The sequence below is a fragment of the Pseudomonas sp. RA_15y_Pfl1_P11 genome (assembly GCF_963970975.1).
GTDB lineage: Bacteria > Pseudomonadota > Gammaproteobacteria > Pseudomonadales > Pseudomonadaceae > Aquipseudomonas > Aquipseudomonas tritici.
Genome location: NZ_CAXAOY010000011.1, coordinates 115344 through 171959 on the forward strand (window position 1 = coordinate 115344; position 56616 = coordinate 171959).

Here is a 56616-nt window from a genome sequence, read left to right on the forward strand (position 1 = left end):
CGTGCGGGCCGTCGAGGATCAGCGAGGTCCGCCCGGCAACCTGCAACACATCCCCCGAGGCAAAATCGACAAACAGCAACCCCGCCAGCGGGTTCACCTGCAAGTTGCCCAGGGTGTTGAAGAACAGGTTGCCGGCGAAGTCGGGGATGGTCAGCACGTTGCCTTCAACCCGCACAAAGCCGGTGTTACCACCGCGATGGGAGACGTCCACCGAGCGTTGGCCGTCCACGTCCACGTAGCTGGCGACAAAAAACGTGTCGGCGTCGCGGATCATCGCTTGTGCCGCGTCGTCCAGGCCATTGAAGCGTTCCACCTGCGTGCCGGGCTTGCGCGCGATGGAATCGATCGGCCGCAGTTGGATGTACTTAGGGCAATTGCCGAAGGTGTGCACCACGTCGACCGAAAAACCATCGTGATCGCGCCCGCTGATTCGCCCATTCATGCGGTTGCGACGGCGGGTGTTGAGGTCGATGCCCAGCACGCCCACCGACGCGCCGTTGAGCAAAGCGTTGCGGGCAGGATCGCCCGCAGACGGCAAGCTATCGATCTGCAAGGTCTGTGGGCGTGGCGAGTGGACAAAGCCCGGCGCCCCTTCCACCATCGTCGCCCAGGGAATGCCCTGCTCGTCCACCGCGCCCAACATCAGGTAAGGCAACAAGGGATAGAAATCCCGATGCTGCTCCGGCAGATGATCACGAATCACCTTGGGCCCGACCACGGCCATGCGTTCGGCCACGCCAACCGCTGCTTGCATCTGCCGTTCGCCGGCATGCCAGGGAGTTTGTTCGATCAGGTTCATGGCGAGCACCTCATGTTGGATACCTCGATGCTGCGCCTTGCCAACCACCGAGGGAATAACCACTCCGGGCAATCCACTATTACGCCAGTTGAAAGGCTGGATGCTCGCGCAGCGCAGCCACGCAGTGGTCGACAAAACTGCGCACACGCATCGGCGCATTGCGACCTTCGCGATACACCACGTGCACCGGCAGCGACGGCGGTTCGTAGTCCGGCAACACCTGCCGCAGTTGGCCCTTGAGCAGATGCTCGTGAACCGGATAGCTCAGGCAGCGAATCAGCCCCGCCCCGTGCACGACCGCATTGATCGCGCCCTGCACCGTGGCGCAGTTCAGGCGCGCGCGGGTCTTGAGCTGATAGCCATGGAAATCCCAATACACCTGATCGGCACTGGCAATCAGCCGATGTAGCATGAGGTCATCCGGGTGCAGGGGTTCGCCGTTGGCCGCAAGGTAATCGGGACTGGCGCAAAGGATAGGCCGCACCCGGCCCACCGGCCGTGCAATCAACGATGAGCTGGGCAGTTCGCCGACGAGGATCGCCACATCCAGTCCCTCTTCATGCAGGTTCGGGTAATAGTCATGGTAGTGAGCAACGAGGCGCACCTCGGGGTAGCGGTCCATGTAGTCGGCCAACACTGGCGCCATCACATAGCGGCTGAACAGGAATGGCAAAAACACCCGCAGATTGCCCTCGGCCTGCACATGCAACCCTTTGGCCGAGGCTTCGGCGGCGTCCACGGCGGTGAGCAGGCCCACGCAGTCGACCAGGTAGGCGCTGCCAGCGTCGGTCAGGCTAACGCCGCGCGTACTGCGCTCAAGCAACGGCACGCGCAAACGCGCTTCCAGGCGTGCAATCGCCCGCACCAGGGTGGGCCCCGACACCCGCACATCCCGCGCCGCCGAGGCCAGGCTCGGTTGTCCGGCCAGCGCGGCGAACAGTTGCATATCGCGATAACGCGCCATCAGCTGCGCCGTTTCATCGCCGGGTTAAGGGCGGCGTCCTGGCTCAGGCGATGGCTGAGAAAGTCGACAAAGGTGTTGATCTTGGCAGGCACGCGGCCGCTTCTCTGGAACACCACCTGAATGGGCAAGGGTGCCGGCTCGAAGGCTTCCAGGACAATTTCCAGCTCCCCGGCGGCCACCGAGGCTGCGACTTGATAGGACAGTACCCGCGTCATGCCCCAGCCCAGCCTCGCCAGGTTGATCGCGGCATTGTTCGCCGAGACGACCAGGCGCGGCTCAATAGGCACCGTCAGCGGCTGATCCGCGTCGACAAAATTCCACTCACTCACCAATTGGCTGGACGACGACGTGGCAATCTTGGCCTCACGCACGTGCGACGGATGCCGGGGCCGCCCGTGCCGGTCGAGATAGGCCGGCGATGCACACACCACCCGACGAACTTCGCCGACCTTGATCGCCTGTTGCCCCGGCTCGTGCAGATGGCCAATACGCACCGCCACATCGACGCCTTCGTCGCTCATGTTGACCACGCGGTCGACCAGCAAGGCGTTGATGTTGACCAAGGGAAACCGGTCGAGGTACTCCCCCAGCACCGGCGCCACATACAGCTCGCCAAATAGCACCGGCGCGGTCACCGTCAGGTGGCCACAGGGGATGGAATAACTGCCCGCCGCCGCTTCCTCGGCTTCATTGAGTTCCGCCAGGATGCGCCGACAATCTTCCAGGTAACGCTGGCCGGCTTCGGTCAGGTGCAGGCTGCGGGTGGTGCGTGCCAGCAGTTGAGTGCCGATGCGCGCCTCCATCGCGGCGATGGCCCTGTCACGCTCGGGGGTGAGGTTTTCAGGCGGCGCGCGGCGGCGGCAAAGCCCTCCTCCTCGGCCACCGCCAGGAACACCTGCATTTCATGAAATCGATCCATCGGTGGCCCTCTTGAACGTTACTGTGACTGCAAACCTACCGCCGTGCGCGGCATGCCGACAAAGCCCGGCAACGCCTCGATGCTGGCGAGCCAGGCACGCAGATGAGGGTAGTCGGCCAGCGATACATTGCCTTCCGGCGCATGGGACACGTAGGTGTAGAAAGCGATATCGGCAATGGTCGGTTGCTCGCTGGCCAGGAAGCGGCTTTGGCTCAGTTGTGCTTCGATCAACTTCAGCAAAGCGTGGGATTTGGTAATGGCAGTGACAGTGTCGACCTCGGCACCAAACACCAGGGCCAACCGTGCTGTGGCGGGCCCGGCGTGAAGTTGACCGGCGGCAACCGAGAGCCAGCGCTGCACGCGGGCCTGCCCCAAAGGGTCGCTCGGCAGCCATTTTCCTTTGCCGTATTGGGTCGCCAGGTAGAACAGGATTGCATTGGAATCGGCCAACACAGTGCCGCTGTCGTCAATCGCTGGCACCTGGCCGAAGCTGTTGACCGTGGCAATAAAGTCGGGGGCTTTGTGGGCGCCTTGCTTGAGGTCCACGAGGATATAGTCGGTGGGCAGCCCCAGCAGGGACAGCATCAGCTCGACCCGGTGGGAGTGGCCGGACAACGGGAAACCATAGAGTTTGATCATGAGAAGCTCCAACAGCGTGGGGTATCGACGCCCCGCATGTTCCACCGCTGCCCCGACCGCAGGAGTCACCAGGATTTACAATCCAGTATTTCATCCGGCAAAACAATCACGCGCCGGATAATGCCACGATCAGGTTGAACAAGGTGGTCTTCACCGCACTGTCCAGCTCGGTCCAAGCCAAACCAGTAGTGGCCTGAAAGGCGCCCAGCTCCATAGGCCGCGACACGCAATTGGACGGCAGCGCCCGTGCCGCCTGCTGCGGCAGCACCCCAACACCCAGCCCTGCGGAGACCAGCGCGAGCATGGTGGTAAATTCGCCCAGCTCAGAAGCGATCTCCAGGGGCATGCCCACGGCCTGGATAAATTCGTCGTAGAAACCCGGCGCATAGCGTCGCGCGAGAATGTACACCGGCACCCGAAGCAGATCGGTGGGGTGGATCGACGGCTTCAACGCCAAGGGATGATCCATCGGCAACGCCACACAAAAATGCTCGTGCAACACCGCACGGGTCTGTACGCCGGGGTGACTGGCGGGCAGGCGCATCAGGCCGAAGTCCAGCAGGCCGCGCTTCAGCGCGGCAGCCTGGTCGGGGCCGGCCATGTCCTTGAGCTCCAGCTCGATACGCGGGTATCGCCGGTGCACCGTGCGAATCAATTCCGGCAACAACTGCGGCAGCACCGACGACACAAACCCCAGGCGCACCCGGCCGATTTCGCCGCGATTGGACGCCCGCGCCGCGTCCGCCGCACGCGCCGCCTGATGCAAAGTGGCCTGGGCCTCAGGCAGAAACACGCGGCCCGCATCGGTCAGGGTCACCGAATGGCGATTGCGATCCAGCAGGCGTACGCCCAGGCCACTTTCCAGCAATTTGATCTGCATGCTCAACGCCGGTTGCACAATCGACAGCTGCGCCGCCGCCCTGCCGAAATGCAGCTCTTGGGCGAGCACCACAAAGGCGCGCAAGTGCTTTAGCTCCATCAAGCTTCTCCGGTTATCACAGATGTTGATCACCCGATCATAAATGAACATTGGACCCACTGCCTGTACTGGAGTGAACTGAGGCCAACCAAGCAGGACATCATCGGGTTTTGCTGATAACAATAAGCGCGTCAGGAGCAACCGCCCCGTGCACAACGTTTTAGACCACTTTCGCCTCGATGGCCGGCTTGCGCTGGTCACTGGTTCCAGCGCCGGTATCGGCCTGGCGATCGCCCGCGGCCTGGCCCAGGCCGGTGCGCGGGTGGTGCTCAACGGGCGCAACCGCAGTACCTTGCGCGACGCCGCCGCACTGTTGACGCTGGAAGGCCTCGAGGTGCACACACAGGCCTTTGATGTGACCGACAGCGCGGCCATCCAGGCCGCCGTAGCGAACATCGAAGAACGCCTCGGCCCGCTGGATATCCTGGTGAACAACGCCGGCATGCAACGCCGTGGCCCGCTGGAAGACTACAGCGAGCAGCACTGGCGCGAACTGATCAGCACCAACCTCGACAGCGCCTTTTTGGTCGGCCAGGCCGTGGCGCGGGCAATGATTCCGCGCAAGCGTGGGCGCATCATTAATATCTGCTCGGTGCAAAGTGAGTTGGGCCGCCCGGGTATTGCGCCGTACGCGGCGAGCAAGGGCGCGCTGAAAATGCTCACCAAGGGCATGGCCATCGATTGGGGCCCCCATGGGCTGACGGTCAACGGGATCGGGCCTGGGTATTTCAAGACCGAGCTGAACGCCAATCTGGTCGCCAATCCGCAATTCAGCGACTGGCTGGTGCAACGCACACCGAGCCGCCGCTGGGGTGAGGTGGACGAGCTGGCCGGCGCCGCCGTATTCCTCGCCAGTGACGCCGCCAGCTTCGTCAACGGTCATATTCTTTACGTCGACGGTGGCATCACCGCGTCGCTGTAACCCTGGAGAATTGTATGCACGCCATTGTCTGCCATGCCTCGAAAGACTTGCGAGTCGACCGCCTGGACGAACCACAGCCCCTCGCCCCCGCCCAACTGCGGGTACGCATCGCCCGGGGCGGTATCTGCGGCTCCGATTTGCACTACTACCAGCACGGCGGCTTCGGCACCGTGCGTCTGCGCGAGCCGATGGTGCTCGGCCATGAAGTGTCGGCGGTGATCGACGCGGTGGGCAGCGATGCCGGGTCGTTCAAGGTCGGGCAACGCGTTGCGGTATCCCCGTCGCGCCCCTGCGGTGGTTGCCGTTACTGTCATCAAGGTTTGCCCAACCATTGCCTGAACATGCGCTTCTACGGCAGCGCCATGCCTTTCCCGCATATCCAGGGCGCGTTTCGCCAAAGCCTGGTGATCGAGACCCATCAGGCCCATCTGCTGGCCGATGAAGTCAGCCTGGCCGAAGGGGCGTTGGCCGAACCCTTGTCTGTGGGTTTGCACGCGATCCAACGGGCCGGCGCAGTGTTCGGCAAGCGCGTGCTGGTGACCGGCTGCGGTCCGATCGGCAACCTGTTGATCGGTAGCCTGCTCGCTGCTGGCGCCGCTGAAATTGTCGCTGTGGACCTGTCTACCAGCGCCCTCGCCTGCGCTGAAAAAATGGGGGCCACGCGCACCCACAACCTCGCTGGCGGTGCCGATGCGCTGAAACGCTACACCACTGAAAAAGGCTATTTCGACGTCATGTTCGAAGTCTCCGGCAGCGCCCAGGCCCTGCGCAACGGCCTGGAATGCATCGCGCCGCGAGGCGTGCTGGTCACCGTGGGCTTGGGCGGCGACGTGTCGCTGCCGCTCAATCTGCTGGTGAGCCGCGAGATCGACCTGCGAGGCACCTTCCGCTTCCACCCGGAGTTCGCCCAGGCGGTGGACTTGCTCAACCGCCGGATCATCGACGTGCGCCCGGTAATCTCCCATACGGTGCCATTTGAGCAGGCGCTGCAGGCGTTTGAACTGGCGGCGGACAAGACGCAGGCGATGAAGGTGGTGTTGGATTTCGGCGTGCCTGATCCGGGAGTGCAGCCCTCCCAACAACACTGAGCCCCTACTCCCACAGTGTTCAGTGGCGTTCCCGAGGCCATCAGCGCTCTTGCAAACGATCGCGCAAGAACCGATGGCTTGGGGAAAACAACCGCCGATACGTCAACAGCACCGCCCCCACCGTGCCCAACGCCGACGAGGCCGCAATCAAGAACATAATCACGATCTGATACCGCACCGCATCCACCGGGCTCTCTCCCGCCAGCACCTGCCCGGTCATCATGCCGGGCAGGCTGACGATGCCCACCACGGTCATCTGGTTCAGCGTCGGGATCATCCCCGCGCGCACCGCCTGACGGATGGCTTCCTGCGCCGCTTCCCAGCGTGAGCCGCCGAGGGCCAGGATCATTTCAATGGTGTTGCGCCCTGAGGTCAGCTCCTGGGTCATGCGTTCGATACCCAGCGATACGCCAGTCAGGGTGTTGCCGAGGATCATGCCGAGAATCGGGATCGCATACTGCGGCTCGTACCACGGATGGATACGGATCACCGCAAACAGGCCCACCGCCGTTACCAGCCACGAACTGCCCCACACCGACAGGATGCTGTCGACGCGCTGCCCCCGATAAGTCCGCTGCCCACGCCCCGCTGCCGAGAGACCGGCGATCAGTGTCATGGCGAACATCAACGGCAGCACCACGTACCAGTAGGCAAACTCGAACACCCAGCCCAGCAGGTAACCGATGGCCAGCAGTTGCACCACGGTCCGCGCCGCCGCCCATAGCAACTGGCGCTCCAGGCCCAGGCGCAACAGCAACGAGAGCGCACCGTTAATCAGGATCAGCGAGGCGGCGATGCCCATGTCCAGCGCGGTGAGGTTTTGATAGTTCATGCCGGTGTCACTGCGCTCAACACGCCAGCACTCATCTGCAAGTGGATGTCGCTCATGCGCCGGGCCTGGTCGAGGTCGTGGGACACCCAGATAAAGGCCCGTGTGAGATCGCCGGCAAACCACGCATCGATCAACGCTTCCACCTCGCGCGAGGAAGCTGGATCAAGGGCGGCGGTGGGTTCGTCGAGCAACAGCACTTCGGGGTTGAGTTGTAAGGTGCGGATCAGCGAAACCACCTGGGATTCACCACCCGACAGGTCGACGGCGCGCTTGGCCAGAAAATCCGGGGCCTTGCCGGCGTGCCCGAGCAGTGTGGTGACCGCCGCCAGATCGAAGCTACGCTTGCGCGAGGTCTTGAGGCTGAAGGGAAAGCGCAGGTTGTCTTCCACCGTGCCGTCGAGCAGCGCCGGGCGTTGGGACAGGTAGCTGATATGGCAGCGGTAATGGGGAATCTGCGCATTGCCGATTGGCTGGCCGTTCCACAGGATCTGCCCGGACGTGGGCGCATCCAGCAACGCCAGCGCGCGCAGGAACACACTTTTTCCGGAACCGGACGCGCCGGTGATCGACACGCGGTCGCTGGCGGTCAAGCTGAAATCGGTGGGCTGGAGCAAGGGCACTTGGCGGCGCTCGTCCATGCGTATGAGGGCGCGGGTTTCGATCAGTACGCTCATGGACGCGGGGCTCCTTGTAAATCCTGATAGACGCAATGGTGAGGCAGACGCACGAAGTTTTCATGAAAAAATTCAAACTATCGCCACCCACGTCGTTCACACCATCACGTGCAACGTTCAGTAGGAGGCAACATGCAATACCGACAACTGGGCCATTCCGGCTTGCTGGTGTCCGAAATCATCCTGGGCACCGTGCCTTTTGGCGGCCGCGCAGAGTTTGAAAAATGCGGATCGGTGGACGTGCCCCAGGCCAAGCGCATGTTCGATATCGCGTTCGACGCGGGTGTGAACATGGTCGACACCGCCGATCTCTACTCCCACGGGCTGGCCGAAGAAGTGGTCGGTAAAGCCCTGGGCGACAAGCGCCACGACATCCTCCTGGCCACCAAGGGCCGCAGCCCCGTTGACAAGAACCCGAACAACTCTGGTTCCTCGCGCTATCACTTGATCCGTGCGTGTGAGGCCAGTTTAAAACGTTTGGGTACCGACCATATCGACCTTTACCAATTGCACAATTGGGACGGTATGACGCCCATCGAGGAAACCCTCGAAGCGCTGCGGTTGCTGGTGGGCTCGGGCAAAATCCGCTACTTCGGCACCAGCAACTTCACCGCCTGGCAGATGATGAAAACCCTGGGCAAAGCCGAGCTGCATGGCATGCTCAAGCCCATCACCCAGCAGATCTACTACACCCCGGAATCCCGCGAAGCCGAGTATGAGCTGCTGCCACTGGCGCTGGATCAGTCAGTGGGCACCCTGGTATGGGGCCCGATGGGCGAGGGTTTGCTGACCGGTTCCACCCGTCGCGGGCAAAAACCGCCCGCTAACACCCGTCAGGGCAGCGATTGGCCGGAACCCTATGTGCACGACCAGGAGCGCGCCCTGGACATTATTGAAACCCTCGCTGCTGTCGGTGATGAACACGGTGTCTCAGTTGCCCGCACGTGCCTGGCATGGCTCAAGGATCGACCGGGGATCACCTCGCTGATTGTCGGCGCGCGCACCGAAGAGCACCTGCGTGACAACCTTGCGGCGACTGAACTGAAACTCACCGAAGAGCAGTCTTTGCGCATCGAGGCGGTGACACGTCGCCAGCCGCTGTACCCGTACTGGCATCGTTTCACCGCCGGTATCGACCGCTTTGATCCGGCGGAACAGCCGTTTCTGGCGGAGCATCAGAAGACCCTGGATGCGCGCACCGACAAGTAGCGCGGGCAGGTGACACACCGCAGAGCAAAAACTGTGGGAGCGGGCCTGCTCGCTTCCACAGTTTGATCAGCGTGCCCTCGGGAATTTGCAATCGCGCCTTACACTGCCTATATTTCCCGCCTGGCGCTCTCTACGCCACCTTCCGCGGAAAGGGCTGCGCCCAAGACCCTGCAACACCCTCTTTTGTCTACGACTCCCAACCTTAAAGCGGAAAAGGTTTGTGCAAGGAGCTCGTATGTCCCACCACGTCAACACCGATGGCCGCCTCAACCTTGGGCAGCAGCGCAAGCGTGCCAAGGAACTGCTGCCGCGCCTGAGAATCCAGGATCCCGCCGCCACCTTGTCCCAGGCTCAATGGCAGATCGCCAAGCAGTTGGGTTTCAGCAGTTGGCCCAAGCTCAAGGCCCACGTCGATGCGATCGACTTCGCCGCTCGCCACCCCGACTTCGCTGCCAGCGATGAAGCCCGCACCACGCACTGGCGCTGCGGCAATGACATCGCGCATAGCCTACAGATAGCGGGGTTCAAGGGACACTTCCAAATGCTCACTGACCCACTGTGCATGGGGCCGGTCCGCGACGTGCCCAGCGAAGCATTCCGCGCCCTGCGCAGCACGTTTATCAGCCAGGCCTTCGCCCTCGACGAAACGGAGGTAGCGCGCCGTGTCGCCGATGAATACGACCAGCTGCAAGCCTTGACCAGCACCGATCACAGCGTGCTGTGGTGCGAGGCGGATGCCTACGACCAACTGTTCCTGATCCGCGCACTCGCAGGTCTTGAGCAGGCGCCGCGCAAGCTGGAGCTGATCGAAGTCGACCGGATCCCAGGTGTCGAACGTTTTATCGGCATCGGCCAATTGGCACCCGATGTGCTGGCCTGGCTTTGGCCGCAACGGCGTTTGATCGACGATGACGCGGTGCAATTGGCCAAACAGGCCTGGTCGGCGTATTGCGAACCGTCACCCGAAACCTTGGCGGAACTGGCCCACGGCACACATGCCGCCTTACCGTTGCTGGCGCCCGCACTGTTACGCCAGTTGCAGGAGCTGCCGGGCATCCGGGATGGTTTATCGCTCACCGAACGCCTGTCCCTGACCTACATTGCCGAAGCCGGGCCGGTGCCGTTTGGTCGGGTGTTTGCCGAGTTGATGGCCAAGCGCGAGCCGCTGCCGTTCCTGGGGGACATGATGTTCCATGCGCTGATGCGGCCGTTGATTGATGGCAAGCATCCGTTATTGACCGAGACAGAACCGGACCGGGACTGGCCTCGACGCGAATTAACGCTGACGCCATTGGGGCATCAGGTGCTGAGCGGCGACAGTTATTGGCTCGACCACGCCAGCCATGCGCGCTGGGTCGGCGGTGTGTGCTTGAGACCTGGCCGCCCCCATTGGGCGATAGACGGCGCCATGCCGAGCTGGCGTGGCTGACGTCCGTTACCGCTTAGGCGATAAGCCGATCGCACAGGTAACCACCACCGGGTCGCCCTGGTAGGTGATTCGCGTAGCGATCGACAGCTTGCTCGCACGGGGCGTCGCCCCGTCCTTGTCAACGGTCCGCAACGTGGGCCGCTCCACATCGACATGATTTCAATCACCGCTTCAAACCGCGCCGGAGCACTGGTTGCACAGGCCGCCGCACCTACAGTGAAACGTGTCACACAGGAATTGGGCGGCAAGTCGCCGAATCTGCCGTCGCCTCGCGCATTCGCGCCGGGCAAGTGCACCTGAACTACCCGGCCTGGAACCCCAAGGCGCCCTTCGGAGGTTACAAGCGCTCGGGAAATGGGCGCGAGTACGGTATCTATGGTTTTGAGGAATACCTGGAAACCAAAGCCATCGTTGGCTTCGGCTGATACACGTTACCGACTGGCGAGCGTCAAGTCCGGGAGCGGCAGTGCCGCTCCCGGCTCAATGGCATGCCGCGCCGGGGCGCGACAACAGCCACATCGAACAACCCGCCTGCTTAGCGACGTGCGCTGACCGCCGACGCATCGTTGGACACAATCACTTCCACACGGCGATTCAACTGGCGTGACGGCGCACTGAGGTTATCGGCGACCGGGAACTGCTTGCCGTAGCCCATCACTGCAATACGTTCAGCCCCGACGCCGAGGCGTTGCAGGCCACGGGCAACCGCTTGGGCACGGCGCTCGGACAAGCTCTGGTTGTAAGCATCGCCACCGGTGCTGTCGGTGAAACCTTCAACGCATACTTGGCGCTCCGGGTTCTGCAACAGGAAGTTCGCCAGCGCCTGGAAGTCCCGTTGGCTGCCCGGTTTCAATTCAGCCTTTGCGGTATCGAACAGCACATCGCCAAAGGTGACGACCTGGCCACGTTCGGTAGGCTGCGCTTTCATCGCCTGCAAGGCCTTGAGCTGCGCAGTGCGAACGTCGAGCTGCACCTGGGTACGGTCGACGGCGATGTTGTCGAGTTGAGCATCGGTTTTGCGACCGACGATGGTCTGCTCGGCGAGGGCGATTTTCTGCGTCGCGAGGTACGCGAGCTGATCGATCTGCGGGTCAGTACGGCTGTGCAGGGACAGTTGGTTGGCGCGGTCCAGTGCGTTGGAGGCGATGCGCGTTTCAACCGCCGCCAGGGTGCTGGACTCAGGCTTTTGCTGCAGGCTGGAGAACTGGCTGCGCGCTTGCAGCAGTTGCGGGTTTTCCGGTGGGGTAGCGCAGCCGGCCAAGGCCAGGCCCAGGGCCGAAAGAACAGGAATGACGAGAGTGGCACGCATGGCAAGATCCTCAGTGGGTAGTCGCGGGGGCGTTGAGCATTTCCTGTTTGAGCACCTGGATGCCCTCCCGCGCCTGCTTCAAGACTTGTTGTTTACGCACCGCAGTGGCCTTGGCTTCGGCCAGGCCGGCATCGGCTTCGATCTGATCGGCCAAGGCGTCGACCTGAATGTAATTTTTTTCGCCGATGGCTTGCTCCATGCGTGCCAGTTTGTCCTGGGCAGTTTTCATCTCCAGCGGGGCGAACTGGGTCGCTTGCGCTGCCAGGGCGCGCCCAACCGAATCACGCGCCAGGGAGATTTTTGCCGCAGGCGGCTGCGGCGTAGCACAGCCTGCCAATGCACCGGCGACGATCACGGCCCAGGCCGAGCGGCGCAGGCGTTTGCTCACACTGGTCATCTTCATGTGTTGACTCCTAAGCATGTTCTTATGGCTGCAGGACCGATGGAGCGGCCCTTGCCGTCTCGCTTGCGATCAAACGAGCGCGCCATCCTAGGAGGAAAAATACGGACTGGAAGAATGAAAAATCCCATCTATCTGTAGGATTTTTCTCAGAAAAATAACGGGAGCCAGGTGCATATTTTGCCCCGTCGATCAATCAGTTGCTCTGTGATTGAAACAATAAGGCCATACGCAAATGAAAATTCGGCGCGCGGGTAATCCCGCGCCCGTATTTTTAGCGTGTTAGGCGTGACTTATTGAGCTGGCCGAAGCAACTGCATCTGCTGCCGATAATCATCCGTGACCTGCCGCGCCTGGCTGCTGCTGGTGATCACCCTCGGCGTGATCAACACGATCAGCTCGGTACGGTCCTTGGACTTACTGGTATTCCCAAACAACCACCGCAACCCCGGAATCTTCCCCAGATACGGCACCGCGCTCACCGACTCCGCATTGTCCTGCTTGATCAACCCCCCCAGCAGCACCGTCTGCCCACTCTGCACGGCCACCTGAGTCGACACCGACCGCGTGGAAATACGCGGATTAGTCTGCGTGTCATTACTCGACGACGCCTGATCCTGGGCATCACTGACCTGCTGCTGGATATCCATGTACACCAGGCCACCCGGATTGATCCGCGGCACGACGTCGAGGATCACCCCGGTCTGCACATATTCAACGCTGCTCAAGGTGGTGTCGGAGGTGCCGGTGTTGACCGTGGTCTGGCTGATGGGAATGTTGTCGCCCACCTGAATCTGCGCCGGCTGGTTGTTCATGACCACCAGCGACGGCGCCGACAGCACTTGGGTGCGGCCGTTGGTTTCGAGGGCGTGCAAGGCGACTTGCAGGTTGGAGCTGACGAAGGAGTAGAACAACGAGTCCGCTGCCCCCAGGCCCGCGCCGCCACCGCCAAGGGCGCCCTGGCTGCCGGCGGTGTTGCCCACGGTGGTGCTGGTGGAATTGCCGGCCAGGCGGCCCAGGTACCACTGCACGCCAAGGTCCAGTTCGCCGGTGAGTTTGACTTCGAGGATGCGCGTCTCGATCTGTACTTGCAGCGGCGGGTTGTCGAGGCGTTTGATCGCCGATTCGATCTCTTTCCACTGCACCGGGCGCGTGCGTACGAGCAGTTGGTTACTGCTTTTCTGCGCGGTGATGCGGGTGCCGGCGTCGAGGCTTTTGGCCGGAGCGTCTTCGCTCATGCCCTGCTCGGCGTTGTCCTGCTCGGCTTGCGGGCCCTGATCCTCTTCATCCGCGGCGGGCTGGCTGTTATTCAGGTTGTTACTCAGGCCGCCAGGCGTGCTGCCGGACGTGCTGTTAGTGCCCGGCGAAGACAGGGTCGCCGTGCGTAAACCGGGGGCAACTTTGGCGGGGGTGTCATCCTTGATCGCGCCCGTGCCGTAGATCTGCCGCAGGTACTTGGCGAGGTCGGTGGCCTTCATATTGCGCACATCGTAGACGTACATCTGCGGCTCGTTGCCGCCGCCTTCATCGATGGTGTGAATCCAGTCGCCCACTTCACTGAGGTACTGCGGCTGTGACGAGATCGCGACCACCGAGTTGGTGCGCTCGATCGGCAGGAACCGCACCATGCCCGCCAGAGGCATGCCGCTGTCGGGGCCGAACATCTTTTGCAACTCGGGCATCAACTCGGCCACCGAAGCACGTTGCAGGCCGAACACGCCCACCGACATGCCCTTGAGCCAGTCCACATCAAAGGTGTCGATGGTGTCCTGGTAATTGGCCAATTCCTCTGGAGTACCGGCCAGGCTCAGCACATTGCGAGCCGGGTCGACCAGCAAGAATGCATTCTCGCGGGCGAACGGCTTGAGCAGTTTCTGCATCTCGGTGGCCGAGATGTAGCGAAGCGGAAACAGCCGCGCCGACAGGCCGCTGGAGGGTTGAGACACACGCATCTCTGGCACCAGCTTGCCCGCCACCGCCTGGTTGGCGGGCAGGATCACATAGCGGTTGCCTTGCTTGATCATCGCGTTGTCGGTCCACGACAACAGGGTTTCCAGAATCGACAAGGCCTGCTGCTTGTTCACCGGTTTGGAGGTGGAAAAGCTGACGTTGCCTTTCACACCCTGGGCGATGCTGTAGTTTTCGTGCAGCAGGTCGCCCATCACGCTGTTGATCACCGCCTCGATCGGCTGGTCGGCGAAGTTGAACACAATGTCACCACTGCCCTCCTCCTTGATCGCCGGTGCTGCTGCCGGCGCGCGCACGAACTGCTGACTACCACGAATCAACTGGCGTTGAGGGGGTGTCTTCGCCTGGGGTTGGCCGCTGTCGACCGGGGGCTGTTCGCTGGCCGGGTCCACTGGCGGGCGTTGCGAACCGGTGCCTTGCATCGCCTCGTGCAACAGGGCTTCGTCCGGGTCGAGATGATCAGGAAATGTCCCGCAGCCACCTATGGAAACGGCGGTAGCCAGGCAAAACACGGTGGTGCGCAAAGCGCCGGGGAAGGAATCGATCAAGGGGCGGACTCGTGAGGAAGGGTAATCGGGGGTGTCGTGGACGGCGCGGGCAAACGCGGCGCGCGCAGGCTCAGGGTCTGCGTGCGGCCGTCAAGCACAAAGCGCGCTTCGCGGGCTGTCAGTTGTTCCAGGCGCCAGCCGTTGGGCAGGGTCTGGTCCTGGTGGACTTTCAGCGGCGGGCCGTCGCTGCGTTTGAGCAGTGCAACGCGCAGGTTGCCCTTCAGGACGATGCCGGTCAGCGTCAGGCTCGCCAGGCTGGAGACGGCGGCCTGGCCGACCGCACGATCAGGGCTGCGGCCGGGGCTGAACAAGGGGGCTTGCCAGGTGCCGGCGAGGCTTTCCAGGGTCGCACTCGGGGCCACCAGCGCGTTGGCCGAGGTGTTGGCGCGCGCATCGGGATCAGGCGTCGGCAACCACTGCGGCGCATCGCCAATGCTGCTGAGGATGCCAACCATCAACAGGCCCAGCAGCGAAGCCACGCAGAGCAATAGCCATTCCAGAGGACGCAATGCAGGGATCATCGGCGCACCTGCTGTGCGGCGGGCGGCTGCAGGTAGCCGCGAACCAGCAAATGTACAATCATCTGGCCGGCACCGCCACTGGCGGGTGCGTTGGGCGGGCGGCGGATACTCATCTCATCGACAAACAGGAACGGCCGCTGGTACTCCAGTTCATGCAGGATCGCGGTCAAGGGTTCGATGGCGCAGTTGAGGGTCAGGCTGACTTTGACCTGGCGATACGGCTCGGCGTCATCCTGCTCCGGGGTGATGGGCATGCGCTGGGTCAGGCTGCAGCCGCCACCGAGGCCGGCGCGGCTGTTGATCAGGTCGGCGATGCGTTGCATCAGGTCGGCCGCGACTGCGCTGGGGTCATCGCCGGGCAACAGGCTGGTGCTGCTGGCCGGGTCCTGCCGTGCGAGCTCAAGCTGTTGGCGCAGGCCATCGCCCTGGCGCAACACACCGGCGTAGCGTTGTTGTTGCTCACGTAGCTGCTCGGCCTCCTCGCCCATGTCGCGCAAGGGGCCGGCGAACCAGCTGTCGATCAACAGCCAATAACCCACGCCAAGCACCAGGGCCAGGCCGATCAGGGCGGCGCCACGGCGTTCACGGGGTGTCAGTGGTCGGCGCATCGGCGGCCTCCTGGTGCAGGTGGGCGCGCAAGGAAAACTGATCCTTGCCGGTTTGCGCATCGGGTTGAATCACCCCTTCGAACTGGGCGTTTTCCAGGCTGTGGCAGCCCTTGATCCGCGTGATCAAGGCACTGGCCTTGGCGCTTTGCCCGGAGAAGGACACGTCGGCGCCATCATTGACCTCCAACTGGTCGATCCAGGTGTCGGATGGCAAGCAAGCGGTCAGCTCGTTGAGCAGCGCCGACAACGGTGGTTGGGCTGCCTTGCGGCGGATCAGGTACTGCGCCGCGCCACGAGTAGTGAGCAGTTGCTGGCGCAGGGCGTGGACCTCGGCAACCTGGGCTTTCTGCTCGCGCACGCTGTGCTGCATGGCCTCGAGCACGCGCTGGCGATCGTTGAGCCACAGCAGCATCGCGGCAATCAGTAAGGCTCCGCACAGCCACGGCAGGCAGCGCTGCAAGCCTTTGCCTTGTGGGCGCTGGCGCGGTCGGAAGGGTGCCGGCAGCAAGTCGATGCCCATGGGTGTGCCTGCGCCAGTGTCCACATCCACCGCATGGGGGTGCAATCCGAGGGCCGCACACTCATTGAGAATCGGGTCCAGGCGCTCACGCAGGATCGCCACCAGCGTGACGTGCACGTGCGTGGGGGTGCGGCGTTCCTGGCGCACGACAAAGTACAGTTGGGCGGCGTCAAACGGAGTAAAGCGGTCTAGCTCATAGCCGACCACCGTGGCCAGGTTGCGCGCCGCCGCCGGGGGCAATTGCAGGGTTTGCACCAGCACCGCATCGGGCGCCAGCAGCAACACCTGGCGTGCTGCGCCAGCGGGTTTTGCCACGGGTGCGGTCAACGGCCAGCGATAGCGGTGCTCGGGAATGTCTTGCAGCGACAGCCACGCCGGCAGGCAGCCACGCAGTTCCTTGAGCCACAGGCGCCAGCCCAGTTGCAGCAGGCTGCCGCGCCAGCGTTGGGTGATGGGCTCCGTCAGCCATTGAAGCCGTGCGGTTAAGGGTTCGTTCATTCTTGCCAACGTAGGACTCGATAAGGTTGTGCGCTGCCTTGCGCGGGGCTCAATAACACCGTGGCTTGCAACCGGGCGTGGTAACCGCCGGGCCGTTGCGCACGGCTGCTGACCACCAGCACTTCGCCGGGGTCGGCCCCTATCGCGCTCTGGCGCGGCAGGTTCAGCGCGCGGCGCATCAAGGCACTGGCGAACGCCGGATCGGGCCGATCCAGGCCGCTCCACAGGCTGATCTCGGGCACCAGTGCGCTGTACAGGGCCTGGGTCATGCCCGGCAGTTGCCGCAGTTCTTCGACTACCCGAAACGGCGCCAGACCCTGGTTGCGCCGCACTTCCAAGTCCCTGGCGAGCTGGCTGGCCTGGGCTTGGGTGGCGCCGCAGGCCAGGGCCAGGCGGGCGAAGTCGGCGACCTCGGCGCTGTTCAAGTACAACTTGCCGCGCTCGCTGTGCAGGCTCACGTGCAGCTGTGCATCGTCAAACGCCAGCGGGATTTCTCGCCCGTCGGCCACCCACTGCTTACGTTGCATCGGGTCGGCCAGCCCTTGCATCGCAAGCGCCACGCCTGCCTCGGCGGCCAACACGGCCTGCGTGTGCTGGCGGTGCCAGGCGGCCTGGCGCGTTTCCAGTTGCACCCAGCCGGCCAGGCCGCCCAGCAACAGGCTGAGCAACGCCAGCACCCACAGCACCAGCAACAGGGCCACGCCACGCTGATGCCTGATCATTCCGGCGCCCCGCCCGACAGGTTCAAGCGCAACGCAACCACCTGGGTCACCCAGGGCACCGGTCCATTCACACGGGCCTCGATGCGCACCGCATAAGGCAAGCGCTTGGTCCACGGCCACTCGCTGATCCAGCCGGTGGCCTGGCCCTTGGGCGACAGGCCGCGGTAGCTGAATTGCAGGTCCTCGACCCCCTTCAATAACACCTGCGGCTCACTGCGCGAGGCCGGCACGCTGACGTGCGCCGCAGATTCAAACTGCGCGAACGCCACCTGTAAATCGCGCTGCGCCTCGGCGCCGGCCAACTGCAAGGTGAAGCGCTGGATCCCGCCACCAAGCACGCCGGGCAAGGTGGCGACAAACTGCATGCGCTGCGGGCCACCGGCGAAAAACCCATCGGTCTGACTGTCGTCCTCGGTCACGTCCAAGGGCAACGCCTCGCTGATGGAGGTACGCAAAAACTGCTGCGCGGCGCGCATTTCATCCAGGCTGACCGTGTAGCGCTGCGCCTTGAGCACCGCACGATTGGCCCCCAGCAACGCGCCGCCGACGAGCACCAGCAAGACGCCCAGCAAGCTCAGCACGATCATGATCTCGAGCAAGGTGAAGCCCTGCTGACGCGGCTTCACAGGCCGGCCTTGTCGCGGGCTGCGCGCAGTTTCAAGGTACTGAAACTGGCGTGGCGCGGGCCTTCACTGACGCTGAGGTCGAGCCGAAACAGCTGTGGCTGGCCGATACGGGTGGGCTGCCGGGCAATACGCAATTGCCAGGCGACGCCGTCCAGATCGCCGTAGCGCACACCACTGACCAACGGCCCAGCGGCTTCCTGGTCCAGCACGCTGATGGCGGCGTGGGTGAGTCGGTCGCTGTGCGCAACCTGCAACAGCGACCGCGCGCTCTGGCCGAACGCAACCAGCAGCACGCTGCTGCAGATCGCCATGAGTGTCAGCGCGGCGAGCATCTCCAGCAACGTGAAACCGCCCTGGTGCTTCATGGCAGCGCCTTGGACTGCACGCTGCCGGTCAGCCAGCCGATATCGATGCGCCAACGCCGGCTGCCATTGGCCAGCAGCAAATTGCCGCCGGTGGAGCTGCCATCGGGGTAGAACTCCACAGCAGAGCCTGCGTGCTCGGCGGTGTGCAGGGTCACTTGCAGGTCGGCCGGCCAGTGTTTCAACGGTCGACCCGGCGCCTGGAAGCTCAACGCGCGCAGGTCGAACAGCGTTTTTTCGGTACTGCCGCTGACAATCGCCCGCGCCCGCGTGGCGCGCAGCGCCTCGACCATCTGCCCCACGGCCTGACGCTCTTTCGCCGCACGCAGGCCTTGTTGCAGGCCAAACCCCACCAACCCGGCCGCGATGCTGATCAAAACGATCACCACCAGCATTTCCAGCAGAGTAAAGCCGCGTTGGGGGCTGATCATGGTCGCGGGTTATTCCCAGTTGCCCAGGTCGGCGCTGTAGCCTTCGCCGCCGGGTTGGCCGTCCTGGCCATAGAAGATCAGGTCAAAGGCGCCATGTTCACCGGGGAAGCGGTAGCCGAAGGCATGGCCGAACGGGTCTTTGAGGTCTGACGGCTTGGCGTACGGCCCGGCCCAGCCGGCGCTGTTGCCGGGTTTGTCGACCAATTGCTGCAGAGTCTTGGGCGGCGAGCCGACGTCCAGGCCATAGCTTTCGATCTTCATGCTCAGGCTGGCGAGTTGCGCCTTGCCCGCGCCGTATTTGCCCTTGTCCACATTGCCGCCGACCTGGCGCACCACGATGGTCGCGACGATGCCCAGCAGCACGATCACCGCGAGCATTTCCAGCAAGGTAAAACCGCCCTGGCGGCGGGCGGGCTTGAATCGGGTATGGCGCATAGGTGCAGTCCTCAAGGGTTCATATATTGCTGGTCAAGCTCATCAGCGGCAGCATGATCGCCAGCATGATCACCGCCACCAGCACCGCCATGACCACGGTCAGGGACGGCACGAGGGCGGCCAGCAGGCGGTCGATGCCGCGCTTGGCTTCGACGTCGAACACGTCGGCGACCTTGAGCAGCATGCTGTCGAGTTCGCCGGCCTGTTCGCCGACTTCAATCATTTGCAAGGCCAGATCGGGCAGCAGCGGCTCGCTGCCGAAGGCACTCGCCAGGGTGCCGCCGCCCTTCACCGACTCGGCAGCCTGGGCGACTTGCGCTTGCAGCGCACGGTTGGTGCAAACCTGCCGGGCGATCACCAAGGCTTGCAGCAGGGCCACGCCGTTGCTGAGCAAGGTGCCAAGGGTGCGGGCCAGTCGCGCGGCTTCGACCCGTTGCAGCAGCGGGCCGATGATGCGAATGCCCAACACGCGGCGGTCGTATTTTTCGCGGCGCTGCGGGTCGCGCAGGCGGGCGGCGAGTGTCCAGATCGTCACGATCAAACCGGCCAACACCGCCAGGCCATAGGCACCGAGGAATTGGCCAAGCGCCAGAATCACTTCAGTGATCAGTGGAATCGGCACGCTCAGGTCCTTGAAGATCGGCACGAACTGCGGCACCACGTAGGCCAGCAACAGGGCCAGCGAACCGAGCACGCCCACGACCAGGAAGGCCGGGTAGATCAAGGCGTTGATCACCTCGCCCCTGAGCAACTGGCTACGCTCCAGGTAATCGCTGAGCTGGCGCAGGGTGTCCTCCAGCGCGCCGCCCGCCTCACCCGCACGCACCATACTCAGGTACAACGGCGAGAACTGGCCGCCCTCCTCCTCCAGCGCCTTGGATAACGGTTGGCCGGCCTTGACGTGTTCGCGGATGCGCTCGATCAACGCACGGGTCTGCGGCTGGCCAGGCTGCTTGAGCAGGATGCCCAACGAGCGCTCCAACGGTTGGCCGGCGCCCAACAGCGTGGCCAGTTGCTGGGTGAAACTGACCAGTGCCGCGCCGTTCAACTGGCCACGGCCAAAGGCCTTGCGCAGCCCCTGCCCCCCCGCCGCATCGACCTGCAACAGCAGCAATCCGCGCTTGTGCAAGGCGGCGACGGCAGCGGCATGGTCCTTGGCTTCGAGGGTGCCGTTTTGCGCCTGGCCCTGGCTGTCGAGGGCGCGGTATTTGAACAGGCTCACGCGCCCTCCCCACGAGTGACGCGCAGCACTTCTTCCAGCGAGGTGACACCCGCCACGGCCTGGCGCAGGCCCTCTTCGTGCAAGGTCCGCAGGCCGCCACGGCGGGCGGCCTGTTCGAGGGTGGCGGCGTCGGCCTGGCGCATCAACAGGCTGCGCAGTTCGTCGTTCATCACCAGCAGTTCGGTGATTGCACTGCGGCCGTGGTAGCCACCACCCGCTGCATCGGCGCGGGGGCGATAGAGCATGATCGGGCGCTGCTCGGTAAACCGATCCAGGCCATGTTCGGCGATCAACTCTGCGGGTGCTTCGAAGGCTTCGCGCGTGGCCGGGTCCAGGCGCCGCACCAGACGCTGGGCCAGGATGCCATTGACGGTCGACGCGATCAGGTAGCTCTCGACGCCCATATCCAGCAGCCGCGTAATACTCGCCGCCGCGCTATTCGTGTGCAGGGTCGACAGCACCAAGTGGCCGGTGAGGGACGATTGGATCGCGATGCGGCAGGTTTCCAGGTCGCGGATTTCACCAATCATGATCACGTCCGGGTCCTGACGCACGATGGAGCGCAGCGCGCCGGCAAAGTCCAGGCCGATGGCGGGTTTGACCTGGATCTGGTTGATGCCTTCAAGCTGGTATTCCACCGGGTCTTCGACCGTGATGATCTTGCGCTCGGCGGTGTTGAGGCGCGACAGCGCGGTGTACAACGTGGTGGTCTTGCCCGAGCCGGTGGGCCCGGTGACGAGCAGGATGCCGTGGGGCCGTTCGAGCACTTCCAGGAAGGTTTCCAGGCGTTGGCCATCGAAGCCCAGGCTCTGGAAATCGAACTGCACGGTCTGCCGGTCGAGCAGGCGCATGACCACCGACTCGCCAAAACTGGTGGGCACCGTGGACACGCGCAAGTCCAGCTCCTTGCCCTGGATACGCAGCATGATGCGCCCGTCCTGCGGCAGGCGCCGCTCGGCAATGTCCAGGCGCGCCATGATCTTCACCCGCGAAATCACCGCCGCAGAGGAACTCGACGGCGGCGCTTCGGCTTCGTGCAGCACGCCGTCGATGCGATAGCGCACCTTCAACTGGTTTTCGAACGGCTCGATATGAATGTCCGAGGCGCGCTGTTCCACCGCGCGCTGCAGGATCAGGTTGACCAGGCGAATCACCGGCGCCTCGGAGGCCATGTCCTTGAGGTGTTCGATGTCTTCCAGTGCACCGCCCTGCTCATCGAGGTTTTCGATCAGGGTGCCCATGGCTGAGCGGCCCTGGCCGTAGTAGCGCTCGATCAGCGTCTCGACTTCATTACGCGGACCCACGGCCAACCACACCGGCACACCACAGGCATAGGCCACAGCCTGGAACGGGTACACCAGCGATGGGTTCGCCGCCAGAACCCTCAGGCCGCCCTGGCTCCAGCCCACGGGCACCACCTGGTAGTGGCGCATGAAACGCTCGGTCAGTGGCGGCAATGGGTCCAGCAGCGGCGGCGCGGCATCCGCCAGCAGCAGCGGTGCGCCGAGCAAGTCTGCCCAGGCGCGGGCCAATTCCGCTTCGGAGACCAGTCCCAGGCGCGTCAACAAGCCGAGCAACTCGCTGTCGCCGCCCTCCTGGGACAGGCGCCGGGCGCGCTCCAGGTCGACGGTTTTCAAGCCGGCCTGCTGCATCAACCACGCGCACACCTGTTCGGTGTTCGGGATCTGCAGCTGGCAGGCATTGATGGGCGTTGAAAGACTGGGCTGGGACATGGGTAAAAATCTGAGGGGCGATGTGCTAAAGGGCTGTGTAAACCCCTTGTGGGAGCGGGCTTGCCCGCGATGGCAGTGGATCAGGGCCGAATGTGCCGGCTGATACACCGCTATCGCGGGCAAGCCCGCTCCCACAGGGTCCGCGTTTTCCCATCAGTTGGACGTTTTCGGCGCGGTCGTCTGGCTGCTGTTCAGCGGCCGACCACCCTTGGTGGTTTCAGCCTTCTGTTTTTTTGCCGCCTTGGCGTCGTGGGCCTGGGTCAGCACCGTGGAATCGGTGGCCCCGGATGTCGCATCAGCGTCCGTGGACTCAACCGCCATCGCCGCGCCACTCAGCGCGACGCTCAGTACGACACCGGCACCCAGCAGGAAAATCTTCATTAACTTTCTCCAGATCAAAAACAGCAGATAGCCCAAGTGGCGCCTTGAACTCGATCAAGACCCTACACCAAAGCAGTGTGTATTACAGCATGTATAAGACATGGCACTTTAGAACTACCGGGCAATGCCACTCGTTAGCCATGCCACGACAGATTTCCTTAAACCAATCGACTGGTAGGTTTAACACAAGTTCCAAAACGTAAGAAATTATTTCTTATTTCACGCAAAAATTAGCTTTCGTTTGACTTATAACCGCAAGAATTGCCTTAATTATGCGGTTTTCGCGGTTCAAAATGCCATCTCGTGATATCACCTAGACACTATCTACAACAACAACTAATACAATTATTACACTTATAAAACTGCGTAATTCGCCAAATAGTTGCAATTAGCCATCGGTTAAAAATTGCGATCACGGGCAACTATTGCCCAGAAAAAAGTGACGAGCGTGCACAGCAACACGCACTTCTCGGCGCGCCATGTTTACTGAACAGTTGTCGGAGACCCCATGAATAAACGCAAAATGATCGGTGCACAGTCGGCATTCGCCCTGCTGGCACTCGCCGTGTCCCAGGTGCACGCGGCGACCAGCCCTGCCCTGGATGAAGGGCGTGTGAGCCGGGCGGAAAAAGCCGCAGACAAAACCCTGGCCAAGATGACCCTGGAAGAAAAACTCGCCTACATCGGCGGCACCGGTGGCTGGGATGTCAAGCCGCTGACCCAGTACGGTATCCCGCAGATTCATGGCGCCGATGGCGGCGTGGGTGTGCGCTACACCAGCGAAGGCAATGCACAGGGCGTGGTCTATCCGTCCGGGCCAAACCTGGCCGCCAGCTGGAACCCGCGTCGCGCCATCGACCTGGGTCGTGCCCTGGGCTATGACACTGCGAGCGGCGGTTATCAGTTCGTCACCGGCCCCGGCGTGAACCTGTACCGCATGCCGTACAGCGGCCGCGCGTTCGAGTATTTGTCCGGTGAAGACCCGTTCCTCGGCGCCAGCCTGGGGCCGGCGTTGATCAATGGTATTCAGTCACGCGGGGTGTGGGCCAACGCCAAGCATTTCGCCGCCAACGACCAGGAAAGCAACCGCTTCCACCTCAATGAAATCATCAGCGAACGCGTCCTGCGCGAGATGACCCTGCCGCCGTTCGAGTCCGCCTCGAAGAACAGCAAAGTCGCGATGATGATGTGCGCGTTCCAAAAGGTGAACGGCGAATTCGCCTGCCAGAACAAACACCTGATGCGCGACATTCTGAAAACCGAGTGGGGCTACCCAGGTTTTGTACAGAGTGACTACAACGCGGTGGTCAGCGGTTTGCCGGCGGCACAGGCCGGCACCGACCTGGACATGATGGGCTACCAGATGAACAGCACCATCCTCAAGCCGTACCTGGACAGCGGTGAGCTGAGCAGCGCGACCATCGATGACAAGGTGCGCCGCATTCTCAAGCAAATCTACCTGTACAAGTTCGACAGCAAGGCACCGCTGACCCGCCACAACATGAACAGCGCCACCAGCAACCGCGTGGCGCTGAACGCCGCCCGTGAAGGCATTGTGCTGCTGAAGAACCAGGACAACCTGCTGCCGCTGGACGCGAAAAAGGTCAAGCGCATCGCCGTAGTCGGCAGCCTGGCCAAGTACGCGCCGCCCACCGGTTTTGGCAGCGCCAACGTCATGGCCGCCAACTACATCAGTGAGCTGAGCGGCCTGCAGCAACTGGCGCCGGGGGCCAAGGTCGAGTTTATCGATGGGCTGTCTCTGGACCCGACGACCTCAAGCTGGACCCATGCCGACAGCAATGGCAACAGCGTCAAAGGCTTGAAAACCGAGTTCTTCAGCAACGCCAACTGGTCCGGTGACCCGGCCGCCAGCCGCACTGACACGCATGTCGACCTGGACTGGTCCACCGACAGCCTGCCGGTGAACGGCGATACCGCCGCCACCTCGATTCGCTACAGCGGCCAGATCACCCCAGCCGTCAGCGGCGAACAGGTGTTCAAGATCCGCGCCGACGGTGCGGTGCGCCTCTACGTCAACGGCAAGAAAGTCCTCGACAACGGCGACGGTAAGCCGCTGCCAAACAACAGCATCCCGCCGACCATTCCGGTGTTTGCCAAGGTCAACCTGGAAGCCGGCAAAGCTGTCGACATCAAGCTCGAATACTCGCGTCGCAACGGCTACCTCTCGACCATGGGCGGCCTGGTCGGCGTGCAAATGAGCTGGGCCTCGCTGGTCGCGCCGAAAGACCTGGCGCAGTACGACGCCGTACTGGTGGCGGTCGGTAACAGCAATGAATACGAAGGCGAAGGCTTCGACCACAGCTTCGATTTGCCGGAGTACCAGAACCTGCTGATCCAGAGCATCGCCAAGGTCAACCCGCACACCGTGGTGACCCTGCACGGCGGTACCGGCCTGAAGATGAGCGACTGGATCGACCAAGTGCCGGCCGCGCTGCATGCGTTCTACCCTGGGCAGAACGGCGGCCAGGCCTTGGCAGAGATCCTGCTGGGCAAGGTCAACCCGTCGGCCAAGCTGCCGATCAGTATCGAACGCAATATCGAAGACAACCCGATCTACGCGACCTTCCCCAAGTTCGACAACCAGGAAACCCTGGCCGAGATGAGCTACAAGGACGACCTGTTCCTGGGCTATCGCGGCTACGAGAAGAAAGGCATCAAGCCGCTCTACCCGTTCGGTTACGGCTTGTCGTACACCACCTTTGGCTACAGCAACATCAGCGTGACCCCTGGGGTGGCAGTGGCCGGTGCACCGATCAAGGTGTCGTTCGACCTGGCCAACACCGGCAAGGTGGCGGGCGCCGAAGTGGCCGAGTTGTACGTGGGCCAGAACAACCCGAAAGTGGAGCGCGCCCTCAAGGAACTCAAGGGCTACAAGAAGGTGTTCTTGAAGCCTGGCGAGAGCAAGCGCGTAACCATCGAGCTCAACGACCGCTCGCTGGCCTATTACGACGTGGCGAGCAAGCAATGGGTGGTGGATGCGGACAGTTTCAACCTGTCGGTGGGGGCGTCGTCCCAGGATATTCGCCTGAACGCCAAGCTGGTCAACCCGTTCCGTCAGGAACTGTCGACCACTACCAGCAACCCGTTGCCGCGCTCGGCGCTCAATTCAACGCTGCGTGAGTCGACGGTGAAAACCGGTGGCGTGCTGCATCAGAATGAAGGTGACAGCGGCACCAGTGATGGTGATGGCTATGACATGAGTGATGACACTACCCAGGGCAGTGCCACCGGTAACTAACAGATAAGAGGAGTGCTTTCTGTGGGAGCGGGCTTGCCCGCGATGGCGGAGTGTCAGTCGGTACATTTGCTGCCTGACTCACCGCTATCGCAGGCAAGCCAGCTCCCGCATTTGGATCTTCATACATCAGGCGGATGAGACTCAGGCTCTGATGGCCGCTTCGACCCGCGCAATGTAGGTATCGAAACGCGCCACCAGGTCCACCCGCTCGGGAAAGCGCAGCCATTGGACCTGCAACCCATCCATCATGGCCAGAATCTCTTCCACCAGCCCGGCGATGTCCACATCACTGCGCACCTCCCCCGCCGCCACCAGGTCGTCAAACTGTCCCTGCATCCGCTGATGAATCGCCGCATAGCGCGCCTGGAACCACGTCCACGCCGGGTGGGTGTCCAGCAAACTCTCGGCATTCAGAATCGTAAACGCCCGCACCACCCCCGGCGCGGTGGCGTTCGAGCGGTTGATGGCACGCAGGCTGCCGAGCAGACCATTGAGGGATTTTTCGGCTCGCACTTCGTCGGCAATCCGTTGATTGACCTCGTCGCGACGCTGCAACACGCCCATCAATAGCGAAATCTTGCTGGGAAAGTGGTGCAACAGGCCGGCCACGGAAATGCCGACAATCGCTGCCACCTGGGCCATCGACGCGCCGCTGTAACCCTCCAGGGAAAACACCTGCAAGGCTGCGTCCAGCAGCTCTTCACGGCGCTTTTCACCTTTTGGGGCGCGACGGGTCTTGGGGGCGGGCTCTTTCATGGGGACGTCCTTGTGGGCAGGCTTGCACCGTATCCAAATCAGCCCTGAGCCGCAAATAAAGCTCAGGCGCTTTCCCGTTCGATCAAGCGGCAGTCCAACAGGTTCAAGCGCTGTACCTCACCCTTGAGGGATAACACGCCCAGGCTTTCCAGCACGCGCGTCGCCGCCAGCACGCCGATTTCCAACGCCGGCGGTTTGATCGTGCTCAGGCTCGGCAACAGCATTTCGGCAAACGGGTAATCGCCAAAACCGAGCACCGCGCAGTCTTGCGGGATCTTCACGCCGGCGCGCTGCCCGGCCAGCAATCCACCGGCGGCCAGGTTGTCATTGGCGAAGAAGATCGCCTCGGGCGGTGTGGCATGGCTCATCAACGCTTCCATCGCCTGCTTGCCCGCGTCGAAAGGTGCACGGTCGGCATCCGGGGTGAAGGCCCAGGGCTGCACACCCAGTTCGGTCAAGGTCGCTGCAAAACCCTCGCCTCGCTCTTGCGCGCTGAAGTCGCCCGCCGCGCTGTTCTGCACGAACGCAATGCGCCGATAGCCCTTGCCATGCAGGTAGCGCGCGGCGCTGACGCCGACTTCGTAGTGGGAAAAACCGATCTGCAACGGCGCGCGTTCGGGCACGTAGTCCCAGGTTTCAACCACCGGGATATCGGCGTCGGCGATCATCTTTTCGGTGCCCGCGCTGTGGAAGCGACTGGTCAGCACCAGCGCCGCCGGCGACCAGCCGAGGAACGCACGCACCGCGCTTTCTTCCTGTTCGACGCTGAAGTAACTCGACGCCAACAACAGTTGATAGCCATGCCGACTGAGGGTGTCGCTGAAACCCTGGATAGTGTTGGCAAAGATCGGCCCAGAGATGTTCGGGATCACCATCGCCACAATCCGCCCGCGTGCGGACGCCAGCCCGCCGGCCACCAGGTTGGGTACATACCCCAGCTCGGCCACCACCTCGGCAATCCGCTCGCGCCGCTCAGGCGAGACCTGCTCCGGCTGATTGAAGTAACGCGACACGGTAATCGCCGACACACCGGCCTGGCGTGCCACCGTGTTGAGGGTGACGCGCCCGGCGCCACGGCGTTTGCGCGGTTTTTCTGAGCTCACGAGGTGATCCTGTTAAAAACCAAAAGGAATATAGGACTAATTTTTCAGTATTTGACGTTCTAAACAACACCCAACAATAATACCGATGTTAGCGCTAACAAAGCGCGCTGTCTGCTACTCGCTCGAGCGAATGCCAACGACATATTCACCGGCGCTGACGGTCGCAAGAACCGCAGCGGTTCAGGGCATTCTTTTCGAGCGGACACAGCATGCACACACTCCAACGCGGCACTTTCCTGGTATTGGCAGGGTTGACGGCCCTCCCCGTCAGCGGCGCCTTTGCGGCCGATGAGCAAGAAATCACGCTCAAATCGGTGACGGTCACGGCCACCCGCCGCGAAGAATCGCTGCAAAAAGTCCCGGTGGCGGTCTCGGTGCTGGATGGCGAACAACTGGAGCGAGACAACCGCAACGGCGTGGCAAGCATCGCGCAACAGGTGCCGTCGCTGAACTTCCGCACCGGTGCGTCGAACAAGGACACCTCGCTGTTCGTGCGCGGCGTGGGCACCATTTCTACCTCACCGGGCGTTGAGCCAACGGTGGCCACCGTGATCGACGGCGTGGTCTACGCCCGCCCCGGCCAGGCGACCCTTGACCTGCTCGACCTGGAACGCATCGAAGTGCTGCGCGGCCCCCAAGGCACGCTGTTCGGCAAGAACGCCTCGGCCGGCGTGCTGAACATCACCAGCAAGGCACCCACTGCCGAGACCCATGGTTATATCGACCAGTCCTACTACAGCGGCAATGAAAGCCGCACGCGCTTCGGTATCGGCGGCAGCCTGGTGCCGGATGTGCTCAAGGGCTCGATCAGCACGTTGTTTGGCAGCTACGACGGTAACGTCGACAACCAGCACAACGGCCAGGAGGTCAACGGCTACAACCACAAGGGTATTCGCGGCAAGTTGGAGTTCACCCCCAACGACGACGTGAAGCTGACCCTGATCGCCGACTACATGCAGTCTCACGACGACGCGCCGAATGGCGTGGTGAGCAAGTCGCTGACTCCAGCGTTTACCAACGCGCTGAGCCCGGTGCGCGCCTCCAGCGACAACCGCGACATCAACACCGACACCCGCAGCCATGTGGAAGACACCAACAAGGGCCTGTCCGCGCAGCTGGACTGGAGCCTCGGCAACTACACCCTGACCTCGATCACCGCCTGGCGCGGCTGGGACAACACCCAGTATCAGGATGGCGACCGTCTCGGCACGGTGACAGCCGCCTTCCCCGGCACCGCCGACAAAGGCGAGCTGGACTTCAACCAATACTCCCAGGAATTGCGCCTGGCCTCGCCCAAGGGAGAATTCCTGGAGTACGTTGGCGGCCTGTTCTACATGCATGGCAAGGACGAAGAAACCTATCAGCGCACGCTGACGACTACCACACGCACCGACCGTGGCATCGCCGACTACAGCACCACCAACGACAGTTACGCGGTGTTCGGCGAGACCACGCTGAACTTCACCTCGCGCTTTCGCGGCATCGCCGGCCTGCGTTACACCCACGACGAGCTGAAATACGATCACCGCCGCGTTTCCACCTCGGCCACCACGGTCAGCGGGATCCAGCCCGCCACCTCCAGTTCCGGCTCGGTGGACGAAGACGGCTGGTCCGGCCGCCTTGGTGTGCAGTACGACATCAGCGACAACGTCACCAGCTACCTCACTTACTCACGTGGCTACAAAGGCCCGGCGTACAACGTGTTCTTCAATATGCAACCGCGTGACACCGAGGCGCTCAAACCGGAAACCTCCAACACCTGGGAAGCCGGGATCAAGGCCACCGCCTGGAACAATCGCCTGACCACCAACCTGGCGGTGTTCCACAGCGACTACGACAACTACCAGGCGAACTTTTTCGACACCGTAGCAGGCCAAGTCGTGACGCGGCTGATCAACGCCGGCAGCGTCAGCACCGAAGGCGTCGAGCTGGATTACGCCTTGCAGGCCACCCAACAACTCAAGCTGTCTGGCGCCCTGGCCTACACCCGTGCGCGCATCGACGAATTCGCCTGCCCGGCCGGTGCAGCAGCCACCTGCAACGTGAATGGCAAGCCGCTGCCCTTCAGCCCGGACTGGAAAAGTTACGTGCGCGCCGACTACAGCATCCCGCTGGATAACGGCCTGGATATCGAACTGGGCACCGACTACAGCTGGCAGAGCGAAGTGCAGTACGACATCAGCCAGAATGTCGACACCAAGCAAGGCGCCTACGGCATCTGGAACGCCAGCGTCGCGCTGGCCGACTACGCCAATGGTTGGCGCGTAGCTGTGCTGGCCAAGAACCTCGCCGACAAGTCCTACTCGCCGCTGCTGGCCAGCGGCGGTAACTATATCTACCGCGCCGTGCCCCGTGACGATGAGCGTTACTTCGGCGTGCAACTGCGCAAGGATTTCTAAGCATGAGCCGTCAACTGAAACTCGGCGCCTTTCTCATGGCCACCGGGCACCACGTCGCCGCCTGGCGCCACCCGGACGTACCGGCGAATGCGGGGCTGGATTTCGCCCAGTACAAACACCTGGCACGCGTGGCCGAAGCGGCGAAGTTTGACGCACTGTTCGTGGCCGACAGCATTGCGGCGGCCACGGGTGATATCGCCAGCCAGATGGCGCGTTCGGATCATTTCGAGCCGCTGACTTTGCTCTCGGCGCTGAGTGCAGTGACGGACCACATCGGCCTGATCGCCACGGCGACCACCACTTACAACAAGCCCTACCATGTAGCGCGCAAATTCGCCTCGCTGGATCACCTGTCCGGTGGGCGCGCGGGCTGGAACCTGGTGACGTCGGATGCAGCCGCCGAAGCGCAGAACTTCGGCCGCGATGAACACCTCGGCCATGCCGAGCGCTATAGCCGTGCCAAGGAGTTTCATCAGGTGGTGACCGGGTTGTGGGACAGCTGGGAAGACGACGCCTTTGTGCGCGACAAGGCCAGCGGCAACTATTACGACCCGACGAAGCTGCATGTGCTGGACCATGTGGGGGAGCACTTTCGCGTCAAAGGCCCGCTGAACGTGGCGCGCTCACCACAGGGCCAGCCGGTGATCGTGCAGGCGGGATCTTCCGAAACCGGGCGTGAGCTGGCGGCACACACCGCCGAGGTGGTGTTTACCGCGCAGACATCGCTGGAGAATGCCCAGGCGTTTTATGCGGATCTCAAGGGGCGACTTGAGCAATACGGGCGTGCGCCGGATTCGCTAAAAATCATGCCGGGGGTATTTGTGGTGGTCGGGCAGACCGAGGCTGAAGCGCAGGCCAAGTTCGAAGCGTTCCAGGATTTGGTCGAGCCCGAAGTGGGCGTGGCCTTGCTGGGGCGCATGTTGGGTAACTTCGACCTGTCCGGCTACCCGCTGGACGGGCCTTTGCCGCAGTTGCCATTGACCGACAGCGGGCAACGCAGCCGACAGCAATTGCTCAGTGACCTGGCCAACCGTGAGCAACTGACACTCGCCCAGCTGGGCCGGCGGATTGCCGGTGGACGCGGGCATTACAGCCTGATCGGCACGCCCGCGCAGATTGCCGATGAGCTGCAACGCTGGTTTGAGAACGGCGCGGCGGATGGCTTCAACATTTTGGTGCCGCACCTGCCGGGCGGGCTGGAAGATTTTGCTCAGTGGGTGGTGCCGGAGCTGCAACGACGCGGGCTGTTCCGTACTGAATACACCGGCTCCACTTTGCGTGAAAACCTCGGTTTGGCGCGCCCCGACAATCGCTTTAAAAAGGACGACGCATGAAGATTCCGGCGCTGCTATTGGCCTTGCTGGCCGTCACTCAAACCGCACTGGCGGCCGACCCCGCCACCCTGCGCATCGGCTACCAGAAGGGCTCTATCGCCCTGGTGCTCGCGAAGGAACACGGCCTGCTGGAAAAACGTTTCCCGCAGACCGAGGTGAAGTGGATCGAATTCCCCGCCGGCCCGCAGATGCTCGAAGCGCTGAACGTCGGCGCGCTGGATGTCGGCTCCACGGGTGATATCCCTCCCCTGTTCGCCCAAGCGGCAGGCGCGGACCTGGTCTACATCGGCGTCGAACCGCCCAAGCCCAGCGCCGAGACTATCCTGGTGCGCAACGACAGCCCGCTGCATTCGGTGGCGGATCTGAAGGGCAAGAAAGTCGCGTTCCAGAAAGGCTCCAGCTCCCACAACCTGATCCTGCGGGCGTTGAACAAAGCCGGGCTGAGCTACAAGGACATTCAACCGGTGTACCTGCCACCGGCTGATGCACGGGCGGCGTTCGAGCGAGGCAGCGTGGATGCGTGGGCGATCTGGGAGCCCTATTCGTCCCTGGCGCTGAGCCAGAGCCCCAGCCATGTTCTGGCCAATGGTGAAGGATTGGGGTTGTCGGGGCCGGTGTACACCGCGCGGCGTGAGTATGCGAAAGACAATGGTGGGTTTGTGCACGATCTGCTTGGTGAACTCACTGCAGCAGAAGCGCTTACCCGCAGCCAGCGTGAAGACAGCTTGAACGTGCTGACCGGCTTTATGGGACTGCCCGCCGAGGTGGTTGCGCGGTACATGGATAACCGCCCGCCTTCGCCGATTTTGCCGATAGACGCGAAGATCATCCAGGCGCAGCAGGCGACGGCGGATTTGTTTTACCAGAATCGGTTGTTGCCCAAGGCCATCGATGTCAAAAAGGCAGTCTGGAACGCTGAAACCAACTAAGACCCAAACTGAGGAGGGGCATGAAGTGCCCAAATAATTCTGGACACTTCAATCCGGCGCGATGATAACGCCCTAACCACACATTCAAAATGAACGAGTAGAGCATAAACTCGGAAAACCATAGACATAAAGATAAGTATTGGGACTACGCATCGATGAATTCTGGCCACAACCCTACCATTAGGAGAATCACTACAACTTAGTAAACGTAAACTCCTCAGACCAATTCCCGGAGCTATCTTGAATACTAGCGGTAAAGCTATTGCAAGCAAGATCCATCGTCCATAAATGATATTTATTGCCCCATCGAGTGAAGCTCAGATCAGTCCGCGTGGTAGTATTGCTGGTTGCGTTACGTTTGTAACCTGCGGACGATACGGAATCAGTAAGCCCGCCACTCTTTATCTCAGCATCAATAGCTCCGGTATCGTAATCCGCAAATCTTATTATAAATAGCTCGAACACAGACGCGCCTGGACGAGTAAACTTGTATGCCCCCTCAAGCGCTGGATTATTCTTGGCCATTTACGCAACCCTCTTCAATTTAACTTACTCACAGATGACACAAACAAGATACATAAAAGCAAAAAAACCATAACCTGTTAAAAGTAACAGTCATTGATAATAATTGTTCATAAGCCACTCTTGCGCTATCGCAAAAAATTCAAAAACCCGCCCCACAACCACTTTTTTTGATGATACGAGCACGGATTTTATGAATAATTTATGGCTCTTGCCGTTCGCTTTTCTGTGCATCACTAATTTTCATGAGTGGGGTCTAAGGGCTTCACCATGCAACACACCGATCACGTCGCAGTTGTGAGTTCACCTGCAAAAACGCAGGCGATGGCGGATTTGTTCTATCAGAATCGTCTGCTGCCTAAAACCATCGATGTCAGCACGGTCGTGTGAAGATCTGAAGGCACCTGAGGACAACATGTGGGAGCTGGCTTGCCTGCGATGAGGCCATGTCAGTTGATGCAGGAGGTGAATGACACACCGCTATCGCAGGCAAGCCAGCTCCCACATGTCTGACCGAGTCAGGCTTGGGGGCGGGTGCTTTTTTTGACCAAGCACATCGGTGTGCCGGCCACCGGCTCCCGCATGATCTGCACCTGCACATCAAACACCTGCCGCATCAGCTCAGCACTGATCACCGCCCCCGGCGCGCCGTCGGCCACCAGCTTGCCGCGGTGCATCACCGCCAGGTGGTCGGCATAACGGCAAGCCTGGTTGATATCGTGCAGCACGGTAATCACCGTCTTCCCTTCCGCGGCCAGTTCGCCCATCAGGTCGAGCAGTTCGACCTGGTGGCTGATGTCGAGGTAGGTCGTGGGCTCATCCAGCAACACCACCGGCGAGTTCTGCGCCAACACCATCGCAAGCCAGGCACGTTGGCGTTGGCCGCCGGACAAATCGGCCAGGGCGCGGTCGGCCAGGCTGTCCAGTTCCAGACGCTGCATGGCCTGGGTCACATGGGATTGATCGCTACCACTCAAACGCCCCCAAAGCGAGTTATGCGGACTGCGCCCATAAGCGACCAACTGACGCACGCTGACGCCCTCCGGCACCGGCAACACCTGCGGCAGAAACGCAATCTGTCGCGCTAATTGGCGTGCGGACAGGCTGGCATAGGCTTGGCCATCCAACGTCAGTTCGCCCTGGGTCGGCTTGAGGATGCGCGCAAACGCCTTGAGCAAGGTGGACTTGCCGCAGCCGTTCGGCCCGATCAGCGCAGTGACCTTTGCGGCGGGTGGCATGAATGACAACCCTTGCACGATGCGTGTCGCGCCGTAGCCAATATCGAGTTGATGTGCTTGAAGAATACTCATGTCATCAGCCCTTGAACCGTGCCAGCAACCAAAGAAAATACGGCGCGCCAATCACCGCCGTGAGTACCCCGGCAGGGATTTCGCTGGGCGCGATCAACGTGCGCCCCAACGTGTCAGCCAACACCAGTAACAGTGCACCGATCAGCATCGACGCCGGCAGCAGGCGCTGGTGATGCCCACCCACCAACCGCCGCGCCATATGCGGTGCAACCAATCCGATAAAGCCAATCGGCCCTATAACGCCTACGCCCAGGCTGGTCAGCAGTACTGCGCAGGCCATCGCCATCCAGCGCGTACGACTCAACGCAGTGCCCAGGCTGTGGGCCGCCTCATCGCCGAGGGCGATCAGGTTCAGCGGTTTGGCCAGGCATAGGCCCAGCGGGATCAACACCAGGAACGGCAGCACCAGCGCCACATGGTGCCAATTGCGGCTCCACAAACTGCCGGTGAGCGCGAGCAACGCGGTGTTGATATCCAGTGGGTGGGACAGGATCAGAAACTCGGTGACGCTGGACAAGGTCACTGCAATCGCCACCCCGGACAACGCAAAGCGCACCCCGGAAAAACTCACCCCGGTGTTGTACAGCGCCAGCAACAGCGCGCCACCCGCTCCGCCCAAACAGGCCACCAGCGGCAGCCAGGCAATCGGCAAATGCGGCCAACTGATGATCGCCACGGTCAGCGCCAGCCCTGCGCCCTGGGTCACGCCGAGAATTTCCGGCGAAGCCAGCGGGTTGCGGATCACGCCCTGCACAATCGCCCCGGCCAGGCCGAAGGCTGAACCTGCGAAGATCGCGATCAGGCTGCGTGGCAGGCGGTGGTTCCATACTTCGAAGTCGAGTGCATCGTGGGCCAGCAGGCGGTCCAGCACGGTGTCGAGCGTGAGCCACAGGGTGCCGGCGCTGAGGCTGACCAAGGTTGCCAGCAGCAACAAGCCGAGCAGCAACCATAGGCGCAATCGTGGCCGGATCATAAGGCGCGCCTGGCAAGAAAGAGAAAGAACGGTGCGCCGATCAACGCGGTGACCACGCCAGCCGGCGTCTCCACCGGGAAGGCCACTGCGCGACTGAGCAGGTCAGCCCCCAGCACGATCACCGCACCCAACGCTGCGCTCAGCGGGATCAGCCAGCGGTAGTCATTACCGAGGAACTGGCGAAGAATATTCGGCGCGATCAACCCGACAAAACCGATCGGCCCCACGGCGCAGACACTCGCCCCCACCAGCAACAGGCTGGCGATAAACACCTGCAAACGCAGGCTGGCGATGCCCACACCCAACGAGCGTGCGGCGTCTTCGCCGAGGTTGATCAGGTTCAGGCGCGGTGCACACCAGAGCGCCCACAGCCCGCCAATCAAGGTGCACGGCCAGAGCAACTGCACTTGCGCGGCGCCGACATTGGCCAGGGAGCCGGCCAGCCAGTTGAGCACGCTTTGCGCCTGGGCCTCGACCAGAATCACTGTGAGCCGGGTCAGTGCCGCGCACAATGCCGCTACCGCAACGCCGGCCAAGACCAGGCGGCCCTGGGCCGTGGTCGGCGACCAGGCGCCGCCAAGGCTGAATACCGTGATCCAGGCCAACGCGCCGCCCAGACAGGTCATCAACAATGCACCACCGGCAAACGGCGGTGCGACCAGGCCGGTGGTAAACAGGGCCAAGCCCAACGCCGCGCCCGCTGTCACACCAAACAAGGACGGCGAGGCCAGACGGTTGCGCGTAATGCCTTGCATCAGCGCGCCGGCCAGGCCCAGGCAGGCACCGACCAACGCGGCACACACGGCACGCGGCACGCGCAACTGGGCGACGATATAAGCCATGTTGCCGCCTACGCGGCCTTGATGGACCAGCCCATTCCAGGCGTCCGCCGCCGTGAGCGTGAACGGCGACGCACTGTACAGCGAGAGCCAGAACAACAACGCGCCCAGCCCTACAATGCCTGTCGCCGCAAAACTGCGTTGCACGCTTACTGGCTCAACACGGCTTTGCCGCCTTTAAGAATCGCCAACGCATCTTCGGCGATCTGCTCCGAGGCCAGCACGCCACGGTTGCGCGCCCAGCTGTCGCCATCGACTTCGGCTACCTGCTTGTTACGCACGGCGCTGAGCACTTGCCACAACGGCTGCTTGCTCCAGCTGTCGACGATGCTGGGGCGACGGTAATGGCCTACCAGCAACCAGCCCGGGTCGAGGGCGAGCAGTTGCTCCAGGCTGACAAATTCGGTGGGCGCAGCGTTGGCGCGTACCGATGGGACTTTCAGGCCGATGGCCTGTAACACGCTGCCCGCGTAGGAGTCGGGGCCGTGCACGGAGAAGCTGTCTTCACGGGCGACGCCGAACAGCACGCTGGCGCCAGCGGGAATCTGTTGCGCGATGGCGTTGAGGTTTTCACGGTTCTTCTGGATACGCGCTTCCATCTGCGCGCTCTTGCCCAGCGCCTTGCCGATCAGCTCGGCAGATTTAAGGCTGCCTTGGTAATCCTCACCACGCGAGGGCAGCAACAGCGTCGGCGCGATGCTCGCCAAGTCGCTGTACAACGCCTGGTGGCGATTGAGGTCTGCAACGATCAGGTCGGGCTTGAGCCGGGCGATTGCCTCGATGCTCGGCTGCGAGCGCAGGCCTACGGACTTCCACTCACCGATAGCCTGGCGCACACGGGGCAACACGCGGTTGGCGTCACCATCATCGGCGGCGCCAACGGGCGTTACGTCAACGGCAGCCAAACTGTCGAGAAAGGAAAACTCCAGCACCACCACACGCTTGGGCGCATCCGGCAGATGCACCGCGTGCTGGCCGTCATTGAGGTCGATCGGGGCGGCGCTCAGCAGGTTTGAAGAGAACGCCAAGAGGCAGGCGGCAAAGGTGGGGATGGAGCGCAACATTCGCATGACAAGGACCTCGGCGTTGGAACACCCCAGCTAGACCTGTTGGGGAAAACGGCGGGTACTATTCCATATTGGGGCGGCGCGATCAAAACACATTCTCATTAACACCGACAATCACGTGTGGGAGCAGGCAAGCCGGCCTCCCACACTTTTGATCGGTGTACGGCCGTTAGAAGTCGACGGTGGCTGACAGCAAGTAGGTACGCGGTGTCGACAAGGTCAACCCCGGCTCGCTGTCGTCTGACGCCCCGGCCGAGCTCCAGTAGCGTTTATCGGCGACGTTCTCCACATTCGCGCGCAAGGTGATGTGCTTGTCATCCACGTTGAACCCATACCGCGCGCCGACGTCGACGCGGTTCCACGCATCGATTTCCTTGACGTTGGACTGGTCCAGGTACTGCGAGCTGGAATAAATGCCACGGCTGGTCAACGTCAGGCCTTCAAGGCCCGGCACATCCCATTCGGCGCCCAGGTTAACGTTGTATTTAGGCGTCGCCGGGGCGCGGTTGCCGTCCCAGGCGCCGTTGGTGGTGTCCTTCAGTTCGCTGTCGATGTACATCACCCCGCCCAGCAGGCGCACGCCCTTGAGCGGCTCGCCGAATACACTCAGCTCCACACCGGAGTTCTGACGCTTGCCGTTGGGGCCGAACAACCGCGAGGTCGCGTTGGTTTCATAGGCCGGCTGCTTGATGCGGAACACAGCGGCGGTCACGGCAAAGGCGCCGGCGTCGTATTTGGCGCCCACTTCCACCTGACGGCTGATGAAGGGCGGGAAGATTTCATCCTCGTTGCTCGAGGTCGACGGCGCGATCTTGCCTTGGCTCAAGCCTTCCATGTAGTTGGCGTACAGCGACAGCTTGTCGGTGGCCTTGAACAGGAGGCCACCGGACGGCGAGACCTTTTCTTCGTCATAGCCAGTTTTGCCTTTGATGCCGTCGCTCCAGTCATCCACCTTGACGCGCTGCCAACGCGCGCCGAGGGTCAGCAGCAGGCGGTCGTCGAAGAACCCCAGGGTGTCGGACAAGGCCACGCCGCTGAATTTGTTTTCGGTGTAGACCTTAGCGTCCTGACGTATCGCCGTGGACGGCGCCGGCGTTTGCACCGGGTTGTAGAGGTTACTCGTCGCCGTCCCGTAGCGGGTGCCGCCGTTGGTGAAGTCCATGTCGAAGTAGCTGGCCGCCAGGTTGACCTCATGGCTCACCGGCCCGGTATGGAACCAGTTGCGCACGCCAGCGGTGTAGGTGCGCACGTTTTCATCGCGGGTGAAATACCGCGGCTGCACAGTGAACGCGCCAGCCGCATTGGTGACGGACACCGCATGACGTAGAAAGTCGTGGTTGCTTTTACGCGCGCCCACGCCGCCATACAGCATCATGTTATCGCTGAGGTCGTACTCAGCGTTGACCGTGCCGAAGGTGTCGTTGGTGCTGGCCTTGCTCCAGGACTGCGCGTAGTTGCGGCGCACATCGTTGGCGCTGGGCACCGGCGCTGCGGCCGCCACCTGCACGCGCTCTTGCGGTGCATCGGTATCGCGTTCGGTGTGGCCGATATCGGTGGAAAGGCGCAGGCGCTCGCCGCGAAAGTCCAGGCCCAACACAGCCATTTCGCGGTCGACGCGCTGGTGGTCCCACTCGGTGTCGCCGGACTGCTTCACGCCGTTGAAGCGGATGCCGAACATGTTGTCCTCACCGAAGCGTCGCCCCACATCCACCGCGCCGCCAGCCTGGCTGTCGGAGGTCCAGTTGCCGGTAAACGAGTTGATGTCCTTGTCGGTGGCGCGCTTGGGCACTACGTTGATCCCGCCACCGACGCTGCCGCGCGGTGAGATGCCGTTGATCAACTGGGTGGGGCCTTTGAAGATGTCGACGCGGTCGGCCATTTCCATGTCGATGGTGTAGGTCGGCAGTACGCCATAGAGACCGTTGTACGACACATCGCTGTTGAACAGGCTGAAACCGCGAATGGTGAACTGCTCATAACGCCCACCGGCCGGGTTGGTGGCGCGCACTGACGGGTCGCTGGCGATCAGGTCGCCCAAGGTGCGCGCCTGCTGGTTTTTCACCGCGTCAGCGGTGTAGGTGGTCATGCTGAACGGGGTTTCCATAAAGTCCCGTGTGCCCAGCAAACCCTGCGAGCCACGGCGCGCCACTTGCCCACCGGCGTAAGTGTCGCCGTCATACAGGCCGGTGGTGCCAAGGATTGAGGTCGGCGCCAGTTCCAGGCGGCTGCCATCCGGCGCCGGCACCAACATGTAGGCCTGTGCCCCCATGGGTTGCAGTTGCAGGCCGGAGCCTTGCAGCAAGCGGGCGAAGCCCTCCTCCACGGCGTACTCACCGGACAAACCACTGCTGGTACGACCGCTGACCAGGGCCGGGTCTACCGACAGGTTGACGCCTGCCAACCCGGCAAACCGGGTGAGTGCCGCGCTCAGGCTGCCGGCCGGCACCTGGTAGCTGCGGCGGGCGGCAGTGTCTTCGGCATAGCTGACGGCAGCGAATAACGGGCTGGCGCTGAGGCTCAGCAACAGGCTCAGTTTCAGCAAGGGGCGGACTACGGGCATTGGCGGAAGCTCTCGATATTGTTCACTTGCCTTGAATGACAGGCGAGATGAAAAAAAGGGACAAGCTCCGCCAATTTTTTCGCTTACCACACTGCGATCGTTGAATCCGCCCTGGGCTCGGTGCCGCCGCACAATACACCACTGACCGGATCGCGCAGGATGATCTGCCCGCGCCCGAAGTCAGTGAGGTCGCTGGCGATTTGTACCTGATGCCCACGCCGCGCCAGGGCATTGGCCAGGTCGCGGGAGACGCCCTGCTCAATGCCGACTTTCATGTCGCCCAGCCATTGCCAGCGCGGCGCGTCCAAGGCCGCTTGCGGGTTGAGGCCGAAGTCCACCAGGTTCATCACCATCTGCACATGGCCCTGGGGCTGCATATAGCCGCCCATCACGCCGAACGGGCCCAGCGCCTGGCCGTCCTTGGTCAGGAAGCCGGGAATGATGGTGTGGAAGGTTTTCTTGCCCGGCGCCAGGCAGTTGGCATGGGCCGGGTCGAGGCTGAATTCCTGACCACGGTTCTGCAGGGCGATGCCGCTGTCGGGCAGCACCACACCGGAGCCAAAGCCGTGGTAGTTGCTCTGGATGAAGGAGACCATATTGCCTTCGGCGTCCGCCGTGGCCAGGTAGACCGTGCCACTGGCGTGGGGGTCTCCTGGCTTCGGTGGCTGAGCTTGTTCACCGATCTGGCTACGGCGACGGGTGCTGTAGTCATCGCTGAGCAGATCGGCGACGGCCACGCGCATGTGCAGTGGGTCGGTGATGTAGTGCAGGCCGTCGCTGTAGGCAAGTTTCATCGCCTCCAACTGGCGGTGCCAGGTTTGCTGACTGTCGCGGTGATCGAAGCTGAAGCCTTCGAGGATGTTCAGCGCCATCAGCGCCACAAGGCCCTGGCCGCTGGGTGGAATTTCCCAGACATCCACGCCCCGGTAGTTGATGTGGATCGGCTCCACCCACTGGGCGCGGTAGTCCTTGAGGTCGCTGGCGCGCAGGTAACCGCCGCTGGCGCGGGAGTGGGCGTCCAGGCGTTCGGCCAGGGCGCCGCGATACAGGCTTTCGCAGCGAGTGGCGGCAAGCTCTTCCAAGGTGCGGGCCTGCGCCGGGTTGCGGAAAATCTCCCCAGCCCGTGGTGCGCGGCCGTCGATCAGGAAAGTGTCGAACCAGGCCGCTAGCACCGGGTCGCGATGAGGCGTGAACTCATCCAACGCAATCTGCCATTGATGAGCAACCACCGGCGACAGCGGGAAACCGTCGCGCGCCAGGCTGATCGCTGGTTGCAGCAACTCGGCAAACGGTAACTTGCCGAAGCGTTGCGACAGCTCGGCCCAAGCCGATGGGCAGCCCGGTACGGTGACTGGGGTCCACCCGTACAGCGGCATTTGATCGTGCCCCGCCGCCTTGACCGTCTCGATACTCAGGGCCGCCGGCGCATGGCCGTTGCCGTTCAGGCCGTGCAACTGGCCTTTGCACCAGACCAGGGCAAACGCATCGCCGCCCAGGCCGCAGCCAGTGGGCTCGACCACCGTCAACGCGGCCGCCGTGGCGATGGCGGCATCAATAGCGTTGCCGCCCTTTTGCATGATCTCGATGCCGGCCTGGGCGGCCAGGGGCTGGGACGCCGCGACCATGCCACGCTTGGCAAACACGCTCTGGCGTTGCGAGGGATAGGGATACTCGTGCGCAGAAAATTTCAACATGGCAAAGGCTCTTCAATTCATTGGCCGGACTTGATGCGGTTCCATTCCCGGGTCATCAGGCGCTGGATATTTTCCGGCAGGTCGGCGGAGACAAAGGTGTGGTTGATTACGTCGTCACCGGGGTAGATGCCCGGGTTACCGCTGACTTTCGGGTCCATCAGTGGCGTCCAGGCGTTGCATCAGGCGTGGGTCGAGGTGCTTCCAGTTATCCAGCACGTTGCGTTGCAACGGTTGGTAGGCACCGGCACGAATCTGCTTGGACAGGAACTGGCTGGACGGCACGCCAGGTCGTAACCCGAATGCCCGGAGGGCAACTTGGCTTCAAGCATTTCATTGGTGTCGAAGATGTCGTATTGCACCTTGATGCCGCTGTCTTTCTCGAAGTTCTTCAAGGTGTCAGGGCCGATGTAGTCGGACCAATTGTAGACCTTGACCACAGGCGTGGCAGCCTGGCTCATCGGCACAACGGCGGCGCAGCACAGCACCGCAAACAAACTTGATACACGCATGACGGATTTCCTTGGAAAGGTCATAACACGCGGCTGAGAAAGGCCCGGGTACGGGGGTGGCTGGGGTGGCTGAAAATCTGTTCCGGCGGCCCTTGTTCGATGAGTTCGCCCTGGTCGAGCACCACAACGCGGTCCGCCACTTCACGGGCAAAGCCCATTTCATGGGTGACCACCACCATGGTCATGCCCTCCTCGGCGAGCGCCTTCATCACCTGCAGCACTTCGCCGACGGTTTCAGGGTCGAGGGCGCTGGTGGGTTCGTCAAACAACATGGCCTGGGGTTTCATCGCCAGGGCACGGGCAATGGCCACCCGTTGCTGCTGGCCGCCGGAGAGCATCGACGGGTAATGGTTGGCCTTGTCCGCCAGGCCCACGCGCGCCAGTAATCCATGAGCCTGCTCCAACGCTTCGGCGCGTGGCGTGCCGAGCACCTGGATCGGCGCTTCGATGATGTTTTCCAGCGCAGTCATATGAGGGAACAGGTTGAAACGCTGGAACACCATGCCGATGTCGCGGCGCTGGCGGGCGATATTGCGCTCCGAATCGCGCACGAGGCTGCCGTCGTTGCGTTCGCGGTAGCCCATGGCGCGGCCGTTGACGCGAATACGCCCGCCCTGGATGTCTTCGAGCAGGTTGATGCAGCGGATAAAGGTGGTCTTGCCGGAGCCGGAGGCGCCGATCAGCACCACCACTTCGCCGCGTCGTACTTGCAGGGAAATGCCCTTGAGGATCTGCAGCGTGCCAAACGACTTGTGGATATCCAGCGCTTCGATGATCAGTTCTTCACTTTGGTGCGCCATGGTTAGCGTCCCCTCAGCAATTTAAGGGTGTTGCGCCCGAACATGCGACTGGCCGCCGGCGGCGCGGAAGGCCGATCGGACTGGCCGAAACGCGCCTCCAGCCAGCGCTGGAAAAAGCCCCACAGCGTGGTGAGCATCAGGAAGTAGATCGCCACCACCAGGTACAGCTCGAACACGCGGAACGTTGCCGAGGTGACCATTTGGGTGCTGAGCAGCAACTCCTGCACACCGATCACGCTGACCAGGGTGGTGTTCTTGAGCATCACGTTGAACTCGTTGCCCAGCGGCGGCACGATCACCCGGAACGCCTGGGGCATCACGATGCGCCGCATCAGCTTGGCGAAACCCATGCCGAGTGAACGTCCGGCCTCGTACTGGCCCTTGTCCACCGCGCCGATGCCGGCACGAATGATCTCGGCCATGTACGCACCTTCATTCAGGCCCAACGCAATAATCGCCGCCTGGATGTTGCCGGGGACAACCAGGCCAAACAGATCGATATCCTCAAAGCGGAAAATCCCGCCCGCCGCCAGCGCCGTGTACAGGAACACAATCTGCACCAGCAACGGCGTGCCGCGCATCAGCCACACATAAAAACGCACCGGCAGGTGCAGCAGCGGGTTCTTTGACAAGCGCAACAGCGCCGCCGCCAGCCCCAGTGCGCAGCCCAGCAACATCGCCGACACGGCGATCAGGCACGTCAGCCACAGCCCGGTGAGGTACACCCCGCTGGGCTGCAACAGGTACTGCCAGAACACATCCCAATTGAAGTTCATTGCGGGAAACCTCAGTCGAGAGCGTCGCTGCTGACATGCCATTTATTCAGCAGCGCGACGTAGCTGCCATCGCTGCGCATGTCGCTGATCACCTGCTGCACGGCGGCGGTCAGTTGCGGGTCGTCCTTGCGCATGCCCAAGCCGGTGAGGATGCGGCTGAACGCCGGCACGCCTTCCTGGAACAGGTCCGGGGCCATCGCGGCGTAGTAGCCGGCGGTTTCCACGGTGGTGCCGTAGGCGTCGACCTGGCTGATGCGCAGGGCCTGGAACGCATCGGTGTCGGTGTTGTAGACCACCAGTTTCATCGGTGGCTTGCCGGCCTTGGCCAGGTTGTCGTTTTGCGTGTCCAGCAGGGTCTTGATGGTAGAACCGTTGAGTACGGCAACCTTGTGCCCGGACAGATCATCGAGGGTCTTGATGCCTTTGGGATTACCCTTGGGCACTACTATCGATTGGCTGGAATACATGTAGTTGACGATGTCGATCACTTGGCGGCGTTCGGGCTTGTCGAACAGCTGGTCGACAATCATGTCGCACTGCTGGGCGAGCAGCGCCGGTACCAGCCCGGAGAATGGGATGACCCGCCACTGCACCTTTTTATCGCCCAGGCGCTTGGCGATCTCAAGGCCGAGGTCGACCGTGAGCCCACGCGGTTTCTGCGCTTCATCGAAGGACACCAGGGGCGGTGAATCCATCCCCGAGCAGTAGGTGAGTTTGTCGACCGTTAATAGGCGATCCGGCACCTGCGATGCAGCGCAGGCCCATTGAGTACAGAGACCGAGGGAGACAGCCACCAGCAAGGCGCGGCGTTTATGCATGACCAGACACTCCAGTTCGTGGGTACAACGGGGGGCAGGACTCAACAACGTCAAAACACAGCAGGTCTTTGTTATTTTTCGGTTTGCAGGAACTGGATCAGCGCCGGCACCGTGCCTTCGATGTGCTCGCGCACCACGGCTTCGGCGCGGGCGGCGTCACCGGCGCGAATCGCATCGAGGATCACCGCATGTTCCTGGCGTGCGCTGAGGGGTTTTTCGCCGTGTTGCAGCCACAGACGCATGGGCGCTTCCACCAGCAAATAGAGCGCCGATATCTGCTTCAACAGGCGCGGCCGACCGCTGAGGCTGCACAGGTATTCGTGGAAGGCGCGGTGGCGGCTGACCCACGCGGCGCTTTCGTCGCGGTAGTCGTCCATCTCATCGAGCATGCGCTCCAGCGCCGCCAACTGACGCTCGCCGATGCGACCCACCGCGACGCGCACCGCCAGGCCTTCGAGGGCACTGCGCATTTCGAAGACCTCGTGTAATTCATCGATATCCAGTCCGCTGACGATGGCGCCACGGTTCGGCCGCAACGTCACCAGGCCCTGTGCATCCAGGCGGCGGAAGGCTTCACGTACCGGCATGCGGCTCATACCGATCTCGCTGGCGATGTCTTCGGCGATCAGCCGGTCACCTTTGCGATAGCGACCACCACAAATAGCATCGAGCAGGAAGTTGTAGGCCTCCTCCTCTGCGGTGAGGGGCTGACGGTCAACATAAGCGGGGGCAAATTGCATCGGCAGCACCTTTTGAATTTTTGTATCCAATTATCCACGAATACAAAAAAGCAGAATATGTGCCAACTTTGCCGAGATGAGCCAAGTGATTGATTCAGGTTGAATAGATTGCAAATATCGAAGGATAAGCGGAGGGCTTGCGTAGGAGATTGCTACGAAATGGCTCATGAACGCCCCATCAGTGGGCACAAGTAACACGTACGGTTGGGTGTGGGGGGGACGTGGTACAGCCCGCTTGGGCCGTTGAGTGTGAACCTGGCGTATCCGATTCGTACGCCTGAGAACGCGCAGAAGCAGGTGTTTCAGTTCTCCATGGGGCAGACGTTTTAAAGGGAACTCAGTAGCCGTCATCGGGTCGGCTGATATACGTAATTACCTTTAGCCGCAAGGTAGGGCCCGATGAAACAGACGTCCCTCGTCAATGCGAAGCCTGTGGGCACTATCAAGCAGGCTTTGTACATGCCAGATTCAGCGCGACAGCGTCCAAACAAACGTTGCCTGACTACGCAGGATTTCGGCTCTTGTCGGCACATTGAAACAGGTGCCGTTTTCATCATCGCTTCAGGCGCATCGGCAAAGTCGTTTCCTCTCGAGAAATTTGCGCACGTGCCGATGATCACGATGAATGGCGCTATCTCCATGTTTCAGGACACCGACGTCAAACCGTATTTTTATGCCTGCACGGATAGAAGCTTTTCCGAACAGCAGCCGGAATTATTCAAACACGCCATGGCGATCAGCCAGAGGGTCGCGCTTTGGGAAGACCACGCGCGATCGTCGCGTGCTCGCCCAGCCGGACGTCTGTATCCGCTGACCAAAGCTAAAAGACCTTCTTGGCTGGATTCTATGCTGGGTAGACGCCGCACGTTGGTCGTCAATCATCCCTTGCTGCCCCATCGCAAAAGACTGCTGGGATTCAGCAAAGACATGAGCCAGGGCTTCTTTGACGCAAGAACCGTGGCCTATCTGGCGATACAGTTGGCCTTCCACGTCGGATTCAGCAAGGTTTTTCTCGTCGGGGTGGATCTGGACGAAAACGCTGGAAGGTTTTACGAGACCCAGGAATCGAAAAACTCTCCCTGCGGACTCGACCAACACTACTTCACGCGCATACTGCCGTCGCTCGAGTTGATGTCCAAAAAGGTCATGGGCGAGGACTTCATGGTTTATAACCTCTCTGACATTTCAAGAATTCCGGACAGTGTGGTCCCGCAGGTCACGCTTGCAGAGGTTGAGACGATGCTCGGGTAGCAAGCATCGTATTTTATCGCCAGTGACCCACCGACTGTTCTGGCTCGCAGGCGCAACGGAGTACGCAACGGTCACCGTGAGCCACCCTTGGCTCCATAGACGTCGATTTTGCGTGCTGCGCCCATGCTTTTTTCCAGGCAATAAAAAACCGCCTCTCGGGCGGTTTCGGTTCTGCAGGTGGTGACTGAAAAAAGGCTCCTGTCAATACCGCCTTTTAAAAACAAAATAGCGCCCTCAGCAGGCCGACGCTGATGTAACTAGTGGTCTCCACTGGATTCAACTCCAAAAATATTCAGTCCTACATGATCGTAATGACATCCCCACAACGGAGCTTCAACCATGTCATTGCGATACTGCCCTAAATGCTCGTCCTGCAATATCACCAGTAAACGTCACGGCATGAAAACAGGTGCGCTGATCGGTGCCGTCGGCGGTGCTGCTCGCGGACTCAGTGCCGCGATCACTGGTGCGAGTACAGGTATCAGCGTCGGCGCCTTGGCTGGCCCAGCAGGCATGACACTCGGCGGCCTGTCGGGTGCCCTTTTTGGTGGTTTAACCGGCTGTATCACTGGCTGCCTGGCCGGAGCCAAGCTGGGAGAGGTCTTTGATCAGCGCATTCTCGACAACCACCTGTGTTGTGACTGCGGCTATACGTTTACTCCCCCTTCAACTGCCTCCCCAATCTAGCTCACCTCTGCTCGGCTCATCCTTCAACGTTCTCTTCGGTATGGGCACTGTGGTGCCTGTTTATGCCGCATTCGGAGTCTTCCTGATGACGATTCACTGCATTGTTTGCAATTCAACAGCGGTCATTCCCAAGGATGCCGCCAAGGCCATGGCCATACTGGTCAGTATCATCAGCGCCACCATCCAGGGTGCGGCTGCATCGGTGGCACCTACTCAACCAACTGAAGCAACGGGCCCACATGGACGCATCTTAGGTCAGTTGCTGGCGATCATTCGTGCTGGGCTGTCCGGGGCGACCGCAGGTGACGCTGCCGGTACTGAACTGAGTCGATCCATCGAGAAATACTGGTTCAGCAACCACGACTGCCTCTGCCTGAACTGTGGCTTTTACTTCGACCAGAACGCGTTCTAACCAGCAACACTCCTGTGTACTTCAGCTCTGCTTGATCCCCCTACCCTGCGCACCCTGCCTGCTGATTGTTCAGCGGCTTTGCCGTGCGCCATTTTTAACAAGGAATTACTTCATGGCTCATCTCGTCGAAACAATGGCTTACGTTGGCGCGCCCCCTTGGCATGGCCTTGGCAGTCGCCTCACTGAAAAGCAACCGCTGGAAGTTTGGCAGCGTGAAGCTGGTATGGACTGGCAGATTCAGGAAAGCCCGGTTCACTTCAAGTCAGACACCATCGGCCACCTGGGCAGCATTCACTCGTTCCCGGAGCAGAAGGTGCTGTACCGCTCCGATACCAAAGCTCCGCTATCAGTGGTCTCCAACCGCTACCAAGTCGTGCAGCCGCGTGACGTCCTGGAGTTTTACCGAGATCTGAGCGAAGTCTCGGGTTACGAGCTGGAAACCGCTGGCGTACTGAAGGGGGGAAAGAAGTTCTGGGCGCTGGCCCGTACCGGGCAATCGGCTGAACTTAAAGGTAATGACCTGGTGAATGGCTACCTGCTACTGGCCACCTCCTGCGACGGCACGCTGGCCACCACGGCAACACCGACCACAGTACGGGTGGTGTGCAACAACACGCTGACCATTGCGGTGAATGGTGCTAGCCGGGCTATCAAGGTGCCACACAACACACGCTTTGATCCACAAGCGGTGAAGAAACAGCTCGGTATTGCCGTATCTCACTGGGATACGTTCATGCACCAAATGCGCAGCCTAGCGGAGCGTAAGGTGCAGTGGCATGAGTCGATGGGCTTTTTCCTCAACGTGCTGTGCGACGTGCAGCCTACAGGTGTGATACCGAAGGATCTGCCCAACGAACGCGCCCTGCGCAAAGTGCAAGAGCTGTACGAAGGGAAAGGTAAAGGCTCGGGGATGGCGTCAGCCAACGGCACCGCATGGGGCTTGCTCAATGCGGTGACTGAGTACGTCGACCACGAACGCCGAGCGCGCAGCAATGAGTATCGCCTGGACTCCGCGTGGTTTGGTCAAGGTGCTGCGGTCAAGCAGAAAGCTCTGGATGCTGCACTGCAACTGGTCGCTTGAGAGAAAAAAGAAACCTGGCTACCCGCAACGGGCGGCCAGGTATTTGACTCAATGCTTCAAGCGCTCGACCAACCGCTCAACTAACTCAACCACCAACTGCCGATCAGTTTGATTCAACTCAGCCAGTAACGCACCGATACGACTGGCCTGATCGGACGGGCGAGTGCTGGACTCCGTCAGCAAATCAGCAGTTTCACATTCAAAAATAACCGCCAGTTCCATTAGTCGCGCAATCGTCGGCATGACGATGCCGCGCTCAATACGCGAGACAGCCTCCATCCCTATCCCCAGGCGCTCGGCTACCACCTCTTGGGTCAATCCGCTGCGATTACGCTGCTTGGCAATGGCCTGGCCTACCACGCTCGCCAGCCCTTTCGATTCAGTCTTCGACATATCCCCTCCAATCCGACTGGAATGGTTGGGCATCGTCTTATTGACATGAAGGACTTATAAAGATGAATATCAACCTTTTAGGGCGATATTCAACCTCTCAACTCACATACTCACGCCCCCTCACTCAACTGTAGGAAGCAACCGCATGAATAAAACACTTCTTTTCGCCGCGATCCTTGGCTGCACGACGGCAGGCCATGCATTGGCCGGCACTTATGAATGGACATCGGGGTGGGCTCAGGGCGTCACCGAATACCAGGTCGATGACGGCAATGGCAACGAGCTAAACATCTCCTGCTCCGATGATGAGGAAACGTCCATCACAGCCTACGCCAACGTCGCGGGGAAACAGTACGCATCCGACGACAACGGTGGCGGCTTTGACGTCATTGTGGATGGAGAGACCTACTCCAATCCGTTCTTTACGGACTGCAATGTCTGTAGCGACATCTTCAAAAACGGCTTCTGGGCAGATCTGCGCAAGGCTAACAACCTGCAAATCAGTGCCGGTGGCAAAACAATCACGCTGCCAACCAAAAACCTGAAGACGACGCTGCTCCCACTCAGTAGCAAGGACAACGTTTGCCACGCGGGGTGGTAAGCCCCCCACCGATCAACAGAACAACTACAGGGGCCTTCCCTTTCCATTTAGGAGATCACAATGGAACACGATTCCAACCAAAGCAGCACCGACACCTCCACTAATGCGGTAGTCGGTGGCTGGGCCATTGCGGCCTTGGTATTTGCAATCATCTGCGTCACTTTCAACACTTCGTCCATGGTGCTAGGCGCGGGATTCTTCATGAAATTTCTGGCCGTAGTTGTCGGCTCTGTACTGGGCCTAATTGGTGCATTACTGGGCGATGCCATCCGTAAGTTTGCGCACCCTGATGCGGTTTACACCTCCGGAGGAATGTTCAGTCTGATGTGGATCAAGCTGTTCTGGATGCTCGGACCACAGGTCATCGGACTGATTGCGGGCGGCGCCATCGGCTGTGGCTTGGTATTACGTTAAAAGAGACACTTCTAATGAATAAAATAACTTTAGCTCTGTCTATCTTAGCCATTTCCGTCATCACCGGCTGCTCCGATGAAAACACCGAACTCAAAGGTCAATTCCTTGCGGGTTGTGTACAGAGCGGCGTGAGCAAGTCTATTTGCGTCTGTACCTTTGACAAGCTCGAAGGTAAGTATAGTCAGACTGAGTTAAAAGCCATAAGCACAAAGAGAACAACGCTTCCTAGCAGTTTCGTAAAAGATCTCGCTGTAGCGGCAAGAACTTGCCAAGCAGAGCATTAACAACCCGTCCTCCAACAATATTTATCTACCCACACCAACTGCCTGACCAGTTCTGCTGGCCAGGCGCTTTTTATGTGGTCAGTGCCTCCCTCTGTCCGACTGGCCCAACCCTCACTCGATAAATTCCATCTATCAGAAACAGCTCTATACAATACAACCAATGGACACTCCAAACGATCAATAGCAACCTATCAAAAGTAATACTAAGCATTGGTTTCATTAGCACTTTATTTTTTGCTTACGAATCGTTCGCGAGAAACACGGTAGAAGACTTAGGCTCAAATAATAAACTAGCCCACTCAGAACTTTCTGAAGACTGGAAAAATGGAAAGGTTATTTTATTGATAAGGCACGAAGAACGCTGCGACCGCTCAAGCAACCCGTGCTTAGGTCCAGATGATGGGATCACACTGCTCGGAAGCGAGAAAGCAAAGGAAACAGGCAACCGTATAAAATCATATTTCGGATTAGACAATACTGACATCTTTACCAGCCCAACCACTAGAACAGCTCAAACATCAGAATTCATGTTTGGACAAGCAGGCCGCCTACCAGACAGAGAGACCACTTGCGGAAACAACATCATTGACAAACTGCTAAAGCACAAGATCGCCAACAGAAACCTATAATAGTGACCCACAACACCTGCATTAACGACTTAATTAAGAATAGCGGACATAAAAAATCAGGAAACCCCGAGTATGGAAGCCTGCTCTTTGCAAAGCAATCGAACCACAACGAAATAAAAATTGTCGGGAAATTAATTCCTGGCGACTTCCCCAAATAACTTATTAACGGACTGTAGGGATAGTTTATTAATTTAAATAGCCCGACAATAGACGACCGAATAATTCAAAGTAAAGAAGGAACGCTTCTTGTTTTTATTATTTTGGAACCTTCCCGCACAGCCCGTTCCCTTCATAGCCATGAGAGATAGGCCCTAGAAACATAAGGGGGCCACACGCATAAAATGGAGAGGTTAACGTCTGTTGTTTGTGAAGCTTACACACAGGCAGCTTTAATGGAATGGGCACAATTACAGCCCATAGGGTTATACCACACCACTCCCTCGTGGTTTGGTCACCGTCTTCTGCCTGATAGGTCAAGGGGATGCCGGTTTCCGGGTCTGGCATTGACACAACTACGCCTACACATCCCGCCAGACAAATACATACTGCGATCACGATAAACTTTTGTCGTATAGAAACCAGAGACAAACATAATTTACGCACAAATAATAGACCCTTTAGTAATGACTGCATAAACACTGCCTTATTTCGTTAGATTGTGATCTGGAACAGATTACAGAACTTAGCTCCGCGTCCGAGAGTGCTTGGGCAAAGCGGTAAAACGCCGCTTTGACCCAACTGAATAACGAGCACCGGCGACTGTCTCCAACTGCCCGCCGTCACGCACAAAACCACTCATCTCTTTGACTCGGCGACTGTATAGCCAGGTAATCCATTGGGTTAGATCACTGTGAAGTTCGACAAGTAAGTAATGCATCACGTAGTCATCCGTTACGCCAATGCATCAAGCGTTGCAGCCAGGACGAAGTGACAGCGAAAGCGTCACGCAATTGTTTGGCAGTGATCGTTCGATCCGCTACGTCGAAAGCCAGTGCCGTTCGCAGGGCTGGCCAGCAGTGTTTCGGTAAGTTCTTAGGTGCTTGCAGCTCGCGCTCCAGATGCTCATTGCGGGCTTGGTTCGAGGGCACTCGGCGAAACGGGGGCTTGCCTCCCGCCAGCTCGTAGATCACACAAGCCACGCCGTACACATCGGCACTGGCCGACAGCGCTTGGCTCTCGAGCAATTCTGGCGCAGCGTAGCCCGGTGTCCAGCCGTTGAAGCGCTCGCGGCTCAGATGCGGCAGACCGGGCAGGATGCCTTCCTCCGCTTGACCAAGGCCGAAGTCAAACAGGCGCACGCCTTCTTCGCTGAGCATCACGTTGCTCGGCTTCATATCACCGTGCAGCACGCCGCGAGCGTGGGAGTAGGCCAGTGCATCGAGCAGCGGCAGCACGATGTCGCGCAATTCCTCCCACGGCAGGCCTTGGGGGCGCTCGCAGAGTAAGTTATCCAGGGTCAGGCCACGCATGAGCTCCATGGTGACGAAGGCTCGCTGGCAGTCAGTGTCCACTTCAAAGGTGTGCAAACGCAGCACGTTGTCGTGCCGCAGGCGCCGGGTCAGGGCGAACTCGTTGTAGAGCAATGCGCTGGCGTCCGGCGACTCGGCAAACTCTTCGCTGAGAACTTTCAGCGCGACGTAAGGATCGGGATCGCCGAACTGTTCGCTTAGCAAGTCCCGTGCACGGTAAACCGCGCCCATCCCACCGGCACCGAGCAGGCGCTCAATACGGTAACGGCCTGCCAGTACGTCAGGCATTTCACCGATGCTGGCCTTGGCAGGCATCAGCGCAGCCTCTGCCTTGTGCGACTTGGCGAACGCAAAGTAGGTCAGGTTGCTGTCCTGCTCTTCGCTCTCCAACAGGTCGTCGATCGGTCGCATGTGTTCAGTCATTGGCGGATTACTACCGCTGTCAGGTTGTCCCGGGCCGAGCCACGCATTGCGCCGTCAAACAATCGCTCCAGTGCAACCTGCGGCGCTGTCAGGCTCAAGGCGTCGCCGAGTGCATCGCTGCCAAGCCCCTGGTACAGACCATCGCTGCAGAGCAAGAACGCATCGCCGGGGTAGACCTCAAGCTCCAGTACATCCAGGGCCAATTGTTCGGCTGCCCCGACCGCACGGGTCAGGGCATGTGCTGCGGGATGGTCCTTGGCCTGTTCGACGCTCATTTGTTGTTTGTCGATCAGTTGTTGTTGCAGCGAATGATCCTTGGACAGCTGATATAAACGCTGGCCACGCCACAGGTAGCAGCGGCTATCGCCGGCCCAGATGCAGGCCGCGCGATTGCCCTCAATCAGCAGTACTACTACGGTGCTGCCGATGATGCTGTCGTGACGTCCAGCAGTGACCGTCAACTCCTGACCCAAACGACGGTTGAGCCAGTGCAGGCACTGGCGAACTCCTTTGAGTCGTTCGTCGAAATCATCCTGCGCCGGTAATTCAGCCAGGCTGGCTACGATCAACTGGCTTGCGATATCGCCCCGTTGATGACCGCCCATGCCGTCCGCAACCACCCACAGCCCCTGCTGTGGAGCGTCCAGAAAAGCATCTTCGTTGCGCGCCCGAACCTTGCCGGCATCGGTGCGCGCAGCACTGCGCCAGGGGCTGGCCACCTGCATCAGAGCTGTACCGGCATGCGGAAGGTACGCAATACACCCATGTCGAACGGGTTTGGCGTGCGTTGGCTAGTCAGCAAGTAATTAGCGCGCAGGCCACCCACGTCAGCCTTGAGCACCAGCACGTCGCGACCCGTCAGGTATTCCGTTTGCATCAAGTCGAACAGACGGAACAGCGACCAAGGACCGGTGTTCTTCTCAATGCCGATCGGGCGGCCGACCATTTTGTCGAGCACCAGGCTGGTACGCCCGTCTTCAGCGTCGGTTGGCCATTTGAACGACACCGGTACTATCGGGCCATGACGGTATTCGATGGTCTTATCGCCAAACTTGAACTCGGAACGACTGACCGTCGGGTCGAGGGTGTAAGGCTCAAGTTTGAACTGCACCTGAGGTTCGGCTGGGTTGTCGGCGAAGAAGCTCTGACGGATCACGAGCGCGGCGGCCATCTGATCAAGGTAGACCTTGGAAATCGGCAGACTATGACCATCGACGCTGCGCATGCGGTAGTTACCCGGATCACCGCTGACAAACGGACGCAGGTAGCTGTCGAAGAAGCGGTCGGCAATCCCCTGGGCCTTGAAGAACTCACGAAAGTCGCTGATTGCCACGTCACTGGCGCTGTGGGCGCTGAACGGATAGCGCTTGCTGATCGCCTTGCCGTAGAAGCTGTACAGCTCACTCTGATAGCGCTGATTCAGATATCGATAAGAATCGCTGAGTACCAGACGCCAGGTATCTTCAGCAAATACGTTGAACCACACACTCACCGGGCGCGGCAGACGGCCCGACGCATTGCGCAGGTTGCTCAGCGCATCACGCTGGCCACCCATGCGGGTCTTGGCCATTTCGAACGCGGCTTGCTCCGGAGAACTGGCACGGGCCAGGCTAGCCATCTGCATTTGCAGGTCATTGAGGGCCGTCAGGGCCGGGATCAGGTCAGCGGTTGGGCCGTTGTTGTCATCCAGCAAGCGGTGCAGCGACTCAAAGCGACTTTGCAGGGATTTCTTCGCGGTATCCGGCAGCTTTTTCACCAAGGCGTCAGACGCCTTACCCGCCGCCGCGACCGCCAGTTTTCCGAGCTTACCGCCCTTGTCTGCCAGTTTCCCTGCCGCATCGGCGGCGTCATCTGCCGTGTCAGCGACCACTGGGAACCGGGTGTTTTCACGTACTTCCACTAGCAGTTGCAGGATCGGCGAATTGGCAGATGTCAGGCCCGCCAATTGCTCGGCACCGTCACTAAAATCGTTGATGGCCGGCAGCGCGATCCGGCCCACCGCTTCACCCCAGTAGTTGGCGTAGTCGCGAAAATACAGCTGCTCGAGTTCGACCATCAGGCGACGTAAGTCCATACCACTGATACTCGAGCCTTCACCCAGTACCCAGTTGTCACTTAGGATATCGGTAACCAGCATCGAGCCCTGAACCGAAAAATACTGCTGATAGCCCTGCTGGGTGTAGAACCCCGGGATCACGTAATCGGTGCCAACAAACAGCGACCCCTGTGGGCCAAGATGTTGGCTCAAACGGTATTCCGGCAGGTTACGGGCCTGCTCGCGTAACATCCGATATACCACGTTAGCCAGGGACTCGCTGCGTAAAACCTGACGCGCCTGAGCCACCAACTGATCATTAAGCGGATAGATAAACGGCTGTTTTAGCAAGCGCTCGAAGTGGTTGTTCAAGCCGTTTTGCACAGTGGTGTTGCCGGTGTATCGCTGGGACCATTCGGTGGCAACCCAGTCTTTGAGCCACGGCGCGTCGCGTCGATCCTTCATATTCAGCATCAGGTACGCACGCAGGCTATTGAGCAGGCGTTCGCGGTCCTTCATGTTGGCGCGAATCTGCCCTTCTAGCAGGGTCGCGACCCGTGGCAATAGCTGTCCTTCAAGTTCACGTTCATAGGCAGTCTTAACCACCGGATTAACGTCTTCACCTTGATACAGACCGCCACGCTCGTGGTAACCCACATCGCCTTTTTTTGGGAACACCTGAGTAGCCGCGTAGCGGGTGTCGAGGGTCTTGAGCACCGCCATGGAGTCATCACGGGTGGTGAGAGCCGAGCTCTGTTGGCTCCAGGTTTGCGCCAGGTTACGCAGGTTTTCCAGGCGTTCGTAGTTCGCGGAGAAACCGCCCGCCCAGAGCATGCCAAATAGCGCCAGTGCGGCCAGTGCGCCCACGTACAGCGCACGCTGGCCCCAGTGGATGCGGCTGCGTTCGCGTTTGTCCAGGCCTGCAAGATCGGCCTCGGGGAAAATTACCCGGCTGAGTAAATGGTGGATGAAGCGCGAACGGCCACTGCGCAGCGTCGGTAGCACGCCGGCGTTCATGCCCAGGTTGGCACCGATGCCGGCAGTGGTTGCGTCCATTTCCTCAGTCAGATGCGGTGCGCTGGTCAGGTAGAAACCGCGCAACTGGCTTACACGCTGGTAGCGGTTGCCGGTGAACGCCATATCGACGAACAGGCACAGACGCTCGCCGATTTGCCCCAGTTGGTGTGGGAAGTCGAGGATGCGGCCACGGCGCTGGGTATCACGCTCCTGGTGCATGCGCATGATCACCTGGCTGTTGAGGCGATGCAGCAACGCTTCGAACTCAGTGCGCAGCACGGTCACATCAGTGCCGCTCTGTTCCTTGCGGAAACTGGTACCGAGCACCTGATCGCTTTCTTCGCGAGTCAATTGGTCGAAGAACTCATCGAAACCGAGCAGGCGATCCGCCTTGCTCAATACAAGGTAAATCGGCACATCGACGTGCAATTTCTGATGCACATCTTGCAAGCGCGCACGCACTTGGCGGGCCAAGGTTTCAAGCTCCTGCTCACTGCCGCTCAACAGGGTTTCCACCGGGATGGTCACCAGTACACCGTTCAGCGGACGATTGCGGCGACGCTTGCGCAGCAGGTCGAGCAACGTGCTCCAGGCACTGCCATCGACGTCGGCATCCGGCTGGGTCAAGTAACGGCCAGCGGTGTCGATTAGCACGCCGTGATCGGCAAAATACCAGTCACAGTGGCGGGTGCCTAGGGTATCGCGGGTCAGTTTGCGATCAATCTTGTTGATCGGAAACTCAAGCCCCGAGAAGTCCAGCAAGCTGGTTTTGCCACTGCCCTGCGGACCGATCA

53 protein-coding genes and 4 pseudogenes (2 of these 57 running past the window's edge) are annotated in these 56616 nt (G+C 60.9%); 18 read left to right on the forward strand and 39 right to left on the reverse strand.

Translation table 11 applies throughout. From position 1 onward, the window contains the following. From AACY44_RS15700 to AACY44_RS15720, 5 genes and pseudogenes are all read right to left on the reverse strand, one after another. Positions 1 to 799, reverse strand: the 5' portion of a protein-coding gene (locus AACY44_RS15700; RefSeq protein ID WP_339418058.1) for a pyridoxamine 5'-phosphate oxidase family protein. Its footprint begins 200 nt before the window's first position; only the first 799 of its 999 coding nucleotides appear in the window; the start codon lies at positions 797 to 799; its stop codon lies off the left edge, out of view. Between the two features lie 79 nt (positions 800 to 878). Further along, positions 879 to 1763 carry a LysR family transcriptional regulator gene (locus AACY44_RS15705; protein ID WP_339530599.1) on the reverse strand — a complete coding sequence of 295 codons (885 nt, stop codon included), beginning with the start codon at positions 1761 to 1763 and terminating at the stop codon, positions 879 to 881. Then, a pseudogene (locus AACY44_RS15710) lies at positions 1763 to 2682 on the reverse strand (LysR family transcriptional regulator). Before AACY44_RS15710 ends, AACY44_RS15705 begins: the two are co-directional and overlap by 1 nt. An 18-nt stretch (positions 2683 to 2700) precedes the next feature. Next, positions 2701 to 3321, reverse strand: coding sequence for a glutathione S-transferase family protein (locus tag AACY44_RS15715; protein ID WP_339437184.1), 621 nt, complete (start codon positions 3319 to 3321; stop codon positions 2701 to 2703). A 106-nt stretch (positions 3322 to 3427) separates the two neighbouring features. After that, positions 3428 to 4300, reverse strand: coding sequence for a LysR family transcriptional regulator (locus tag AACY44_RS15720; protein WP_339418063.1), 873 nt, complete (start codon positions 4298 to 4300; stop codon positions 3428 to 3430). Between the two features lie 148 nt (positions 4301 to 4448). Between AACY44_RS15720 and AACY44_RS15725 the strand changes: the two genes are divergently transcribed. Together AACY44_RS15725 and AACY44_RS15730 are read left to right on the forward strand one after the other, a co-directional pair. After that, positions 4449 to 5222 carry a glucose 1-dehydrogenase gene (locus AACY44_RS15725; RefSeq protein ID WP_339418064.1) on the forward strand — a complete coding sequence of 258 codons (774 nt, stop codon included), beginning with the start codon at positions 4449 to 4451 and terminating at the stop codon, positions 5220 to 5222. A 14-nt stretch (positions 5223 to 5236) separates the two neighbouring features. Next, positions 5237 to 6310: an L-idonate 5-dehydrogenase gene (locus AACY44_RS15730; RefSeq protein ID WP_339418066.1), complete on the forward strand. Its 1074-nt coding sequence runs from the start codon at positions 5237 to 5239 to the stop codon at positions 6308 to 6310. Between the two features lie 40 nt (positions 6311 to 6350). On the opposite strand, the gene AACY44_RS15735 is transcribed toward AACY44_RS15730, so the two are convergent. Both AACY44_RS15735 and AACY44_RS15740 read right to left on the reverse strand, forming a co-directional pair. Continuing rightward, positions 6351 to 7142, reverse strand: coding sequence for an ABC transporter permease (locus tag AACY44_RS15735; protein ID WP_339418069.1), 792 nt, complete (start codon positions 7140 to 7142; stop codon positions 6351 to 6353). Beyond that, positions 7139 to 7816, reverse strand: a complete 678-nt coding sequence (locus AACY44_RS15740) for an ABC transporter ATP-binding protein (RefSeq protein ID WP_339497539.1) — start codon at positions 7814 to 7816, stop codon at positions 7139 to 7141. The genes AACY44_RS15735 and AACY44_RS15740 overlap by 4 nt, the downstream gene beginning before the upstream one ends. Before the next feature lie 132 nt (positions 7817 to 7948). Between AACY44_RS15740 and AACY44_RS15745 the strand changes: the two genes are divergently transcribed. The 4 genes and pseudogenes from AACY44_RS15745 to AACY44_RS15755 form a co-directional block, all read left to right on the forward strand. Next, the gene (locus AACY44_RS15745; protein ID WP_049712509.1) at positions 7949 to 9025 is read left to right on the forward strand and encodes an aldo/keto reductase; all 1077 of its coding nucleotides are present in this window, start codon (positions 7949 to 7951) and stop codon (positions 9023 to 9025) included. A 235-nt stretch (positions 9026 to 9260) separates the two neighbouring features. Beyond that, positions 9261 to 10454: a DUF1835 domain-containing protein gene (locus tag AACY44_RS15750; protein ID WP_339427881.1), complete on the forward strand. Its 1194-nt coding sequence runs from the start codon at positions 9261 to 9263 to the stop codon at positions 10452 to 10454. A 153-nt stretch (positions 10455 to 10607) separates the two neighbouring features. Beyond that, positions 10608 to 10754, forward strand: a complete 147-nt coding sequence (locus tag AACY44_RS27755; protein ID WP_445261125.1) for an aldehyde dehydrogenase family protein — start codon at positions 10608 to 10610, stop codon at positions 10752 to 10754. Next, a pseudogene (locus tag AACY44_RS15755) lies at positions 10715 to 10879 on the forward strand (aldehyde dehydrogenase family protein); the annotation flags it as partial. The gene AACY44_RS27755 and the pseudogene AACY44_RS15755, both read left to right, overlap by 40 nt. Before the next feature lie 110 nt (positions 10880 to 10989). Here the strand turns inward: AACY44_RS15755 and AACY44_RS15760 are convergent. From AACY44_RS15760 to AACY44_RS15825, 14 genes are all read right to left on the reverse strand, one after another. Then, positions 10990 to 11763: an OmpA family protein gene (locus tag AACY44_RS15760; RefSeq protein WP_339530602.1), complete on the reverse strand. Its 774-nt coding sequence runs from the start codon at positions 11761 to 11763 to the stop codon at positions 10990 to 10992. Between the two features lie 10 nt (positions 11764 to 11773). Continuing rightward, positions 11774 to 12166, reverse strand: coding sequence for a DUF4398 domain-containing protein (locus AACY44_RS15765; protein WP_339420951.1), 393 nt, complete (start codon positions 12164 to 12166; stop codon positions 11774 to 11776). A gap of 290 nt (positions 12167 to 12456) precedes the next feature. Then, positions 12457 to 14679, reverse strand: a complete 2223-nt coding sequence (gene gspD / locus AACY44_RS15770; RefSeq protein ID WP_339420952.1) for a type II secretion system secretin GspD — start codon at positions 14677 to 14679, stop codon at positions 12457 to 12459. Beyond that, entirely contained in the window at positions 14676 to 15200 is a 525-nt protein-coding gene (locus AACY44_RS15775; protein ID WP_339530604.1) for a hypothetical protein, read from the reverse strand. The genes gspD and AACY44_RS15775 overlap by 4 nt, the downstream gene beginning before the upstream one ends. After that, positions 15197 to 15808: a type II secretion system protein GspM gene (gene gspM / locus AACY44_RS15780; protein WP_339530606.1), complete on the reverse strand. Its 612-nt coding sequence runs from the start codon at positions 15806 to 15808 to the stop codon at positions 15197 to 15199. The genes AACY44_RS15775 and gspM overlap by 4 nt, the downstream gene beginning before the upstream one ends. Beyond that, complete coding sequence (locus AACY44_RS15785) at positions 15783 to 16826, reverse strand: type II secretion system protein GspL (protein ID WP_339530608.1); 1044 nt, start codon at positions 16824 to 16826, stop codon at positions 15783 to 15785. Before AACY44_RS15785 ends, gspM begins: the two co-directional genes overlap by 26 nt. Beyond that, positions 16823 to 17548, reverse strand: coding sequence for a type II secretion system minor pseudopilin GspK (locus AACY44_RS15790; RefSeq protein ID WP_339420956.1), 726 nt, complete (start codon positions 17546 to 17548; stop codon positions 16823 to 16825). The genes AACY44_RS15785 and AACY44_RS15790 overlap by 4 nt, the downstream gene beginning before the upstream one ends. Further along, complete coding sequence (locus AACY44_RS15795) at positions 17545 to 18174, reverse strand: prepilin-type N-terminal cleavage/methylation domain-containing protein (protein ID WP_339420957.1); 630 nt, start codon at positions 18172 to 18174, stop codon at positions 17545 to 17547. The genes AACY44_RS15790 and AACY44_RS15795 overlap by 4 nt, the downstream gene beginning before the upstream one ends. Continuing rightward, positions 18171 to 18539, reverse strand: coding sequence for a type II secretion system protein (locus AACY44_RS15800; protein WP_339420958.1), 369 nt, complete (start codon positions 18537 to 18539; stop codon positions 18171 to 18173). Before AACY44_RS15800 ends, AACY44_RS15795 begins: the two co-directional genes overlap by 4 nt. Continuing rightward, the gene (locus AACY44_RS15805) at positions 18536 to 18967 is read right to left on the reverse strand and encodes a type II secretion system protein (RefSeq protein ID WP_339420959.1); all 432 of its coding nucleotides are present in this window, start codon (positions 18965 to 18967) and stop codon (positions 18536 to 18538) included. Before AACY44_RS15805 ends, AACY44_RS15800 begins: the two co-directional genes overlap by 4 nt. A gap of 9 nt (positions 18968 to 18976) precedes the next feature. Beyond that, the gene (gene gspG, locus AACY44_RS15810) at positions 18977 to 19402 is read right to left on the reverse strand and encodes a type II secretion system major pseudopilin GspG (protein WP_024076412.1); all 426 of its coding nucleotides are present in this window, start codon (positions 19400 to 19402) and stop codon (positions 18977 to 18979) included. A gap of 19 nt (positions 19403 to 19421) precedes the next feature. Then, positions 19422 to 20624, reverse strand: a complete 1203-nt coding sequence (gene gspF / locus AACY44_RS15815; RefSeq protein ID WP_339420963.1) for a type II secretion system inner membrane protein GspF — start codon at positions 20622 to 20624, stop codon at positions 19422 to 19424. Then, a complete protein-coding gene (gspE, locus tag AACY44_RS15820) occupies positions 20621 to 22357 on the reverse strand; it encodes a type II secretion system ATPase GspE (protein WP_339420965.1) in 1737 nt (578 codons plus the stop codon). Before gspE ends, gspF begins: the two co-directional genes overlap by 4 nt. A gap of 153 nt (positions 22358 to 22510) precedes the next feature. Further along, positions 22511 to 22738, reverse strand: coding sequence for a hypothetical protein (locus AACY44_RS15825; protein WP_339420967.1), 228 nt, complete (start codon positions 22736 to 22738; stop codon positions 22511 to 22513). Positions 22739 to 23246: 508 nt separating this feature from the next. Here AACY44_RS15825 and AACY44_RS15830 point away from each other — a divergent pair. Continuing rightward, the gene (locus tag AACY44_RS15830) at positions 23247 to 25997 is read left to right on the forward strand and encodes a beta-glucosidase (RefSeq protein ID WP_339530610.1); all 2751 of its coding nucleotides are present in this window, start codon (positions 23247 to 23249) and stop codon (positions 25995 to 25997) included. A 141-nt stretch (positions 25998 to 26138) separates the two neighbouring features. Here the strand turns inward: AACY44_RS15830 and AACY44_RS15835 are convergent, their stop codons facing one another. Continuing rightward, positions 26139 to 26753, reverse strand: coding sequence for a TetR/AcrR family transcriptional regulator (locus AACY44_RS15835; RefSeq protein WP_339420971.1), 615 nt, complete (start codon positions 26751 to 26753; stop codon positions 26139 to 26141). A gap of 62 nt (positions 26754 to 26815) precedes the next feature. Continuing rightward, positions 26816 to 27856 (reverse strand): LacI family DNA-binding transcriptional regulator, encoded by a 1041-nt coding sequence (locus AACY44_RS15840; RefSeq protein WP_339420973.1) that lies wholly within the window; start codon positions 27854 to 27856, stop codon positions 26816 to 26818. A 209-nt stretch (positions 27857 to 28065) separates the two neighbouring features. On the opposite strand from AACY44_RS15840, the gene AACY44_RS15845 reads away from it, so the two are divergent. Genes AACY44_RS15845 through AACY44_RS15855 form a run of 3 tightly spaced genes read left to right on the forward strand, consistent with a single transcriptional unit; the run spans position 28066 to position 32518 of the window. Continuing rightward, complete coding sequence (locus AACY44_RS15845; RefSeq protein WP_339427889.1) at positions 28066 to 30255, forward strand: TonB-dependent receptor; 2190 nt, start codon at positions 28066 to 28068, stop codon at positions 30253 to 30255. A 2-nt stretch (positions 30256 to 30257) separates the two neighbouring features. Further along, on the forward strand, positions 30258 to 31589 hold the full coding sequence (locus tag AACY44_RS15850) for an LLM class flavin-dependent oxidoreductase (RefSeq protein WP_339427890.1): 1332 nt from the start codon (positions 30258 to 30260) through the stop codon (positions 31587 to 31589). Continuing rightward, entirely contained in the window at positions 31586 to 32518 is a 933-nt protein-coding gene (locus AACY44_RS15855) for a sulfonate ABC transporter substrate-binding protein (RefSeq protein ID WP_339420979.1), read from the forward strand. Before AACY44_RS15850 ends, AACY44_RS15855 begins: the two co-directional genes overlap by 4 nt. Before the next feature lie 1040 nt (positions 32519 to 33558). Here the strand turns inward: AACY44_RS15855 and fecE are convergent. The 12 genes and pseudogenes from fecE to AACY44_RS15915 form a co-directional block, all read right to left on the reverse strand. Continuing rightward, positions 33559 to 34350, reverse strand: a complete 792-nt coding sequence (fecE, locus tag AACY44_RS15860; RefSeq protein WP_339437173.1) for a Fe(3+) dicitrate ABC transporter ATP-binding protein FecE — start codon at positions 34348 to 34350, stop codon at positions 33559 to 33561. Positions 34351 to 34354: 4 nt separating this feature from the next. Next, on the reverse strand, positions 34355 to 35323 hold the full coding sequence (locus AACY44_RS15865) for an iron chelate uptake ABC transporter family permease subunit (RefSeq protein ID WP_339420982.1): 969 nt from the start codon (positions 35321 to 35323) through the stop codon (positions 34355 to 34357). After that, complete coding sequence (gene fecC, locus AACY44_RS15870) at positions 35320 to 36309, reverse strand: iron-dicitrate ABC transporter permease FecC (RefSeq protein WP_339420984.1); 990 nt, start codon at positions 36307 to 36309, stop codon at positions 35320 to 35322. The genes AACY44_RS15865 and fecC overlap by 4 nt, the downstream gene beginning before the upstream one ends. A gap of 2 nt (positions 36310 to 36311) precedes the next feature. Then, on the reverse strand, positions 36312 to 37226 hold the full coding sequence (locus AACY44_RS15875; protein WP_370467912.1) for a Fe(3+) dicitrate ABC transporter substrate-binding protein FecB: 915 nt from the start codon (positions 37224 to 37226) through the stop codon (positions 36312 to 36314). A gap of 172 nt (positions 37227 to 37398) precedes the next feature. Further along, positions 37399 to 39789, reverse strand: coding sequence for a TonB-dependent receptor (locus AACY44_RS15880; RefSeq protein ID WP_339427892.1), 2391 nt, complete (start codon positions 39787 to 39789; stop codon positions 37399 to 37401). Positions 39790 to 39872: 83 nt separating this feature from the next. After that, complete coding sequence (locus AACY44_RS15885; RefSeq protein ID WP_339437170.1) at positions 39873 to 41483, reverse strand: gamma-glutamyltransferase family protein; 1611 nt, start codon at positions 41481 to 41483, stop codon at positions 39873 to 39875. A gap of 17 nt (positions 41484 to 41500) precedes the next feature. Next, positions 41501 to 41641 carry a hypothetical protein gene (locus tag AACY44_RS15890; RefSeq protein WP_339420992.1) on the reverse strand — a complete coding sequence of 47 codons (141 nt, stop codon included), beginning with the start codon at positions 41639 to 41641 and terminating at the stop codon, positions 41501 to 41503. After that, positions 41640 to 41992, reverse strand: a pseudogene (locus AACY44_RS15895) (spermidine/putrescine ABC transporter substrate-binding protein PotF); the annotation flags it as partial. The gene AACY44_RS15890 and the pseudogene AACY44_RS15895, both read right to left, overlap by 2 nt. Before the next feature lie 20 nt (positions 41993 to 42012). Then, on the reverse strand, positions 42013 to 42792 hold the full coding sequence (locus tag AACY44_RS15900) for an amino acid ABC transporter ATP-binding protein (protein ID WP_339420994.1): 780 nt from the start codon (positions 42790 to 42792) through the stop codon (positions 42013 to 42015). 2 nt (positions 42793 to 42794) lie between these two features. Then, positions 42795 to 43568, reverse strand: a complete 774-nt coding sequence (locus tag AACY44_RS15905; RefSeq protein WP_339530613.1) for an amino acid ABC transporter permease — start codon at positions 43566 to 43568, stop codon at positions 42795 to 42797. A gap of 11 nt (positions 43569 to 43579) precedes the next feature. Next, positions 43580 to 44386, reverse strand: coding sequence for an ABC transporter substrate-binding protein (locus tag AACY44_RS15910; RefSeq protein ID WP_339438234.1), 807 nt, complete (start codon positions 44384 to 44386; stop codon positions 43580 to 43582). 71 nt (positions 44387 to 44457) lie between these two features. Then, positions 44458 to 45126: a GntR family transcriptional regulator gene (locus AACY44_RS15915; protein WP_339530614.1), complete on the reverse strand. Its 669-nt coding sequence runs from the start codon at positions 45124 to 45126 to the stop codon at positions 44458 to 44460. 204 nt (positions 45127 to 45330) lie between these two features. Between AACY44_RS15915 and AACY44_RS15920 the strand changes: the two are divergent. From AACY44_RS15920 to AACY44_RS15940, 5 genes and pseudogenes are all read left to right on the forward strand, one after another. After that, positions 45331 to 45456: pseudogene (locus tag AACY44_RS15920) on the forward strand (BamA/TamA family outer membrane protein); the annotation flags it as partial. A gap of 69 nt (positions 45457 to 45525) precedes the next feature. Next, positions 45526 to 46377 carry a lipopolysaccharide biosynthesis protein gene (locus AACY44_RS15925; protein ID WP_339421002.1) on the forward strand — a complete coding sequence of 284 codons (852 nt, stop codon included), beginning with the start codon at positions 45526 to 45528 and terminating at the stop codon, positions 46375 to 46377. A 339-nt stretch (positions 46378 to 46716) separates the two neighbouring features. Further along, the gene (locus tag AACY44_RS15930) at positions 46717 to 47064 is read left to right on the forward strand and encodes a hypothetical protein (protein ID WP_339438230.1); all 348 of its coding nucleotides are present in this window, start codon (positions 46717 to 46719) and stop codon (positions 47062 to 47064) included. Positions 47065 to 47149: 85 nt separating this feature from the next. After that, positions 47150 to 47476 carry a hypothetical protein gene (locus AACY44_RS15935; RefSeq protein WP_339530617.1) on the forward strand — a complete coding sequence of 109 codons (327 nt, stop codon included), beginning with the start codon at positions 47150 to 47152 and terminating at the stop codon, positions 47474 to 47476. A 112-nt stretch (positions 47477 to 47588) separates the two neighbouring features. Then, the gene (locus tag AACY44_RS15940) at positions 47589 to 48557 is read left to right on the forward strand and encodes a DUF932 domain-containing protein (RefSeq protein ID WP_339438228.1); all 969 of its coding nucleotides are present in this window, start codon (positions 47589 to 47591) and stop codon (positions 48555 to 48557) included. 48 nt (positions 48558 to 48605) lie between these two features. Here AACY44_RS15940 and AACY44_RS15945 read toward each other — a convergent pair whose 3' ends face one another. Continuing rightward, the gene (locus AACY44_RS15945; protein WP_339438226.1) at positions 48606 to 48950 is read right to left on the reverse strand and encodes a helix-turn-helix domain-containing protein; all 345 of its coding nucleotides are present in this window, start codon (positions 48948 to 48950) and stop codon (positions 48606 to 48608) included. Positions 48951 to 49095: 145 nt separating this feature from the next. On the opposite strand from AACY44_RS15945, the gene AACY44_RS15950 reads away from it, so the two are divergent. Genes AACY44_RS15950 through AACY44_RS15960 form a run of 3 tightly spaced genes read left to right on the forward strand, consistent with a single transcriptional unit; the run spans position 49096 to position 50249 of the window. Next, entirely contained in the window at positions 49096 to 49551 is a 456-nt protein-coding gene (locus tag AACY44_RS15950) for a hypothetical protein (protein ID WP_339530618.1), read from the forward strand. Between the two features lie 60 nt (positions 49552 to 49611). Continuing rightward, positions 49612 to 49965, forward strand: coding sequence for a hypothetical protein (locus AACY44_RS15955; RefSeq protein WP_339439553.1), 354 nt, complete (start codon positions 49612 to 49614; stop codon positions 49963 to 49965). 14 nt (positions 49966 to 49979) lie between these two features. Next, positions 49980 to 50249 carry a hypothetical protein gene (locus AACY44_RS15960; protein ID WP_339439551.1) on the forward strand — a complete coding sequence of 90 codons (270 nt, stop codon included), beginning with the start codon at positions 49980 to 49982 and terminating at the stop codon, positions 50247 to 50249. Positions 50250 to 51762: 1513 nt separating this feature from the next. Here AACY44_RS15960 and AACY44_RS15965 read toward each other — a convergent pair. The 3 genes in view from AACY44_RS15965 to tssM are tightly spaced (each overlapping or abutting the next) and all read right to left on the reverse strand, a layout consistent with a single transcriptional unit that may run on beyond the window. After that, positions 51763 to 52770: a serine/threonine-protein kinase gene (locus tag AACY44_RS15965; protein WP_339439549.1), complete on the reverse strand. Its 1008-nt coding sequence runs from the start codon at positions 52768 to 52770 to the stop codon at positions 51763 to 51765. Beyond that, a complete protein-coding gene (locus AACY44_RS15970) occupies positions 52767 to 53495 on the reverse strand; it encodes a PP2C family protein-serine/threonine phosphatase (RefSeq protein ID WP_339439548.1) in 729 nt (242 codons plus the stop codon). Before AACY44_RS15970 ends, AACY44_RS15965 begins: the two co-directional genes overlap by 4 nt. Beyond that, positions 53495 to 56616 carry the 3' portion of a type VI secretion system membrane subunit TssM gene (gene tssM, locus AACY44_RS15975; RefSeq protein WP_339439546.1) on the reverse strand. The gene runs 406 nt beyond the window's last position, so only the last 3122 of its 3528 coding nucleotides appear in the window; its start codon lies beyond the right edge, outside the window — the gene reads right to left on this strand; its stop codon occupies positions 53495 to 53497. Before tssM ends, AACY44_RS15970 begins: the two co-directional genes overlap by 1 nt.

Coding starts and splice junctions, on each gene's coding strand:
- AACY44_RS15705 (WP_339530599.1), bottom strand. CDS start 1,763: ATGGCGCGTTATCGCGATATGCAACTGTTCGCCGCGCTGGCCGGACAA.
- AACY44_RS15715 (WP_339437184.1), bottom strand. CDS start 3,321: ATGATCAAACTCTATGGTTTCCCGTTGTCCGGCCACTCCCACCGGGTC.
- AACY44_RS15720 (WP_339418063.1), bottom strand. CDS start 4,300: ATGGAGCTAAAGCACTTGCGCGCCTTTGTGGTGCTCGCCCAAGAGCTG.
- AACY44_RS15730 (WP_339418066.1), top strand. CDS start 5,237: ATGCACGCCATTGTCTGCCATGCCTCGAAAGACTTGCGAGTCGACCGC.
- AACY44_RS15735 (WP_339418069.1), bottom strand. CDS start 7,142: ATGAACTATCAAAACCTCACCGCGCTGGACATGGGCATCGCCGCCTCG.
- AACY44_RS15740 (WP_339497539.1), bottom strand. CDS start 7,816: ATGAGCGTACTGATCGAAACCCGCGCCCTCATACGCATGGACGAGCGC.
- AACY44_RS15745 (WP_049712509.1), top strand. CDS start 7,949: ATGCAATACCGACAACTGGGCCATTCCGGCTTGCTGGTGTCCGAAATC.
- AACY44_RS15750 (WP_339427881.1), top strand. CDS start 9,261: ATGTCCCACCACGTCAACACCGATGGCCGCCTCAACCTTGGGCAGCAG.
- AACY44_RS27755 (WP_445261125.1), top strand. CDS start 10,608: ATGATTTCAATCACCGCTTCAAACCGCGCCGGAGCACTGGTTGCACAG.
- AACY44_RS15760 (WP_339530602.1), bottom strand. CDS start 11,763: ATGCGTGCCACTCTCGTCATTCCTGTTCTTTCGGCCCTGGGCCTGGCC.
- AACY44_RS15765 (WP_339420951.1), bottom strand. CDS start 12,166: ATGAAGATGACCAGTGTGAGCAAACGCCTGCGCCGCTCGGCCTGGGCC.
- AACY44_RS15775 (WP_339530604.1), bottom strand. CDS start 15,200: ATGATCCCTGCATTGCGTCCTCTGGAATGGCTATTGCTCTGCGTGGCT.
- gspM (WP_339530606.1), bottom strand. CDS start 15,808: ATGCGCCGACCACTGACACCCCGTGAACGCCGTGGCGCCGCCCTGATC.
- AACY44_RS15785 (WP_339530608.1), bottom strand. CDS start 16,826: ATGAACGAACCCTTAACCGCACGGCTTCAATGGCTGACGGAGCCCATC.
- AACY44_RS15790 (WP_339420956.1), bottom strand. CDS start 17,548: ATGATCAGGCATCAGCGTGGCGTGGCCCTGTTGCTGGTGCTGTGGGTG.
- AACY44_RS15800 (WP_339420958.1), bottom strand. CDS start 18,539: ATGAAGCACCAGGGCGGTTTCACGTTGCTGGAGATGCTCGCCGCGCTG.
- AACY44_RS15805 (WP_339420959.1), bottom strand. CDS start 18,967: ATGATCAGCCCCCAACGCGGCTTTACTCTGCTGGAAATGCTGGTGGTG.
- gspG (WP_024076412.1), bottom strand. CDS start 19,402: ATGCGCCATACCCGATTCAAGCCCGCCCGCCGCCAGGGCGGTTTTACC.
- gspE (WP_339420965.1), bottom strand. CDS start 22,357: ATGTCCCAGCCCAGTCTTTCAACGCCCATCAATGCCTGCCAGCTGCAG.
- AACY44_RS15825 (WP_339420967.1), bottom strand. CDS start 22,738: ATGAAGATTTTCCTGCTGGGTGCCGGTGTCGTACTGAGCGTCGCGCTG.
- AACY44_RS15830 (WP_339530610.1), top strand. CDS start 23,247: ATGAATAAACGCAAAATGATCGGTGCACAGTCGGCATTCGCCCTGCTG.
- AACY44_RS15835 (WP_339420971.1), bottom strand. CDS start 26,753: ATGAAAGAGCCCGCCCCCAAGACCCGTCGCGCCCCAAAAGGTGAAAAG.
- AACY44_RS15845 (WP_339427889.1), top strand. CDS start 28,066: ATGCACACACTCCAACGCGGCACTTTCCTGGTATTGGCAGGGTTGACG.
- AACY44_RS15850 (WP_339427890.1), top strand. CDS start 30,258: ATGAGCCGTCAACTGAAACTCGGCGCCTTTCTCATGGCCACCGGGCAC.
- AACY44_RS15855 (WP_339420979.1), top strand. CDS start 31,586: ATGAAGATTCCGGCGCTGCTATTGGCCTTGCTGGCCGTCACTCAAACC.
- fecE (WP_339437173.1), bottom strand. CDS start 34,350: ATGAGTATTCTTCAAGCACATCAACTCGATATTGGCTACGGCGCGACA.
- AACY44_RS15865 (WP_339420982.1), bottom strand. CDS start 35,323: ATGATCCGGCCACGATTGCGCCTATGGTTGCTGCTCGGCTTGTTGCTG.
- AACY44_RS15875 (WP_370467912.1), bottom strand. CDS start 37,226: ATGTTGCGCTCCATCCCCACCTTTGCCGCCTGCCTCTTGGCGTTCTCT.
- AACY44_RS15880 (WP_339427892.1), bottom strand. CDS start 39,789: ATGCCCGTAGTCCGCCCCTTGCTGAAACTGAGCCTGTTGCTGAGCCTC.
- AACY44_RS15885 (WP_339437170.1), bottom strand. CDS start 41,483: ATGTTGAAATTTTCTGCGCACGAGTATCCCTATCCCTCGCAACGCCAG.
- AACY44_RS15890 (WP_339420992.1), bottom strand. CDS start 41,641: ATGGACCCGAAAGTCAGCGGTAACCCGGGCATCTACCCCGGTGACGAC.
- AACY44_RS15900 (WP_339420994.1), bottom strand. CDS start 42,792: ATGGCGCACCAAAGTGAAGAACTGATCATCGAAGCGCTGGATATCCAC.
- AACY44_RS15905 (WP_339530613.1), bottom strand. CDS start 43,568: ATGAACTTCAATTGGGATGTGTTCTGGCAGTACCTGTTGCAGCCCAGC.
- AACY44_RS15910 (WP_339438234.1), bottom strand. CDS start 44,386: ATGCATAAACGCCGCGCCTTGCTGGTGGCTGTCTCCCTCGGTCTCTGT.
- AACY44_RS15915 (WP_339530614.1), bottom strand. CDS start 45,126: ATGCAATTTGCCCCCGCTTATGTTGACCGTCAGCCCCTCACCGCAGAG.
- AACY44_RS15925 (WP_339421002.1), top strand. CDS start 45,526: ATGAAACAGACGTCCCTCGTCAATGCGAAGCCTGTGGGCACTATCAAG.
- AACY44_RS15930 (WP_339438230.1), top strand. CDS start 46,717: ATGTCATTGCGATACTGCCCTAAATGCTCGTCCTGCAATATCACCAGT.
- AACY44_RS15935 (WP_339530617.1), top strand. CDS start 47,150: ATGACGATTCACTGCATTGTTTGCAATTCAACAGCGGTCATTCCCAAG.
- AACY44_RS15940 (WP_339438228.1), top strand. CDS start 47,589: ATGGCTCATCTCGTCGAAACAATGGCTTACGTTGGCGCGCCCCCTTGG.
- AACY44_RS15945 (WP_339438226.1), bottom strand. CDS start 48,950: ATGTCGAAGACTGAATCGAAAGGGCTGGCGAGCGTGGTAGGCCAGGCC.
- AACY44_RS15950 (WP_339530618.1), top strand. CDS start 49,096: ATGAATAAAACACTTCTTTTCGCCGCGATCCTTGGCTGCACGACGGCA.
- AACY44_RS15955 (WP_339439553.1), top strand. CDS start 49,612: ATGGAACACGATTCCAACCAAAGCAGCACCGACACCTCCACTAATGCG.
- AACY44_RS15960 (WP_339439551.1), top strand. CDS start 49,980: ATGAATAAAATAACTTTAGCTCTGTCTATCTTAGCCATTTCCGTCATC.
- AACY44_RS15965 (WP_339439549.1), bottom strand. CDS start 52,770: ATGACTGAACACATGCGACCGATCGACGACCTGTTGGAGAGCGAAGAG.
- AACY44_RS15970 (WP_339439548.1), bottom strand. CDS start 53,495: ATGCAGGTGGCCAGCCCCTGGCGCAGTGCTGCGCGCACCGATGCCGGC.